Raw genomic sequence first — 43,939 nt, 5'->3', positions numbered from 1 at the left:
GTCAACCGACGCCGTTGGATCATCGAGCAGGGCATCGCCCACCTCCGATCCTGGAAGATCCTTACCACCGGCTACCGCCGACCGCTCCGCAAGGCCGACCGGACCCTGCAAACCGTGATCAAGCTCCAGCTGTACCGACATCACTCGAAGGAGGCTTTTGCATAGGGTTCCCGGTATGGAACGGTACCTAGCGTCGCGCCTCGGAACGCGAGGCGGAAACGCGGCGGGGCAGGCGCTTAATCTCAATGCCGGTCTGGCTCGGTTGACCGAGGCCGACGGGCCTCACGAAGCTCCGTCTCCCCGGCTGCGGTGGCTGCGCTGGAGACTTGGCCGGTCCGGACACTTCGCCGAGCTTGCGTAGGTCCATGACATAACCGGGCCAGCTCTGTGTCCGACTACCGGTTCTAAGAGCTGGTTTCAAGTTCCCCGGTCGACGCACTGGTTGTGCGGCACTGGGTCTTCGGTGCGCTCGTTGATCGGGCATGGCGAAGCCGTGGGAGGTCGATGACGAACTATGGAGCCGGATCGAGGCGCTGCTGCCGGTCCACCGGCCGGGTAAGCGGGTTCCGGTCCCGTTGGACGACCGAAAGTGCTTGCAGGGCATACTGTTCGTGCTCTATACCGGGATCAACTGGAAGCATCTGCCGCCCGAGCTCGGATTCGGGTCCGGCATTACCTGCTGGCGGCGGTTCCGCCGCTGGTGCGAGGCCGAAGTCTGGGAACGCCTCCACCAGCTCCTGCTCGCTGAGTTGCACTCGCTCGGCGAGATCGACTGGTCCACGGTCTGCCTCGACGGCTCGCATGTCAGGGCCAAAAAAGGGGCGAGGGAACTGGGCCCTCGCCGGTGGACCGCGGCCGCCCCGGCACGAAGCACCACATCACCTGCGACTCGACCGGCATCCCGCTTGCGGTCATGACCACCGCAGGGAACGTACCAGATATCAAGGTCGCCCAGGACCTGGTCGAAGCGATACCGCCCGTCGCGGGCCGGGTAGGTCGCCCGCGTCGTAGGCCCGAGGTGATTCTGGCCGATGGCGGCTATGACTCGGCTGCCTTCCGCGACTGGTTGCGCTCCAAGCGCATCGAGCCGATCATCCCGCAGCGCGGGCGGAAGAAGATCATCGGACTCGGCAGTATCCGCTGGGTGGTGGAACAGGCCATCGCCCATCTTCACCAGTTCAAACGCCTCGCCGTCCAGTGGGACCGGCACCTGTTCATGCACCAGGGATTCACTAAACTCGCTGCCGCCCTCGTCTGCTGGCGACGCTTGCCGCGGGCCCGATGACAAGCACCTCCAGCGATATCCTGAGCGCCTCCGCTGACCCCTGCTTCCAAGGACACTCATGCTCGACCCCAACACACTGACAGACCGCGAGTATCTGGCCCTCATCGCTCAACGGCCAGGCTTGTTCACGGGCAGAGCCACCTACGAGCGCATGGCCCAGTTCCTCAACGGTTATGACCTCGGATCGCAGCGCGCCGGCGGCCCTGGGCTCGATGGCATCCGGGACTGGCTGCTAGCCCGCCTCGGACATTCTTCACCGCTGGCATGGACCTCGATCGTGCTGCAACTGGCGTTCCCCGACAAGGACCATGTCTCCGACGCACTCACTGAGGAGGAGGACGAGCATGCGCTCAAGATCTTGTTCGGACTCATCGACGAATTTCTAGCCGAACGCGACCACTCAGTCGATTCTTGAAACCAGCTCTTATGACACCGTCGACGGCGGCAAGGGTCTGCTCGCCACCTCGACACGCCACGTTGACGGCGCCGAATACACCACCTCGATCTACTCCTATGACGACGCAGGCCGCGTCACCGCCACCGAGATTGCCATCCCGGACGTTGAAGGGGACCTCGCCGGCTACTACTACACCAGCCAGGCCTTCAACGAGAACGGCCAGGTCGCGGCCCGCGCCTATACACCGATGGGAACGGTTCCCCCCCCAAATCCCGCAGTACTCCTACGACGAGGTCGGGAATCAGAAACGAATCCTCTCCGACATCGAGGGCACTAACGTAGCCGTGGTCGACGACGCGACCTACACGCCATTCGGAGAGATCCAGACGAGGCGGCTGAACTCGAGTTACAACAACAAGTTCGCCTACCAGGGCTACCAGTACGAGGAAACCACGAGACGGCTCACACGATTCACCTTCGACCACGAGACATCTATGCCCACCGTAGCGGACGTCCGGTATTCCTACGATGACGCCGGGAACGTGCTAACGATCGCCGACCTGCCCGCCGACAACACCGCGCGGTGGGAGCGGCAGTGCGGCAACGGCACCGGGAACCAAAACGGACCAGGCTGCGGCGATTGCGAGCACGTGACCGGTGGAGGCCAGCCGGAATTTGATCCCGACGAACTCGTGTGCTATGCGAGCCGATGGGACTGCGACCAGGCTCATCCCGGCGGCGACTACCAATGGCACGGCGATTACGAAGAAGAGCTGCGAGAGGTGAAGATGTCACTGACGCAGGAGTACGATAAGTACGTTGGCCCGTATGTCGAATCATGCGTAGACAATATTGTCGCAAATGAGAACTACGGACACGTCCCGCAGTTGGTCAACGATGCGGGTGTCCTGATCGGCGCTGGTATAGGTGGATACATCGGGTTTGCGGCGACCGGCGGACTGGCCGCTGGTGCTGGAGCGATGGCTGGGGCGGCAGTCGGATTGTGGGGCCCGAGCTGCGCAGACGGCCTTATCGAGGACCACTGGTCGTGAGGGGCCTTGATGGAAGGGCTGAAGAACCGACCAGACTTTTCGATCCACCTTGTCATGGATTGGACGCTTCGTGGCTGACAGATTGAGGGGACGAGCGACACGGGCGCTCTCTGCATGGGTGTTCAATAGCATGCTCTTCACTATTGAAATTTCAATAGTGGCTGCATTGCAAGTGAGAGTGGTCGAGGCGGATGTTCATACCCGAATCGGATTTCTGTTGCTTGGCGCCGTTGTCGGGCTGGCCGTGGCGGCAGTGGTGAGTGATATCGTATATTCTCGCCTGTCGACGCAAGGAGGCTATTTGATCCCCCTTTCATGCGACGTTCCAGACGGTTCCAATTACATAGCCCGCCTCTATTGCAGATCCAAGGCGTTCAGCAAAAAGGATGGAGTCGGTGGTAGGACGGGCTATTATGCAAGTCTTATATCCGTGCTCTTGATGTCGATGTCGCTAGGCCTGATCATGATTGGTTCGATAGGGGTCGGGCTTGCCGTTCTCTATGTGGGCGCAGTCGGTGGATCCGTAATCTGTTGGAGTTTCTACCTCATTTCAGTCAAATATTGACCCGAAACCGTCCTGTTTCCGGCCAGGGAGCTGTCAAAGAATTAGTACTCCAGCCGTGAAGTGTGTTGGTCATGGTGTCGGGTGCTCTCGCCTGCGGTAATGGCTTATCCTGGCGCGTTTATTCCTTCGTCTGCGCCATGTGGACCAGGAGAGGATGAAGACCGTGGTGCGGCGGACGGTCAGCAGTAGCAGTGCGACCAGGTGCGCGGTCTCGGGCAGGCTCAAGGGTTCGAGGTCGTCGTCGTCAAGGTGTGGGCGGAGCCCGATCGTGGTGAGGGCGCCGATCAGGTAGGCCGTCATCGCGAGGGTGAGGTGGCGGTGGGGCGTCCTCGAAGGAGGGCGGGAGCCATTCAAACGCCGGCGAGACAAACTGGCGGTGTCGGTCGAGTAGATTCCTCCGGCGATCCGCCACCGCGGCCAGTTGCAGGGATATTTGCGAGGGGTTCCAAGCATCTTTAGAGGTATCCGCGCAGGAGCTGCGCGCCGCGAGTTTTCCACAGACTGGAAGGTCGCCTCTACGGCTCGATAGTGAGCAAACGCAGCCTTCATCGCATCCCCCTTGAGGACGGCTTGGCTCCAAGGGCGTTGGTTTCCAGGCCAATGGAGGAGTCGTGGGGTCGGGTCTGACGCGGCGTTGAACGGCTGGTTGTCGGGGCGGAGTTCCCTGTCTGTCCACATAGACACGGGTTCGGTTTCCACCTCGAACCAGCCTCGAAATCTTGCCACCGGTCGCCATCGGTGGCACATGGTCGCCGACTACCTGCGTGACTACCCTGACTACCCAAACGCTCCCGGTTCGACCATGCGATCGGAACCGGGGGCGTTTTCCCTGGTCAGGGGGCTGAGCGGGCGACGAGAATCGAACTCGCGTCATTGGTTTGGAAGACCAAGGCTTTACCATTAAGCTACGCCCGCGCGGGCCGCTCGTGGCGGACCGGGAACGATTTTAGCGTGCGGTGATTCGCCGCTGCAAGGAACCCGCGATGTGGTGGTGTCAGGTGTTCGCGATGACGCTGCGGAGGGCATCGGCGCTGGTGAAGGTGTGTACCTGCCAGCCTCGTTCGGCGGCGGCCGCCGTGTTCTCGCGGTTGTCGTCGATGAAGAGCAGTTGATGCGGGGCCGCGGAGAGCGCGGCCTCGAGGTGTTCTTCGACCAGTGCGAAGGCGCCCGGCTCGGGTTTGCGGGCCTTCAGGCGGCAGGCGAAGAAGCGGTGGCGGAACCATTTGGCGGCCTCGGGGAAGCGCGCGTCGAAGTAGTCGGCGAACAGCGGCCCGTTGTTGGAGAAGATCGCCAGCGTGTGGCCCGAAGCGGTCAGGGCTTCCAGGACCTTGTGGTCGAGTTCGAACGCGGAGGTCCAGACACGGCTGAGCTCGTCGGTGTCCCCGTCGAATCCGATGTCGTCTGCGATGCGGTCGCGGATCTGCTCGGAGGTGAACTCGCCGGCCTCGCAGCGTTCCTCGAAACCCGAGTCGAACAGCCGGTCCACCAGCTCGCCCCGGATGACGCCGGTTCGCTCGGTGAGGAGTTCGAAGCGGCGTTCGGGATCGAACTTGAACAGTACGGAACCGATGTCGGTCAGGATGACGCGGATGCCGTCGGCCAAGGAGACCACCTCGTCGGGGATCGGGTGCGGTTGGTCTCACAGCATAACGTGGTTCATCTCACTGCTTGGGAAGGACGCTCGCAAGCCCGCCCCGAATATGGCGCAGGAAGAGCGGGTGCTCATAGGCGGCGGCGTCGTGGCCCAGCGCGGTGTAGAAGCAGCGGCCCGATTCGAGTCGGCGGTGCCAGGCGAGGGGGTGCGGCTCCCCCATCGCCAGGTCGGCCGTGTCATAGCTGGATTCGTCGACTCGCAGGAGGACCTCGACGTCGGTGGGCCGCTCGTCGAAGCTGTACCACTCGTCGGTCCAGACCCATGCCTTCGGCAGATGCGCCGTGGCGGGGTGGGCGGCGTCTGCGACTTCGATGCGGCCCTCGGTGCAGCCGGGAGGGTGGCCGATGAAGCGCGCCCCCACGATCTGGCGGAAGTACGGCCATGAGCGCTCGGCCGTGGAGGCGGCGTGGATTCCGCACCAGCCCCCGCCCCCGGTGACGTAGTCGGCCAGCGCCGCCCTGCCCAGTTCGTCGAGGACGTCTCCTGAGGTGGAGAGCCAGACGATCGCGCTGAAGTCGGCGAGCGCGGCCGGGTCGTAGACGTCGGTGTCCTCGGTGTGCTCCGCGTGGTAGCCCATGTCGTGGGCGATGTCCTTGAGCGCCGCTATCCCGGCGGGGATGGAATCGTGCCGGAAGCCTGTGGTCTTGCTGAACAGCAAGATGGCGGGGGAAGCCATGAATCCTCCTGGATAGCGGTTGCACGGAAGAGTCTAAGTGATGACGATCCGCCTCGCGGCCCCCAGTCCGCACTGCCGCCTCCTGGTGACCTGTGGCGATATCGACCACACCCGGCGGGGTGGCCTGCCAGGGACGACCTAGACTCGGTCAGTGCGGGGGTGGATTCTGCATGTTCTATGAGCCTCCGCATTCACGCAAGAGCAATTAAGCGAACTTGATCTAGGAGTACGCCTGTGAAGAGCACTGTCGAGACCCTGAGCCCGACCAGGGTGCGGCTGTCGGTCGAGGTGCCGTTCGAGGAGCTGGCGCCGTACATCAATGAGGCGTACAAGTCGGTCGGGCAGCAGATCCGCGTCCCCGGTTTCCGCCCGGGCAAGGCCCCCCGCCCGGTCATCGACCAGCGCGTCGGCCGCGAGGCGGTCTACGCCCAGGCGATGGACCCGGCGGTGCAGGACAACCTCACCAAGGCCGTCACCGAGAACGATGTCAACGCCCTCGGCCGCCCCGAGCTCACCGATGTGAAGCCCATCGAGGAGGGTGAGCCGTTCGAGTTCGTCGTCGAAACCGATGTGACCCCGTCCTTCGATCTGCCCGACTTCGCGACCATCAAGGTCACCGTCGAAGCCGACGACGTCTCCGAGGAGGACATCGACGCCGACCTCGAGTCGCAGCGTCTGCGCTTCTCCTCGCTCAAGACCGTCGAGCGCCCCGCCGCCGAAGGCGACTTCGTCGTCGTGGACCTCAAGGCCACGCAGGACGGCGAAGAGGTCGAGGGCGGCTCGGTCACCGGCATGAGCCATGAGGTCGGCTCGGGCAATCTGCTCGACGGCCTGGACGAGGCGCTCATCGGCATGAAGGCCGGCGACGAGAAGACCATCCAGTCCCAGCTGGCCGGCGAGCAGGAGGGCCAGACCGCCGACGTGGAGATCCGCGTCGACCAGGTCAAGGAGCGCGAGCTGCCCGAGCTCGACGACGAGTTCGCCGAGATGTCGAGCCCGCACGACACCCTCGAGGAGCTGCGCGAGGCCACCCGCGAGCGCCTGGAGCAGCAGGCCGACTCCGGCAAGGCCTCCGAGGCCCGCGCCAAGACCCTCGAGGCCCTCCTCGACGCGGTCGAGCTGCCGCTGCCGGAGAAGACCGTCACCGACGAGATCGAGCACACCCGGAGCCACCTCCAAGAGCAGGTCACGCAGATGGCCGGCAGTTTCGAGGACTACCTCGCCGCGATCGAGAAGACCGCCGAGGAGTTCGAGGCCGACCTCCGCAAGGACGTCGAGTCGAACCTGCGCCAGTCCATCATCCTGGGCCGCATCGCCCAGGAGAAGCAGCTGGAGGTCTCCGGCGAGCTCATGACCTCCGAGGTGGTTCGCCAGGCGCAGCAGCGCGGCGTCCCGCAGGAGCAGTTCCAGCAGTTCGTCGACCAGCTGCGCGGCAACGGCGGTCTCCAGCAGATCGCCGCGAACCTGCGTCAGCAGCTGGCCCTCGAAGAGGTCGTCAAGGAAGCGACGATCGTCGACGCCAACGGCAAGGAGCTGACCGAGGACGAGCTGTTCCCGGGCCGCGCCCAGGCCGAGGCCGAGGCCGCCGGGGAGTCGACCGAGGAGCAGTAGTTTCCACCCGATTCGTCCGGGCCCACCGCCGATGCGGTGGGCCCTTTCGCGTCGCGTGTCGCCGTGTCGCACACCGAGTGCGGGCCGCCCCGGCGGGTACGCCGGGGGAGGGGGTCGGGCTGCGCGCCCCGGCTCCGCTCGGAGCGAACACGGAGCCCAGCCGCGTCCGATCGTCACCGCGACGGGCTAAGGTCTGGGAGGTAACCGCAAAGCTGAGTGCATATCGCCGAGACAGAATGAAGGTGCAAGACATGGAGCATTCGATTCCATTCTCCTCGCAGCCGGAGAGGAACGTCTTCCTTCCCTCCGCTCGCGGTAACGGAGCGAGCTCTCCGGGGCTGGACGACATGGTGTTCGACCGTCTCCTCAAAGAACGGGTGATCTTCCTCGGCTCCGAGGTGAACTCCGAGATCGCCAACCGGCTGTGCGCGCAGCTCATCCTGCTCGAAGCCGAGGACCCGGAGCGCGACATCAAGCTCTACATCAACTCGCCCGGCGGCTCGGTGTACGACGGCATGGCCATCTACGACACCATGCAGTACATCAAGAACGACGTCGCCACCGTCGCCATGGGCATGGCCGCGTCCATGGGCCAGCTGCTCCTGTGCGCCGGCACCGCCGGGAAGCGCTACGCCTTGCCCCACGCCCGCATCATGATGCACCAGCCCTCGGGCGGCATCGGCGGCACCGCATCGGACGTGGCGATCCTGGCCGAGCAGATGCTCTACACCAAGCAGATGTTCCAGGAGCGCGTCGCGCACCACACCGGGCGCAACGTCGAGGAGATCGAGATCGACTCCGACCGCGACCGCTGGTTCACCGCCTCCGAGGCGAAGGACTACGGCTTCATCGACCACGTGGTTCAGCGGGTGAGCGAACTCCCCGCCGACTCCCAGTAGGAACGAGGGGATCAACGACATGGAATTCAACGCCCACTCCGGCCCGGCCCACCAGCAGGCCCGCTACATCGTCCCGTCGTTCACGGAGAAGACGTCGTACGGGGTCAAGGAGATGAACCCGTACAACAAGATGTTCGAGGACCGGATCATCTTCCTCGGCTCACCGGTGGACGACACCTCCGCCAACGACATCATGAGCCAGCTGATCGTTCTCGAAGGCAACGACCCCGAGCGCGACATCATCATGTACATCAACTCGCCCGGCGGCTCGCTCACGGCGCTCATGGCCATCTACGACACGATGCAGTACGTGCGCCCGGACATTCAGACCGTGTGCATGGGCCAGGCCGCATCGGCCGCCGCCGTGCTGCTGGCCGCCGGCACGCCGGGCAAGCGCACCGCGCTGCCGAACTCCCGCGTGATCATCCACCAGCCGGCCACCGAGGGCACCTTCGGCCAGGCCTCTGACATGGAGATCCAGGCCCGCGAGATCATGCGCATGCGCGACCAGCTGGAGAAGGTGCTGGCCCGCCACACCGGACAGGACCTCGCCCGGGTCCGCAAGGACATCGAGCGCGACAAGATCTTCACCGCCGAGGAGGCCGTGGCCTACGGCCTGGTCGACAACGTCCTGAACTACCGCAAGAAGAACGCACTGCCCGCCGAGGCGGCCGCCTCTTAGGGCGATGCGGTATCGCCGGGGCGCGGCGGGCCGGGAGAGCCGCCGGTTCGCCGCGCCCCGCACCCGACGGATCCTCGCGTCTGGACGATCGTCTTCCCTTCGTCGCCCACTCGGGGTACCGTGGCGCTGGCGCCGAGTCGACCGCTTGCCACGGCCGCTCGCCCGCCGAACGCCTGTGCCAATGCGCGGACCGCAAACCTTGCAGTGGGTGGCGTTCCGACTGCAAATGCGAAATAATGAATCGAGACACCGGTTCGTCCAGAATCAACCGAGCATCTTAGGAGCAACTGCGATGGCGCCACGCCTGGGAGACAGTGAGATCTTGAAGTGCTCGTTCTGCTCGAAGTCCCAGCGGCAGGTCAGGAAGCTGATCGCGGGCCCGAACAACGTCTACATCTGCGATGAGTGCATCGATCTTTGCAATGAGATCATCGAGGAAGAGTTCGCCGAGGAAGCCGAAGTGGCCTGGGAGGACCTCCCCAAGCCCAAGGAGGTCGTCGAGTTCCTCGACCAGTGGGTCATCGGACAGGACTCCGCCAAACGCTCCCTCGCCGTCGCGGTCTACAACCACTACAAGCGCGTCCAGCTCGCCGAGCTCGGCTCCTCGAAGGCCGGCCCCGACCACGTCGAGCTCCAGAAGTCGAACATCCTCCTGGTCGGCCCCACCGGTTCGGGCAAGACCCACCTGGCCCAGACGCTCGCCAGAATGCTGGACGTCCCGTTCGCGATCGCCGACGCCACCGCCCTGACCGAGGCCGGCTACGTCGGCGAGGACGTCGAGAACATCCTCCTCAAGCTCATCCAGGCCGCCGACTTCGACGTCAAGCGCGCCGAGACCGGCATCATCTACATCGACGAGATCGACAAGGCCGGCCGCAAGGCCGACAACCCCTCGATCACCCGCGACGTCTCCGGTGAGGGCGTCCAGCAGGCCCTGCTCAAGATCCTGGAAGGCACGGTGGCGTCGGTGCCCCCGCAAGGCGGGCGCAAGCACCCCCACCAGGAGCACATCCAGATAGACACCACCAACATCCTGTTCATCTGCGGCGGCGCGTTCGCCGGGATCGAAGAGATCATCGAGAACCGCATCGGCAAGCGCACCGTCGGCTTCACCGCACCGCTGCGCTCGGTCGAGGACGACGCCGAGGACGCGATCGTCTCCCAGATCATGCCCGACGACCTGCTCAAGTACGGGCTCATCCCCGAGATGGTCGGGCGGCTGCCGGTGCTCACCACCGTGAACCACCTCGACAAGCCGGCGCTGCTGCGCATCCTGACCGAGCCGAAGAACGCGCTGGTCAAGCAGTACCAGCGCCTGCTCGAACTCGACGGCGTCGAACTCGAGTTCGCCGACGACGCCTTGGAGCCGATCGTCGAGTCGGCCCTGCTGCGCGGCACCGGCGCGCGGGGGCTGCGCGCGATACTCGAAGAGGTCCTTCAGCCGGTCATGTTCGAGATCCCTTCGCGCGCCGACGAGGTCGCGAAGGTTCGCATCACCGCCGACGTGGTGCGCCGCAACGTCAATCCCACGCTCGTCCCGCGCACCAAGGCCACGCCCCGCCGCACTTCCCGCCCGCGTCGAGAGAAGTCGGCCTGAACACGACGAGCGGGGCCGGGCGTCCGCCCGGCCCCGCTTCGCGTTCGCTCTCAGTCTTCCTTGCGCTCGTCGTCGCGCAGCTGCTTGTCGAGGTCCCGCAGGAAGTCCGGGTCGTCGTCGGGCGCGACCGGGCCGCGCGGACGCTTCGGTCCGCCGCCGGCGGCGCCGGGACGTCCCGGACCGCGCTGGCCGCCTTGGGGTTTGGCTCGCCCGAGCAGGAACCACATCACCGCCCCGGCGACCGGCAGCAGCACGATGATGAGCACCCACCAGCCGCGCGACAGCTTTCGGGGCGACTGCTCGCCGCCGAGGCAATCTGCCACCGCCGCGATCAGCAGCGCCAGGTGGACGAGGAAGAGGAAGATCAGCGCGCGGACCATATCCCCATCATGCCTTGTTCCGAGCAGAAGGGCCAACAGCGGCGCGGGGTGTTACTCGCTGGTAACTTCATAAGATATAGTTCAGCACGGACGCATCTACTCTGCGGAGGTTGTCGATGAACATCGTGGTTCTGGTCAAACAGGTCCCGGACTCGGGACTGGCAAGACAGTTGGACGCCGATCTGCGGGTCGACCGCAACGGCGCCAACAACGTCATGGGCGAACTCGACGAATACGCCGTCGAAGCCGCCCTCCAGCTCAAGGAGGCCCACGGCGGCGAGGTCACGGTCCTCACGCTCGGGCCCGACCAGGCGACCGAGACCGTCCGCAAGACGCTCGCGATGGGCGCCGACAAGGCGATCCACATCAGCGACGAGACCGTGGCCGGCTCCGACGCCCTGGCCACCTCCAAGATCCTGGCCGCCGCGCTCGGCCGCCTCGAATGGGATCTCGTCATCGCCGGCGCCGAGTCCACCGACTCCGGCATGGGCGTCATGCCGCACCTGATCGCCGCCCGCACCGGCGCCGCGGCCGCCACCGGCGCCCGCAAGATCGAACTCGACGGCGAAGGCGCGATCACAGTGGAGCACCAGCGCGAGAACGGCTACGACGTGCTCACCGCGTCCCTGCCCGCGGTCGTGTCGGTGTGGGACACCATCAACACGCCGCGCTACCCGTCGCTCAAGGGCATCATGGCCGCCAAACGCAAGAGCGTCGAGACGCTCACCGTCGCCGACCTCGGCATCGACCCGGGCGAGGTCGGAGCGGGAGCCGCCACCACCGAGGTGCTCAACGCCACCGACCGGCCCGAGCGCACCGCCGGCCAGATCGTCACCGATGAGGGCGAAGGCGGACGCCAGCTCGCCGCCTACCTCGCCGCCGAGAAGTTCATCTAGGAGATCGCCATGGCTGACATCCTCGTCTACGTACCCGAATCCGGCAAGCACGCCGCCGAGGTCCTGACTCTCGGACGCTCCCTGGGCGACGTCTCCGCGATCGTCTTCGACGACCGATCCGCCGCACTCGCCGGCGAATACGGCGCCGCCAAGGTCTACCGCGTCAGCGCCGAAGGCGTCGACGACTACTACGTCGACCCCAAGGCGACGGTCCTGACCGACCTCGCCCGCAAGGCCGCGCCGGCCGCGTTCCTGCTGCCGAGCACCGACGAGGGCAAGGCGCTGGCCGCCCGCGTCGCCGTCGCGCTCGACAACGGTCTGCTCACCGACATCACCGGCCTGGACGCCGAGGGCGTCGCCAAGCAGGACATCTTCGCCGGCGCGACCATCACGAGCTCGAAGATCACCAAGGGCTTCACGCTCGCGACGGTCAAGGCCGGCACCACCGACGCCGAGCCCGCCCCGGGCGAGCCGGCCGTGGAGGCCGTCGAGGCCGAGGTCGCGGAGTCCGACAAGCGCGTCCGCATCGCCGAGAGCATCGACGAGCCCGCCGGGGACCGTCCCGGCCTGGCCGATGCCGACGTGGTCGTCTCCGGCGGCCGCGGCGTGGGCTCGGCGGAGGACTTCGCGCTCATCGAGCGCGTCGCCGACGCCATGGGCGCCGCCGTCGGCGCCTCCCGCGCGGCCACCGACGCGGGGTACTACCCGCACAAGTTCCAGGTCGGGCAGACCGGCACGACGGTCAGCCCGCAGCTGTACTTCGCCGCCGGCGTCTCCGGCGCGATCCAGCACCGGGCCGGGATGCAGACCTCGAAGACCATCGTCGCGGTCAACAAGGACGCCGACGCCCCGATCTTCGGCATGGCCGATTTCGGTGTCGTGGGCGACCTGTTCGAGGTGCTGCCGCAGGTGCTCGAGGAGATCGAGAAGCGCAAGTAACCGGCTCGCTGGGGCGTCATCGGTCCGAAACGACTGTGGGTTAGGCTTCGACACAGCGTCTCGTTATGAGAAACCTACAGATGATGTTGGAGGAATCCGCAATGGCCGCCCCAGCAGCCGCGCTCCCCGCGCCCCGCGTACTCGCCGACGTGCTGCCCGGCACCTCGCGTGCCGCAGTGCTCGCCCGCGACGCCGTCCTCGTCCTCGGCGGCGCCGCCGCCGTCGGCGCCTCGGCCCAGGTCGCGATCACGATCCCGCAGATCAGTCCGGTCCCGTTCGTCCTGACGACGTTCACCGTGCTGCTCCTCGGCGCCGCCTACGGGCCGCTGCGCGCGGGTCTGACACTCGCGGTCTACCTCGCCGCCGGCGTGGCCGGCATGCCGTGGTTCACCGACGGCACCTCGGGCTGGGCCATGCCGAGCTTCGGGTACATCCCCGGCTTCCTCGTCGCCGCGGTCGTGGTCGGCTGGCTCGCCGGTCGCGGCGGCGACCGCACGGCGCCGCGCACCATCGGCCTGATGGTCCTCGGCAACGTCATCATGTACGCCTTCGGCGTCCCCTACCTCGCCGTGGCGGCGGACCTGAGCCCCCTCGCCGCGATCGAAGCCGGCATGGTCCCGTTCCTGGCCGGCGACTTCATCAAGCTCCTCGCCGCTACGGCACTCCTGCCCGGCGCCTGGTGGGCCGTCAACCGCTTCCGCAACGAGCGTTAGCGAGGCGCGGACTAAGCGGCACAGTCGCAACGAGCGTTAGCGAGGCTCGGAACAAGCGGCACTGTCGCAATGAGCGTTAGTGCGACGCGTCAGCGGGTGGCACCGCCCAACGCGGAAGGCCGAGCGACGCGATCCGGGGGCGCCTCCGAAGGTCCGGAGGCGCCCCCGGCGCGTGTCTAAGCGTCCCAGCCGATGCCGAGAGCTCCGGGCCTGGGCACCGGCTCGGCCAGCGCCACCGTCCGCCCCGGGCCGAGTTGGAGATCGCCGGTCTCGCGCTTCTCGCGCTGCAGCGACGACTGCGCGAAGCGGTAGACCCGCCTCGGGATCGCGTCGGGGGAGAAGCGGATCTGCAGTGAATAGTGGTCCACCGGGTAGCGGAACGCGTTGCCGTGCCCCGTCGATACTCCGCCGTTGCCCTGCACCACGATCTCGAACAGGTGCGTCGCGCCCTGCGGCAGCGGGTGATCGAACACGATCTCCGCCAGCGCCACCGGCGCTTCGTCGTGCCGGAGCACATTGGGCACCGTGCAGTCGCGCACCGGCTTGAACTCGATGTCGTCGATGTCGCAGCCCTTGTCGCCCCGGTACAGCAGGATGTAGCGGTCGACGTCGTCCCTTCTGGCCCGCACCAGCATCGACAGTTCGAACAGCGACTCCTCGAACTGCGAGTCGACGTGGACGATCACCTGCTGGCTGAGGATGTCGAGCGTGTGCTCCCGGGATGCCGGGACCTGGTCGCACAGCTCTCGCACCGCGTCACCGCCGAGCACCGCGTCCGGCCGCGGGAGCTGGCCTCGGATCGAACGAGGGCCCCGGGCGCGCTTCGGCCCCAGCAGGGCCCGCAGCGACCCGGCCGGCAGCTCCAGCAAATCCTCCAGGGCCGTGACCGCGGCGAGCGACTCGGCCCGCTCGGGGCGGCTTCGTCCCGACTGCCAGTACGAGAGGCTGGTGGTCGATACCGTGATGCCGCGCATGGCGAGACGGTGACGGATCCGGTCGAGGCCCAGACCGCTGGATTGGATGGCGACACGCAGGGCTGTGTGGAACGGCCCTGCGCGCAGTGCTTCGGCGAGTTCGGGCGACATCGGCACACTTCCTTTTGAAGACCCGGCCTTTGGAAGACCCAGCCTTGGTATGACCCAGCTTTCAGGGGGCGGTCAGCGCTCCGCGACCGCAAAAGGTTACGAAGATTCGTCAGATTCTATCGCGGGGCCGTGATGGCCCCTCCACCTGCGGTCTCGCCCCGGTCGGCAAATGCCGACCGCGCCGTAGACTGGAGAGGCCATGGCCTATCTCGATCACGCCGCAACCACGCCGATGCTCCCCGGGGCGCTCGACGCCTACGTGCGCACCGCCCGTGAACTCGGCAACGCCTCCTCCCTCCACGCCTCCGGACGCGCGGCCCGCCGCACCGTCGAAGAATCCCGAGAACGCATCGGCGAAGCCCTCGGCGCCAAACCCAGCGAGATCATCTTCACCGGCTCCGGCACCGAGGCCGACAATCTCGCCGTCAAGGGCCTGCACTGGGCACGCCGCACCGACGGACGCAACCGCGTCGTCACCACCGCGATCGAGCACCACGCCGTCGCCGACGCCGTCGCCTGGCTCGACGACCACGAAGGCGCCGACGTCACCGAGCTGCCCGTCGACAAGCTCGGCCGCGTCTCGGTCGACGCCCTCGCCGAACTCCTCGACGAACGCGCCGCCGAGATCACCGTCATCACCTGCATGTGGGCCAACAACGAGGTCGGCACCCTCGAGCCGATCGAGGAGATCGTCGCCCTCGCGGCCCCGCACGGCATCCCCGTCCACACCGACGCCGTCCAAGCCGTCGGCCACGCCCCCGTCGACTTCGCCGCCTCCGAAGCCGACGCCCTCGCCCTCTCCGGTCACAAGCTCGGCGGCCCGGCCGGCACCGGCGCGCTCCTGCTGCGCCGCGACACCAAATGCACGCCGCTGCTCCACGGCGGCGGCCAAGAACGCGAGATCCGCTCCGGCACCCTGGACGTGCCCGGCATCGCCGCGCTGGCCGAAGCCGTCACCCACGCCGTCCGCACCCGCGAGACCGAATCCCAACGCCTCGCCGAGCTGCGCGACGCGCTCGTCGTCGGCGTCCTCGCCGCCGTGCCCGACGCCATATACAACGGTGATCCCGAGCACCGCCTGCCCGGCAACGCCCACTTCTCGTTCCCCGGCTGCGAAGGCGACGCCCTCCTCATGCTCCTCGACGCCTCCGGTGTCGAATGCGCCACAGGCTCGGCCTGCTCGGCGGGCATCGCCCAGCCCTCCCACGTGCTCCTCGCCATGGGCGCCGGGGCGGACGACGCCCGCTCCTCCCTGCGGTTCACCCTCGGCTGGCCCACCAACAAGGACGACATCGACGCCCTGGTGACCGCCCTCCCCGAAGCCGTCGATCGCGCTCGCTCCGCCGGACTGACCTAGTTATGGTGGAGGGTGTGAAACTGCGAGTACTGGCCGCCATGAGCGGCGGAGTCGACTCGGCGGTCGCCGCCGCGCGAGCCGTCGAGGCCGGGCACGACGTCACCGGCGTCCACCTGGCGCTGTCCAAGAACCCACAGACCTACCGCACCGGCGCCCGCGGCTGCTGCACCATCGAGGACTCCCGCGACGCCCGCCGCGCCGCCGACGTCATCGGCATCCCCTTCTACGTGTGGGACATGGCCGAACGCTTCCACGACGACGTCGTCGAGGACTTCTACGCCGAATACGCCGCCGGTCGCACCCCCAACCCGTGCCTGCGCTGCAACGAGAAGATCAAGTTCGCCGCCGTCCTCGACCGCGCCATGGCCCTCGGCTTCGACGCCGTCGTCACCGGCCACTACGCCCGCAAGGGCGACGACGGCCTGCTGCGCCGCGCCGTCGACACCGGCAAGGACCAGTCCTACGTCCTCGCCGTCCTCACGCCCGAGCAGCTCGCCCACTCCATGTTCCCGCTCGGCGACACGCCCAAGGCCGAGGTCCGCATCGAGGCCGAAGAACGCGGCCTCGCCGTGGCCCGCAAGCCCGACAGCCACGACATCTGCTTCATCGCCGACGGCGACACCTCCGGGTTCCTCAAGAACCGGCTCGGCTCTGAGACGGGCGACATCGTCGACGCCGCCACCGGCGAGGTCCTCGGCAGCCACGACGGCGCCCACCAGTTCACCGTCGGCCAGCGCCACGGCCTCGGACTCAAGGTCCCGGCCGCCGACGGCAAGCCGCGCTACGTCCTGTCCATCACCCCGGTCGACAACCGCGTCGAGGTCGGCCCCCGTGAAGCACTGCGCATCGGCCGCATCCGCACCGCCGCGCCCGTATGGCTCGACGGCACCGAGCGCGCCGGCTCGTTCCCATGCGAAGTCCAGCTGCGCGCCCACGGCGAGGTCTACCCGGCCACCGTCACCGTCGAGGACGGCGGCCTGACCGCGAGCCTCGCCAAGCCCGCCTACGGCGTCGCCGCAGGCCAGGCCTTGGTCGTCTACGGCCCCGACGCCGAACTCGGTGACGCGGTGATCGCCTCCGGCACCATCGAGGCCACGCAGAGTGACGCTTCCGCGGGCGTCGGCGTGGGCGAGTCCGTCGAGGTCGCAGGTGTCTGACGCCGCACTGCCCTCCGGTGTCGCCACCGGCGTCGGCTCACTGCCCGGCACCGACATCCGTGAGGCCGTCCGCCTCGTCTTCGGCGAACTGCCCGACTGGCCCCACCTGCCCGAACTGCCCGCCCGAGGCCCCGGTGCCGACATGATCGGCCGCGGCGCCGCCCTCCTCGTGGGCATCCCCGTGCAATGGTGGGCCTCCGGCTGGCAGATCGCCGACCTGCCCGGCAGGGACGCCCGCCGTGCCGCCGATCTCCTCGAACGCGACCTCGACGCGCTCCACGACGTCGCCGACACCACCGACGGGCCGGTCCGCGTCACCGCCGTCGGCCCCTGGACCCTGGCCGCGAACCTGTGGCGGCGCGCAGGCGGCGCCATGATCGCCGACCACGGCGCCGCGGCCGACCTCACCGGCTCCCTCACCGAAGGACTGCGGAACTTCGCCGCGTCCGCGCGGGCCCGCCTGCCGAAGGCGCACCTGTCGATCCAGCTCGACGAGCCGTCGCTGCCCGCCGCGCTGGCCGGCCGCGTCCCCACCGAGTCGGGCCTCGACTGCTACCGCCACGTGCGGCCCGAGGTCGCCCGCGACCGGCTGCGCGAGGTCGTCGACGGCGTCGGCGTCCCGGTCGTCGTCCACTGCTGCGCCCCGGGCGTGCCGCTGAAGCTCCTGGCCGAGGCCGGCGTCGCGGCGGTCGCACTCGACTTGACCCTGCTCGACCTCGACGACGTGGCGGCGGTCGACGAGTTCGGTGAGTACCTCGACGCCGGCGGCCGTCTCATCGCCGGGGTCGTCCCCGCGACCGGCCCCGAGCGCCGCGACGCGGTCGAGCGGGCGGCAGAACGGATCACCGGCCTGTGGAACCGGCTCGGATTCGAGCCCGAGCGCCTCGCCGGGCAGATCAGCGTCTCCACGACCTGCGGGATGGCCTCGGCGGGCCCCGACTACGCCCGAGCGGCGATGGAGACGAGCCGCGAAGCCGCTAAGCGGCTCCGCGGCTGAGCGCCTCGGCTCACGCGAACTCGCTGTAGATCTCGACCATCTGGGACGTCAGGTCCTCGCATATCGCCGGGGCCGACGCGTCGACCGGCGCTCCGCCCAGCTTGGCCGCATACGTGACGTCGTCGACCGCGAACATGTACGTGTACCCGGACCGGCCGTCCTCGTCGAGCGCGGCGGTGAACCCCGCCATGGTCTCGCTGCCCAGAGCCGCGGTCGTGTAACCATCCCTTTCGGCCTCGGTCCGCTCGTGGACGAGCGCCTCCTCCGCCCGGCTCCAATCGGACCACTGCCTGACCTCCAGCATGAGATAGCCGGTGGCGGGCCCGAAATACCCGCAGTCGAGCGAGGCGTAGGGCGCCTCGCCCTCCGGATCGTCCGGACCGACGAACTCGCCGAACTGCGAGGCCGGGTCCGCCTCGATGCCCTCCTCGGCGGAGCCGAACAGCTCCCCGGCCCCGGACAGGTCGATCCATTCGCACGAGTCGGCGCTGAAGAACTCGGCGCCGGACCCGGAAGCGCCTCCCGGCTCCAGGAGCGAGGAGTCGAACTCGTCGCCGAGGCCCGCATACCCTTCGCATTCGCCCGGTTCGCCGAAATCGACCTGCCCGGCCCGCGCGCTGCCGAGGTTCCAGGCCAACCCCGGGCGATCGCCTCCGCCCGTCCAGCCGGAGAGCGCCAGGACGCAGTCGCGCTGCTCCCCTTCGAGTCCGCTCAGCGCCTCGGCGGCGTCGGCGGACAGCCCCGACGCGTAGGGGAGGTCGAACTGCTCGGTGCCACCGAACTGCTCCACGTTGTACCGGGCGATGAGTCCGTCGGGATTGACCGCCGCCAGACCCAGCAGCACCGCCGCGCCCGATCCGAGGATCGCCCGTGGAAGCCATGTGGCTCGCAGTTTCCAGCAGCACAACAGCACCAGCACGAACAGGACCGCCAGCCAGATCTCGACGGTGAACACCCACACGCGCATCCTGGTGAGCCCGAACGCCTCGAAGTACCGGCTCATGCGGAACATCGCCGAGGCCACCACCGCCAGCGACATGACGCCCAGCCCGCCCAGCAGGATGCGCACCGCCCATCGGTCCCCGCGCCGCCGCCGCGGCGCCTTCCACGCCGCCACCGCGATGACCGCCAAGGCCAGCACCGCGACCACGCTCAACTGCCAGAACCCGCTGCGCGCGTACTCGGCCATCGTCAGTCCCGCCGTCGCCATGACGTAGTCGTCGCCGCCGTACAGCACCCGCGCCTGCAACGCGATGAACGCGATGAACAGCAGATTCAACGCACCCAGCGGCACCGCGATCTCGAATCGCGAGGCCGCCTTCGGCTCGGGCGGGGCCTCCGGATCGAACCGCGGCTTGGCCACGGCGACGTAGACCCACAAGAGCACCGTCGGGAAGACGAACAGCGCCAGCATCGACCGCAGGACCAGCGACACCGCGTCGATCTCCGGCACCAGGCCCGTCAGGAGCGCCGCGAAACTCGAGTCGGCGGCGGCGAAGAGCCCGCCGAAGACGGCCAGCAGGCCCGCGGTGATCCCCGCGACGCGCAGGTTCCGCATCGTATTGGCGCCCTTGCTCGGCCGCCGGATACCGCCGTTCGCCCACCGGAACGCGTCCGCCAGCCCCTCCAGGTAGCCCAGGAACGCCCACATCGCGCCGGTGAACCGGCTCGGCGGCGACAGCACCAGCGGCGTGAGCAGCACGGCGGCGAGCGAGCACAGCGCCACGATCCATCCGGCGTCGCGGATCGCGGCCACCGACCACAGGCATGCGACCAGTGCCGCACCTGGCAGCCGCACCCCCAGCCACTCGCGACCGCCGGCCAGCATCGGCACGACGATCGTGCCGATGCCCGTGAGCGCCAAGCCGATCCCGACGCCCTCGGTGTGGAACGCCGCCCAGCCCGCGAACACCGCCACGGCCGCCGTCAGCAGCAGAATGAGCTGCGGCGCACCGGACTCGGGCCGGTTCCAGGCGGTGTTGGGAATGCCCGGCTCGAGTGGGGGAGGAGGGCCCACGTACACCGGCCCGCTGTACGGGTGGTGCGCGACGCGTGTCGCGACGGGACGCTGGTCGGCGTCCTCCGGCCGCGAAGCCTCGGGGGATACTTCGGGACTGCTCATGTGAAGCTTTCTCGTCGGAGGACCCAGAGGATAGCGCACAGGCGTGAATGCCGAGGTCGCCCGCATTGCGAGCGGCCACTTCAACGCCGGGTATACCGCCCACAGTGGCGCAATTCAGTCCCTCTCGACGAACCCCGTCAGTCGATGCGAACCTGTGGTTCACTGGACCGGTGGTGGCGGAAGGCGACACGGGATGGGGAGCGCTCGGCAGCCGGCTCAACTGGCTGCGCGCCGGCGTGCTCGGCGCCAACGACGGCATCGTCTCGACCGCCGGGATCGTCATCGGCGTCGCCGGCGCGACGACCGACCGCACCACGATCATGATCTCCGGCCTCGCCGGCCTGGTGGCCGGGGCGCTGTCCATGGCCGGCGGCGAGTACGCCTCGGTCTCGACCCAGCGCGACTCGGAGTCCACGCTTGTCGACGCCGAACGCAGAGTCCTGGCCGAGGATCCCGGCGCGGCGGAGACCGACCTGGCCGAGAGCCTCGAATCGCGCGGCCTGTCGGCGGCGACCGCCCGCCAGGTCGCCCGCGAGCTGTCCGAGTTCGACCCGCTGCGGGCCCACTCGCAGATCGAACTCGGTCTCGACCCCGAAGCCCTCACCAGCCCTTGGCAGGCGGCGCTGTCGTCGTTCGTCAGCTTCACCCTCGGCGCGCTGCTGCCGCTGCTGACGATCGGGCTGCTGCCGGCGGGCGTGCGCGTGTGGGGCTGCGCGTTGGCCGTGGTCGCCGCGCTGGCGCTGACCGGCTTCACCTCCGCGAGGCTCGGGCGCGCGCCCACGGCCCGGGCGACGCTGCGCGTCATGGCGGTCGGTGCCGCCACCATGGGCGTCACCTACGGCGTCGGCACCCTTTTCGGCGTCGCCACTGCCTAGGGTTTGTCGGCGAGGTGCTCGACGGGCATCGTCAGGTAGCGGTCGATGGTGGGCCCGAGGGCGTCGGCGAGCTCTTGGACCCCCAGTGAGGCGATCGGTTCGAGCTTGAGGATGTAGCGGGCGACGACGAGCCCGAAGATCTGCGAGGCGATGAAGTTCGCGCGGATGTGGACGTGGTCGACCTCGTCGCCGAGCACCTCCTCGACGGTCTTGACGATCCGGTGCTCGAACAGCTGCTTGAGGATGAACGACATCGCCGGCTTCGACAGGCTCGTGCGCACGACCGCGAGGAGCTTGTCGGAGTGCGGCCCGTCCCAGATCGTGACGAAGGCCCGCATGAGTCGCCCTCCCGCGCCCTCCACGCCGCCCGCCTTGAGGGCGGCGGCGATCTCGGGGGCCGGATCGAGCGGCAGCTCGATCGCGGCGAGGAACAGCTCGTTCTTCGATCCGAAGTAGTGGTGGATGAGCGAGGGGTCGACCCGGGCCTCGGAGGCGATGCGGCGCATGCTGACCGATTCGAAGCCCTCGGCGGCGAACAGGGCGCGGGCGGCGCTCAGGATCTCCGCCCTGGTGTCGGGCTTGCCTGACCGCCGTCCGCTTCGCTTGGCTCTGACCACGAATGGAGCCTAACCGGTCCGCCGCCGCAGGGTGGCGGCCCCGAGCACGGTTGCGACGACGACCGCACCGGCCACCACCGCGAGGTCGCCCCACATCTGGCCCGTGACGTCGGGCGAGACCTGCACTTCCCGGAGCGCCTTGACGGCGTAGGTGAGCGGCAAAGCGTCGGAGACGCCCTGCAGCCATCCGGCCATCTGCTCGCGCGGCCAGATCAGTCCGCACAGGAACAGCTGGGGCACCACGAGCAGCGGGATGAACTGGACCGCCTGGAACTCGTTGGCGGCGAAGGCGGAGACGAACAGTCCCAGCGCCATGCCGAACAGCGAGGTGACGACCGCGATGAACAGGACCGTCCACCCCGAGCCGGCGGTCTCCAGTCCGAGGAACCAGTAGGCCACGGCCGCGGCGACCGACGCTTGAGCGGTGGCGGCGACGCCGAAGGCGATGGCGTAGCCGACGACCAGGTCCATCTTGGCCGTCGGCGTGGTCATGAGCCGTTCCAAGGTGCCGCCGGTGCGCTCGCGCAGCAGGGTGATGCAGGTGACCAGGAACATCATGAAGAACGGGAACGCCGCCAGCAGAATGAGCCCGACCGTGTTGAACACCTGGGGAGCCTCGTCCATGATGGCGCTGATGAGCGCGATGATCAGCGTCGGTCCCGCGAGGATGAGCACGATCGTGCGGCGGTCGTTGAGCAGCTGCCGGAGGATGCGTCCGGCGGTGATGAAGGTGATGCGCAGCGACATGTCAGCCGGCCCTCTCCATGTCGTGGATGAGCTGTAGGAACGCAGATTCGAGATTCGCGGTGCCGGTCGCCGCGCGCAGGGCGGCGGGCGTGTCGTCGGCGATGAAGCGGCCCTCGCGCAGCAGCAGGAGCCGGTCGCAGCGGTCGGCCTCGTCCATGACGTGGCTGGAGACCAGGAGGGTCTTTCCGGCGGCGGCCAGGGCGCCGAAGCGGCTCCAGAGCTCTTCGCGGATGACGGGGTCGAGCCCGACGGTGGGCTCGTCGAGGACCAGCACGTCGGGTTCGCACACCAGCGCGCAGGCCAGTGAGGTGCGGGTCTTCTGGCCGCCGGAGAGATCGGCGGCCAGCTGACTCGCGTAGTCGTACATGCCGACGGCGTCGACGGCGTCCATGGCCTGCCTCTTGGAGCGCCCGTAGAGGGCCGCGAAGTACGCCACGTTGGACTTGACGCTGAGGTCGGGGTAGATCGAGGCGTCCTGAGTGACGTAGGCGACTCGCCTGCGCAGACGCGTCGAGCCGGCGGGTTCACCGAGGACGGTGACTTCGCCGGACTTGACCTTCTGGGTGCCCACGACGGCGCGGATGAAGGTGGTCTTGCCCGAGCCCGAGGGGCCGAGCAGTCCGGTGACCGAGCCGGCCGGGATGGAGGTGGAGACGTCGAGCAGCACGGTGCGGTGACCGCGCTCGACGACCAGGTTGTCGACGGTGATGGCGGGGTTGTCGGGTGGCATCGGAGCCTCCAATAATTCAATGATCGATGAATTCACCGTAGCACGCTAATTCAACGACCTTTGAATTATTCTAGGCCCGCAAAGCCGCGTCCCCGTTCCGACGCACGAACAAGATCCGACCGCGCGAAGTGCGAATCTGCGACTCGCAAGCCCGCCGTGGGGGACGGTACGTCGCGCGGCCGGATCTCGGTGGTGCCGGCCTGAGCCGGCGATCGGGAGGTGTCCGGCTTGCGTTGGTCGGGGACTAGAGCACGCCCTGCTCCCACGGGCCCCAGATGGCGATCGTGCGGCCCGGCTCGATATCCGGGTCGGTCGGCTCGCCGCGGGTCGCGCCCTGGATGTTCACGAACAGGACCTTCCCGTCGGGGGAGAACGTCGCGCCGCACCACTCGCGGCTGCCCTCGTGGTAGACGAACGGGAAGATCTCGCCCTCGCGGGTCAGCCCGCGCACGGCCGGGAGGTCACGGCTGGTGTCTTCGCACAGCAGCAGGTTGCCGTTGGGGGAGACGGTGATGTTGTCGGGGTAGGACAGCAGCTCCGCGTTGGGGGACTCGAACACCAGGCGCAGGCGCCCGCCGCTGCGCCCGTTGGGGAGGTACTCCCAGATCTGGCCCTCGCCCTCGTCGCCGCCGGAGGTCGAGGCGATGTAGACCGCGCCGTTGCCCCACCAGGCGCCCTCAAGCCGCCCGAAGACCGCCCCGCCCTTCGCCCAGCCCTGGTTGAACACCGCGAGGGCGTTCTCCTCGGCGTCGGTCGGGTCGGGGTCGTCGATGTCGACCCACTCGACCGGGATCGACCGCTTCGTCTTCTGGCCGGTGCGCGTGTCGAAGTTCCACTCGTCCTTGACCTTGAGCATCTGCAGCCGGCCGCCGTCGGCGAGCTTGCCGGGCGTGTTCGGCAAGAACCGGTAGAACCCGGCGGTGCCCTGGTCCTCGGTCTCGTACACGATCCCGGTGTTCGGGTCGACCGCGACCGCCTCGTGCACGAACCGGCCCATCTCCTTCAGCGGCACCGGGTCCACCTCCTGGGGCGCGTCCGGAGGCACCTCGAAGACGTACCCGTGCTCGGCGCCCCAGCCCGCGGCGGTCCCGGCCGTGGTCTCCTCGCACGACAGCCATGTGCCCCACGGGGTCGGGCCGCCCGCGCAGTTCACGATCGTGCCCGACAGCGACTGCCAGGCCTTCTCGAACACCGGTGCGTCCTGCTCCCAGCGGACCCACATCGTCGTCGTGCCCCCGCCGCCGAGCGGGTCGTAGCGGTGCTCCCGGCGCCCCGCGGGCACCACCGCGTCGGGCTCGGTGCGCTCCTCGTGGTTGCGGACGATGCGCCACACGTTCGGGTCGCCGGTGGCGAAGCACGCCATCGCGTCGTGGCCCAGCGGCACCACGTTCCCGTCGGGCATGAGGCTGCCGGCCGTCGAGAACACCTTGAAGTCGAAGCCCTCCGGCAGCCAAAGGGCCTGCTCGAAGCCCGAATCGGGGTCGGTGCGGGTCAGCTCGCGCAGCTCGCCGTAGCCGCCGTTGTTCGCCGCGGTCTTGTCCTTGCGGCCGTCCTTGGCGGAGGCGGCCCGGATGGTCATGCCCTCCATCGCCGCGACGGCGAAGAGCCCGCCGCCGGCCGCGGTCGCACCCCGGCGCAGGAACGCGCGGCGATTGGAACCCTCGTTCTGCGTGGCGTCGGAAGTCTGAGTAACCAAAGCGTGCTCCTTCTTCGAGGCCTGGGCGTCACTGTCAGCACAGATGTTTCCGACCGCAGAAGAGAACGAGGAAAGCAGAATGTGAACAGCAGTTGACCAACCGCATAAGCCTTCATCACTCCCGAAACGTCGGACCGAGCTGCCACAATAGGTCCCGTGAGCACCGAAGACATCGATTTCGACACAGCCCGCGAGCGCCACGAGCAACTGGCGGCCGAGATCACCGAGCACCGACGCCGCTACTACGTGGACAACGAGCCGACGGTCTCCGACGCCCAGTTCGACGAGCTCATGCACGAGCTGGTCGACATCGAGACCAGGTACCCGGAGCTGAAGAGCGCCGACTCGCCCACCGAGCAGGTCGGCACCTTCTCCGAGGCGTTCACTCCGGTGACACACCTGGAGAAGATGCTCAGCCTCCAGGACGTCTTCAGTGAGGACGAGGTCCGCCTCTGGGCCGAACGCGTCTCCGAGGAGGCGGCCGACGCCCAGTACCTGTGCGAACTCAAGATCGACGGCCTCGCCGTCGACCTCGTCTACGAGCACGGGCGCCTCGCCCGCGCCGCCACCCGCGGCGACGGCGTCACCGGCGAGGACGTCTCCGCGAACGTGGCCACCATCGCCGCCATCCCGCAGCGCCTCAAGGCCGCCGAAGGCTTCGACGTGCCCGAGCTGCTGGAGGTCCGCGGCGAGGTCTACTTCCCCACGGCCGACTTCGACCGCCTCAACGAGACCCAGGTCGAGGCCGGCAAGGCGCCCTTCGCCAACCCGCGCAACGCCGCCGCCGGCTCACTGCGGCAGAAGGACCCGGCCAAGACAGCCGAGCGGCCCCTCAGCTTCATCTCCCACGGCCTCGGCGCCCTGCGAGGCTTCGAACCGCGGTCCCAATCCCACTCCTACGCCGCCCTCGACGCCTGGGGTCTGCCCACGAGCCCCTACTGGCGCGTCGTGGACACCATGGAGGGGGTCTTCGACTACATCCACGAGTTCGGCGGCCGGCGCCACGAACTGGTCCACGAGATCGACGGCATCGTCGTCAAGCTCGACGACATCGACTCCCAGCACCGACTCGGCGCCACCTCCCGCACGCCCCGCTGGGCCGTCGCCTTCAAGTTCCCGCCCGAGGAGGTCAACACCAGGCTCCTCGACATCAAGGTCTCCATCGGACGCACCGGACGCGCCACCCCCTACGCGGTCCTCGATCCGGTCCGCGTGGCCGGCTCCGAGGTCGAGTTCGCCACCCTCCACAACGCCGACCAGATCAAGGCCAAGGGCGTCAAGATCGGCGACACCGTCGTCGTCCGCAAGGCCGGCGACGTCATCCCCGAGGTCGTCGCCCCGGTGGAGGCCGCCCGCGACGGTTCCGAGACCGACTTCGTCATGCCCGAGGTCTGCCCCGAATGCGGCTCGACGCTCGCGCCGGCCGCCGAAGGCGACATCGACCTGCGCTGCCCCAACGCCCGCTCCTGCCCCGGGCAGCTGCGCGAACGCCTCGCCTACCTGTCGGGGCGCTCCTGCTTCGACATCGACCGCATGGGATACATCGCGTGCGCCGCGCTCGTCCAGCCCCTCGAACCGGCCGAGCCGGTCCTGACCGACGAGAGCGGCGTCTTCGACCTCACCATGGACCGGCTCCTGCCGATCAAGGTGGTCGTCCGCGACCCCGACTCCGGGCTCCCCAAACCCGACCCGAAGACCGGCGAGGACAAGGTCGTCACCTACTTCGCCACCAAGGACGGCGAACCGAAGAAGACCGCCGTGCAGATGCTCGAGAACCTCGAGAAGGCCAAGGCCCAGCCGCTGTGGCGCGTCGTCAACGCCTTGTCGATCCGCCATGTCGGTCCCGTCGCCGCCCAGGCGCTCGCCGAGCACTTCGGCGATCTCGACCGCGTCATCGAGGCCGACGAGGCCGAACTGGCCGACATCGACGGCGTCGGCCCCACCATCGCCAAGGCCGTCAAGGACTGGTTCGCCGTCGATTGGCACCGCGGGATCGTCGAGCGCTGGCGGGCCGCGGGGGTGCGGATGCGCGACGAGCAGCCGGACCCGTCCGAGCGGCCCGCCCCGACGCTGGAGGGCGCCTCGGTGGTCATCACCGGTTCGATCGCCGGCTACACCCGCGAGGGCGCGGCGGCGGCCGTCAAGGCCCGCGGCGGGAAGGTCACTTCGTCGGTCTCCAAGAAGACCAGCGCGGTCGTCGCCGGCGACAAGCCCGGCTCGAAGTACGACAAGGCCGTCTCGCTCGGCGTGCGGATCGTCCCGGGCGAGCGGTTCGAAGGATTCCTCGCCGAAGGACTCGGCGAAGGTGTCGAGTCCGAAGCCGAATGATCACAAATCGATAACGATCCGTATTCGGATGCGGGGGTCGGTTCGTTAGAACAGGGCAGAGTCATTGCGTGGAACCGCCTCATGCCGCTACAACGGGTCATTTCGACTCGCCCGAGGCGGCCGGCAGGCGTGTGCCCGCGCCCGGCGACACGAGCGGTAAAGAGGGGATAACGGTTTCTGTAATGGGCATGTCGCACCTGGTCACAACTGTGCCGGATGCTTCGCCAGCATTGTCTGGAAGCGAAATTCGCGATATGACAGATGAGTCGGTCACGACTGATCAGCGGTGATTCTGGCGCGTCACCCTGACGGCCGTGGCAGTGGGAGGAGCGATATGGCCACGACGCTCATGCGCAACACTGCGCCTCGAGAGCATCCGGGCCGGTTTTACGGCTTCATGGCCGCGGTCGCGGCGTGCACTGTCGTCGGTGCCGCCGCCGTGACCGCCTTCGGGGGCATGCCCGAGGGCGGCTGGCTCAATGTGCCCTTCGCCTTCTGGCTGACCGCGGGCCTGGCGTTCATCGCCGAGTTCCGCCCCAATCGCTGGGGCGGCATCTGGATGTCGCCGATCGCCTCCATCTATCTCGTCTACGTCCTGGCGACCATGGTCACATGGGGTTTCCTGCCGGCGCTGATCGTCCAATCGGGCTCGATCGCGCTGCTGTCCGCGCAGATCAAGTCCTCGGCCTGGCGCATGATCTTCAACGTCTCGCAGCAGGGCGCTGCGCTGTGCGTCGCCTGGCTGGTGTGGAACACGCTCTCCGGCGGGGCCGTCTGGAGCGGCACCGGGACGCAGCTGCTCGCCATCTTCGCGGCCGGGACCTTCTGGACGGTGACCAGCATCAGCCTGGTGGCGCTGCGAACGCAGCTGCGCATGGGCGGCACCTGGCGCGAGTACGCCGGGCAGTGGTTCAAGAGCGAGTGGGCGCTGCGCGCCACGCAGGTCGCGATCGCCCCGATCCTGGCCACCGCCGCCATGTCCTCCTGGTGGCTCGTGGCCGCCTCGGCCATCCCGATCTTCAGCGTCTACCGCATCCTCCAGACGGCCGCGGCGCGCGAGAAGGAGGCCGAGCGCGACCCTCTGACGGGCCTGCTCAACCGCAAGGGCTTCGAACAGGCCGTCGAGGCCAAGGTCGTCGACGCGAGAGAGACGGACACCGCCGTGACCGTCATGATCCTCGACCTCGACCGCTTCGCCGACATCAACTCGGCGCTCGGACACGACGTCGGTGACCAGGTCCTGCTCGAGCTCGCCGAACGCTTCCTGGCGGATAAGCCTCCCGGCAAGCGGATCGCGCGGCTCGGCGGCGACGAGTTCGGCTTCGTGTGGAGCGAGCTCGACGGCATGAGCGACCCGCTCGAATGCGCCCGCGAGATCCGCGCCAGGCTCGACCGGGCGATCGTCATCAACGACGTCTCCATCGAGATCGACGGCTCGGTCGGCATCGCCGTCTTCCCCGACGACGGCGCCGACTTCCAGACCCTGTTCCGCCACGCCGACATCGCCATGTCCGAGTCAAAGCACCGGGCCGCGAGCTTCACGCGCTATGCCCCCGAATTCGACCACCACTCGCCCGAGCGGCTCAAGCTCCTCGGCGATCTGCGCCGAGCGCTCGACCACCCCGACGCGCCGGGTGTCAACCTCTACTACCAGCCGCAGGTGGCCCTGTCGACCGGCGAGGTGATCGGCGCGGAGGCGCTGCTGCGCTACCACCACCCCGAACGGGGCATGGTCAACCCCGCCGAGATCATCGCGACCGCCGAGCACTCCTCGGTGATGCGGATGCTCACCGAACGGGTCGTCGACATCGCGTTGCACCAGCTGCGGTGCTGGAACGACGCCGGCTACCGGCTGCGGATGGCCGTGAACGTGAGCGTTCGCGACCTCCAGTCCCCGGAGTTCACCGACTACGTGACCGAGCGGATGGGCGCCTACGGCGTCGATCCGTCCCGTCTCCAGCTCGAGATCACCGAAAGCGCCCTCATGGCCGACCCCAGACGCGTGGTCGACAACGTCCAGCGGCTCTCCGACCTGGGTCTGGGCATCAGCCTCGACGACTTCGGGACCGGTTTCTCGTCCATGCAGCACCTGCGGCGCCTGCCAGTCACGGAGATCAAGATCGACAAGATGTTCGTCACCAGCCTGGTCGATGACTGCGACAACGCCGCGATCGTCTCCTCCACGATCGACCTGGGCCGCGCGCTCGACGTCGCCGTCGTCGCCGAAGGCGTCGAGGACGAGAAGGTCCGCGAACAACTCGAAGACTGGGGCTGCCACGCCGCCCAGGGCTGGCACTTCGCCAAGCCGATGAGCGCCGACGACTTCGACCGCTGGCTCGTCCAGCACCGGCCCGGGCGCTGAGGCATGCCCTGGGCCGCCGAGGAATCGGAATTCCGCCTGTTCGAAGCCCCGACAACAACGCGGAGAGCGCTCGGATCGTCGTACCCGTGTGGAATCGTAGTGCCATGAACGACGTGCTCAATGCCTTCGAGCCGCACCGCCGCGAGCTGTGCGCCTACGCCTACAGGATGCTCGGCTCCTCGTTCGAGGCCGAGGACGCCGTCCAGGAGACGTTCACGCGAGCCTGGAACTCCTACGACAAGTTCGAGGGCCGCTCCAGCCTGCGCTCGTGGCTGTACAAGATCGCCACCAACGTGTGCCTGGACATGCTCAAGGGCCCGCAGCGGCGCGCCCGCCCCATGGAGCTCGCACCCGCCTCCGATGCCGGCACGCCCCTGCCCGCACCGGAACCGGACTACGTGTGGATCGAGCCGATCCCCGACTCCATGGCCTTCGGCGCCGACCCCGCCGAGTACGCCGCCGCGAAGGACTCCCTGCGCCTGGCGTTCGTCGCCGCCGTCCAGCACCTGCCCGCGAAGCAGCGCGCCGTGATGCTCATGCGCGAGGTCCTGCGGTTCTCCGCGGCCGAGACCGCCGATGCCCTCCAGCTCAGCCCCGCCTCGGTCAACAGCGCCCTCCAACGTGCCCGCGCCACCATGGAGCAGCTCCAGCCCTCGCCGACCGACGACTACGCGATCGACGACGCCGAGGTCAAACGCCTCGTCGACGACTACGTGAGGGCGTTCGAGGCCTACGACATGCAGGCCCTCACCTCGCTGCTCCACCAGGACGTGGCCCTGTCCATGCCGCCGTTCCCGCTGTGGGTCCAAGGCCCCGACTCGGTCGCCGAGTTCATGCTCGGCACCGGCAGCGCCTGCCGCGATTCCCGGCTCGTCCCGCTCGCCGCCAACGGCCTGCCCGCGTTCGGGCACTACAAGCCCTCCGGCGAGCCGGGCGTATGGGACCCGTGGTCGATCACCGTCCTGGAGATCGAGGGCGACCGCATCACCGGCCTGAACTACTTCCTCGACACCACCCGCCTGTTCCCGCTGTTCGGCCTGCCCGCCGAACTGCGTGAAGGCGAGCTGCTGTAACACGCAGCGGCCGCCCCGAGCGAGGCGGCCGTCCGTCCTGGGGTTCGTGCGCGTGTCCTACGCGGCGCCGGGGTAGTCCATCCAGAACGGCTCCCACTGGTGGCCGTCCGGGTCCAAGAACGTGCGCCCGTGCATGCCCACCTCCGCCTCCTGCGCCCGCTTCTCCTCGTTGACCTCCTCGGTCCCGCCGGCCTTGACGGCGGCCTCGGTCAGATCGTCCACCGCCGCGGCGCTGTCCAGCGACAGCGCGTACGCGGCCCCCGTCGCCCCGGTCGTCTCGGCGATCGGCCGCTTCGTGAACGTCTTGAAGAACTCCCTGGTGAGCAGCATCAGACAGATGTTGTCGTCGATGACGACGCAGGCGGCATTCGCGTCGGTGAAGTCCTGATTGATCGACCATCCCAACGACTCGTAGAACTCCATGGAACGGTCCAGGTCCGAGACGGGGACGTTCACGAAGATCATCTTGCTGCCCATGGCCGGGCTCCTTTCGGCATGCGGTCGCTTCACCAGTACCGACGAGACCCGTTCCGCGGATTCATCGTTCGCGCGGCGACGTTCGCCACCCGACCGCCCGTCGACCGCTCACCGACCGCTCATCGCAGGCCCATCGCAAGAACCGCACGTCCAGCGACGCGCGTCACACCACTACTTCTCAACGCGCCGACGCGGTCCTAAGTTCCTTGGTATTGCACGTCACCGTGTCGTCATGCCCCAGTCATGAGCACGACACGGCAACCCCTTCAAGGAGGAAGGCCCGATGGCCACCACCCCGATGCGCGACGGCCCCCCGCCCGCCGTCACCGATGAAGCACTCGCCGCCATGCACGACGACCCCCGCTTCGTCGACCTCAAACGACGCCTGTTCAGGTTCATCGTGCCCGCCACCATCGCGTTCCTCGCCTGGTACCTGCTCTACGTGATCCTCTCCGGATACGCCCGCGACTTCATGGGCACCGTCCTGTTCGGCAACATCAACATCGCGCTGGTGTTCGGCCTCCTCCAGTTCGCGTCCACCTTCGGCATCGCCTGGGCCTATTCCCGCTACACCGCACGCGAATACGACCCCAAGGCCGCAGCACTCCACGACGAACTCCACTACGGGGAGGAAGACGAATGAACCTCCTCGCACAGCAGACCGAAACCGGCCGCACCCTGACCTTCGTGCTCTTCCTCGTGATGGTCGCGGCCACCATCGCCATCACCATCTGGGCCAGGAACCACACCCGCGACGCCACCGACTTCCACTCCGGCGGACGCGGCTTCAAACCGTGGCAGAACGGCTTCGCGATCGCCTCCGACTACATGTCGGCCGCCTCCTTCCTCGGCATCGCCGGCATCATCGCGCTGTCCGGCTACGACGGCTTCCTCTACTCCATCGGATTCCTCGTCGCCTGGCTCGTCGCCCTCATGCTCGTCGCCGAACTCCTGCGCAACTCCGGCCGGTTCACCATGGCCGACGTCCTCTCCTTCCGGATGCGCCAACGCCCGGTCCGCACCGCCGCCGCCGTCTCCACCATGACGGTCTCGATCTTCTACCTGCTCGCCCAGATGGTCGGGGCCGGCGCGCTCATCGCACTCCTCCTCGGCATCAGGGAAGGCGAGACCTTCCTCGGCATGAGCGCCGAAGTCGCCTCCAATATGGGCATCGTCCTGGTCGGCCTGCTCATGATCGTCTACGTCGCACTCGGCGGCATGAAGGGCACCACCTGGGTCCAGATCGTCCAGGCCTGCGTCCTCCTCGGCGGCGCCGCGCTCCTCGCGCTCCTCGTCCTCACCGAATACGGCTTCAACGTCTCCAACCTCCTCGGCGACGCCGCCGAAGCCTCCGGGATCGGAGTCGGATTCCTCGAACCGGGACAGCGCTACGGCGTTGAAGTCCCGGGCGACGCGACACAGACGATGTGGAACAAGCTCGACCTCATCAGCCTCGGACTCGCGCTCGTCCTCGGCACCGCTGGCCTGCCCCACATCCTCATCCGCTTCTACACCGTCCCCGACGCCAAATCCGCCCGCAGGTCGGTCAACTGGGGCATCGGCCTCATCGGCTCGTTCTACCTGCTCACCCTGGTGCTCGGCTTCGGCGCCGCCGCCATGGTCGGCGCCCAGGCGATCACGGCCCAGAACCCGGCGGGGAACACGGCCGCGCCGCAGCTGGCCCAAGCGGTCGGCGACAGCGTCGGCGGCTCCACCATCGGCGCCGTCATGCTCGCGATCATCGCCTCCGCGGCGTTCGCGGCGATCCTCTCGACCGTCGCCGGCCTGGTGATCGCGTCCTCCTCCTCGCTCGCCCACGACCTGTACAACAGCGTCATCAGGCGCGGCACCGCCACCGACCGCGAGGAAGTCGTCGTCGCCAAGATCGCCGCGATCGGCGTCGGCATCGTCGCCATCGTCCTGGCCATCTACGCGCAAAGCCTCAACGTGGCCTTCCTGGTCGCGCTGGCCTTCGCCATCGCCGCCTCGGCGAACCTGCCCACGCTGCTGCTGAGCCTGTTCTGGAAGCGGTTCAACACCGCCGGAGCGGTAGCGGGCATCTACGGCGGCCTCATCGCCGCCGTGGGACTGGTGATCTTCTCGCCGGTCTTCTCCAGCACTCCCAATTCGCTGCTCGGCGAAGGGGTCGACATCGCCTGGTTCCCGATGTCGAACCCCGGCTTGGTGTCCATTCCGCTGGGGCTCATCTGCGCCGTGGTCGGCACGTGGATGTCCTCCGAATCGAGGCCGGACCGGTTCGCGACCCTCCAGGTGAGGGCCCTGACCGGCGCAGGCTCGGAGCGGTTTGTCAAACACTGAGCCCATCCAGGCGGGGAGGGCCAACCCTCGGCCCTCCCCGCACTTGTGTGTGCCCCAAGTTACAGTTGGCGAGTGATCGCCCGATCCCCTCACCAGCAGCTGCGCCGCCGCGGCTCCAACGCGGCGACACTCGCCGCGCTGCGACTCTCGCGGCAGGTCGGTGAGGCCCTCGCCGACGGGCTCGCCGGCAAACGCGCCGGCGAGGCCACCCGCCGCCTCGCCCGACTCCTCGGCGCCGACGCCGTCGCCCTCGCCGACTGCGACCGCGTCCTCACCGCGTGGGGCCGCCTCGACCCCGCCGCCACCTCCCAGATCCTCGCCGAGACGCTCGACGAACTCGAGACCGTCACCGATCCGCCCCTGCGAGCCGCGCCCCTCATCGTCTCCGGCGACCTCGCCGGGGCCCTCATCGTCGTCGGCGACGTCACCGACGCCGAACTTGCCGAGGCCGCCCACCTCGTCGCCACGGCCCTCGACCACGCCGACCTCGACCGCGCGCGCGAACGCATCGCCGCCGCCGACCTGCGCACGCTCCGCGCCCAGATCTCGCCCCATTTCATGCACAACGCCCTCGCCGCCATCTCCGCTCACACCCGCACCGACCCCGAACGCGCGCGCGAACTGCTCACGGACTTCTCCGACTACCTGCGCTACTCCTTCGCCGCCACCGGCGACTACGCCACCGTCGCCGACGAACTCCAAGCGGTCCAGACCTACCTCGAACTCCAGCGCGCCCGCTTCGACGACCGACTCGACATCACCGTCCAAATAGCGCCAGAAGTGCTCCCGGTCGCCATCCCCTTCCTCGTCGTGCAACCCATCGTCGAGAACGCCTTCCGCCACGGCTTCGAATCCAAGCCCGGCGTCGGGCACATCGCCGTCCGCGGCTTCTCCGAAGGTCCCCTGTGCGTCATCGAAGTCGAAGACGACGGCGCCGGCATGGACCCCGACCACGCCAAAGCCGTCCTCACCGGCAGCGAACAAGGCACCGGCGGCATCGGTCTGGCCAACGTCGACCGGCGCCTCAGGGCCGTCTACGGCCCCGAATACGGCCTCCTGCTCGACACCGCCCCCGGAGCCGGCACCAAGGCCACCGTCCGCATACCCCGCTACGCCCGAGGAGTCCTCGCCCAATGAAGCGCCTCCGCGTCCTCGTCGTCGAAGACGAGCCCTCCACCCGCACCGAACTCGCCGGCCGGCTCGCCGAGCACCCCAGCGTCGGCGACGTCGTCTGCGCTGACGGCGGCGACGAAGCGGTCCGCCTCCTCGGCTCGGGCACCTTCGACGCGGCCTTCCTCGACATCGCCATGCCCGGCATCAACGGCATGGACGTCGCCCGCATCCTCACCCGACTCTCCGAACCGCCCGCCATCGTCTTCGTCACCGCCTACGACAACCACGCCGTAGAGGCCTTCGGACTCGGCGCCGTCGACTACCTCCTCAAGCCCTTCCGCTCCGAACGCCTCGCCGAGGCCGTCGCCCGCATCGACCACCACCGCAGCGGACCCAACGCAGCGGGAGAGAAGGCCGACGACCTCGCCGTCGTCCAAGTCGAACTCGCCGGACGCACCGTCTTCATCCGCCGCGACGACATCGCCTACGCCGAAGCCCACGGCGACTACGTCCGGCTCCGCTCGGGGCGCGACTCGCACCTCCTGCGCCAGTCCCTCACCTACCTCGAACAGGTCTGGGACGCGGCCGGATTCGTCCGCGCCCACCGCTCCTACCTCGTCAACCTCGCCGCCGTCACCGAACTGCGCGTCACCTCCACCGCCGGGCTCGTCGCCGTGACCGACTCCGGCGAAGTGCCCGTCAGCCGCCGCCACTCCCGCCTCCTGCGTGAACGACTCCTCGAAGCCGCCCGCAGCAAGGACAGGAGCCGCCCATGACGCGCACGCCCGTCGCCGCTCCGCGCCGCCTCGCCCCCGCCCGGAGTCAACTCCGATGAATCAGCGGATCCGAGTCACCAGCCCCCAGACCCGCCTCGCCCTGCGACGACGGACCGACGCGATGCGGCGCGGCAGCCACCTGTCCGGCCGCCCGCCCCTCGCCTCCACCGCGATCGACATGGAGGCCGCCGAACGCGCCCTGCGCCGCCAGCGCCGCCTCGCCGCGCGCACCGCCGCCTCCCTGGGCCTCGCGCTCGCGGCCCTCCTCATCGCCGCCGCCCTCATCACCGGATCCGTCGGCTGGCTCGTCCTGTTCTTCGCGCCCTACCCGCTCCTGCTGGCCCTCGCGGCGATCCACGTGCGCCGCGCCGAACGCATCGAGGCGGACTCCTGATGCTCGGCCTGGCCTCCATCAGCCTGGTCCTCGTCGCGAGCGTCATCATCGGCGTCTGGGGCGTCAAGGCGGCACGGTCCACACCTGACTTCCTCGTCGCCTCCCGGCGCATCGTGCCCGGCTGGAACGCCATGGCCATCGCCGGCGAATACGTCTCCGCCGCCTCCGTCCTCGGTCTCGCGGGGCTCCTGGTCAAGAACGGCGTCGGCGCCATGTGGTACGCCGTCGGATTCACCGCCGGGTACGTCCTCGTCGCCGCTCTCGTCGCCGGCCCCATGCGCCGCAGCGGCGCCTACACCGTCCCCGACTTCGCCGAATACCGCCTCGGGTCGCCGCGCATCAGGCGCATGTGCGGCCTCGTCGTCCTGGTCATCATGCTGCTGTACCTCATCCCGCAGTTCAAGGCCGCCGGCGTCGTCCTCGAACTGGTCAGCGGCATCCCCTACTGGGTCGGCGTCGTCGGCTCCGGCCTCGTGGTCGCCTCGACCATCGCCGTCGGCGGCATGCGATCGGCCACCTACGTCCAGGCCTTCCACTACATGCTCAAACTCGTCTTCATCGCCGTGCCCGCGCTCTTCCTGATCTTCCTGGCCGGGCCCGAGCGGCGCGAGGCCGCGATCAACCCCGTAGACGTCGACGCCGAATGGATGCGCCCCCTGCTCGACCTCGACGGCTCCGGCCATCCCGTCCTCGCCACCGTCTCCGTCCTCGTCGCCACCACACTGGGCGCCATGGGGCTCCCGCACGTCGTCATGCGCTTCCACACCGTCGCCGGCGCGCGCGCCGCCCGCCGCGTCGCGGTCAGCGTCATCGTCCTCCTCGGGGTCTTCTACCTCTTCCCGGTCGTCTACGGACTCCTCGGCCGCGTCGTCGCCTCCGACCACGAAGAGACCGACGTGATCACCGTCCTGGTGCCCAGCCTGATCGCTCCCGGCACCGTCGGCGCCGTCCTCACGGCCCTGGTCGCGGCCGGCGCCTTCGCGGCGTTCCTGTCCACCTCCTCCGGTCTCCTGCTCGCCCTCGCCGGCGGGCTCTCACACGACCTGTTCGGCGGCTCCCTGCCCCGGTTGCGGCTGGGCGTCGCCGTGGGCACCGGCCTGGCCGTCACGCTCGCGCTGCCGGCCGCCGGCGTCGACATCAACGTCCTCGTCGGCTGGGCCTTCGCCGTCGCGGCCTCCACGTTCTGCCCGCTGCTGACCCTCGGCATCTGGTGGCGCGGCCTCACCGCGACCGGCGCGACCGTGGGCCTCCTCATCGGCGCCGGCTCCTCCACCGGCGCCGCCCTGACGTCGGTCTTCCTCGACGTGGAGCCGGGGGTCGCCTCGATCCTGCTCTCCCAGCCGGCGCTGTGGACGGTCCCGCTGGCGTTCGCCGCGATGATCCTCGCCTCCCGGCCCGCCGCGATCCCCGAATGGGCCGAGGAGTCCGTCCTGCGCCTGCACCTGCCCGGCCGCTACAGCGGCGCATCCCAGCCGTCGGCCCGGCCCGGCGCGCGCGCCGCGCAAAAAACGATCGACGCCCACGGCAAGGCCGACTAGCCTGACCGCCATGTACGGAAGTCCAGGCGGGTGCGCGTTCTGCGCGTCCGCCGTATGCATCGTTCGGCTGCGCGCAGAGGCCTAGGCCCTGCGAGCGCACTGACTCCGATCCCCGGCGCATCCGACCGGGGGCTTCTCCGACGGCCGACGGCCGTCCCTCCGCTGCGTCCTCGGCATGGGCCTAGGCGAATCACGCGTTCCCGATTCGTCTACTCCACTCGGAGGACACCCATGTCCCGCAACCGCTCCATGCCGCATGCCCACTCCAATCGGAAGCGGCTCTCACAGAACTTCCTCGCCGACGCCGCCACGGCCCGTATGATCGTGCGCGCCTCCGGGATCACCCGAGACGACCTCGTCGTCGAAGTCGGGCCCGGCGACGGCATGCTCACCCGCGCGCTCGTGGACTCGGCACGGCTCGTCCTCGCCTACGAAAAGGACCGCCGCTACGCCGAACGCCTGCGCAGGCGCTACGCCGACGACCCCAGGATCCGGTGCGCACACGCCGACTTCCGCGATCTCCGCGCACCACGCGAGCCCTTCGCGCTGGTCGCCAACGTCCCCTACAGCATCACGACCGACATCCTGCGCTGGTGCCTGGCGGCACGCTCCCTGCACTCGGCCACTCTCGTCACGCAACGCGAGTTCGCCCGCAAGCACACCGGCGACTTCGGCCGCTGGAGCAGGCTCGCGATACTCAACTGGCCCCAGGCGGCCCTCGAACTGGGGCCGCGCATCGGGCGCGGCGAGTTCACTCCGGTGCCGCGCGTGGACTCGGCGGTGCTGCACGTCAGGAGGCGGGTGGAGCCGCTGCTGTCCAGGGACGCGATGGGGGAGTACCGGCGCCTGGTGGAGCTGGGGTTCTCGGGCGTGGGAGGCTCGCTCGCGGCTTCACTGAAGCGCGCCCGGCCGGCGCGAGCCGTGGCGCGGGCGTGCGCGCAGGCGGGCATTGGGCGAGACGAGCCGGTCGGGTTCGTGTCGCCGGAGCGCTGGATCGAGCTGTTCCGGGCCTTGGATTGAAGGCGGGGCGGTGCGACCGGACTCCGGGAGCCGGCCCCTCGAGCGCAGGAGCGGACCGGGTGGGGACCGGTCGCTGTTCCGGGTCGACGGTCGGCGACCCCGACGGGACGGTCGCGCACCCGGCCCGTGGACGGCTGTCGTCTCAGATGGGGGTCCTCGGCGTTGCGGGCACGCGATACGGTGAGGACGCCGTATCGACACCCCTTTGGGAGCAGCGATGACCGAGTCCATGTGGGTCGAGCTGATCCGCGTCCTGCCCACCTTCCTCTGGCTGGGCTTCGCCGTCGCCGCACTCGTGATCGCCCAACGGGTCCTCACTCGCGAGTCCCACAGGATGACGAGGGTGGAGACGCCCTTCGTCTCGGTCTCGCTCGCCCAGGAAGCCATGGAGCAGGCCCAGATCCGCGGCGCCGAGCACCCCGACGCCGCCCCGCAGCCCTCGCGCGAGTACCCCTCCGACCGACACCTCGCCCCCTCGGTGCCTCGCCCCCAGGCCCCGGTCTCCTGGGACGCCGAAGAGCGCACGGGAGGATGGGATTACGAACCGGCCCTGCCGCAGGGCAAGCCGACCGCACCCGTTCCCGCCCTCCACGGGACGCAGACGAGCACCGAGACCGCCGATCCCGAAACCGAAGTCGAAGAGTCCGACCAGGACACCGAGCCATCGGTCCCTTACGAGCCGCGCCCTCCGGAGACACCGCAGATCCCCTCCCAGCACGGCGGGCCGGGCAGCGCCCCCTATGGCCCGCACTCGGCCCCGCAGCCCGACTCGAAACCGAGCCTCCCCTCCAACGCGAGCTACTGGCCGCCCGCCTCGCCGCCCATCCGCACCGCTACGCCCGACGCTCAGCGCGAGCGCGGCCTCCGGGCCGCGACACGGCTCGCGCTCTCGACCGACCTGCTCCGGGGCGGCGCGATCATGTGGGTCGACGACCACCACGAGTGGAACGAGTCGCTGGTGCGCCTCTTCCGCACCGCGGGCATCAGGGTCGACACCGTGGCCACCACCGACGAGGCCATGCGCGCCATGTCCGTCGCGCCCTACGACCTCGTCGTCACCGACATGCGCCGCGACAACGAGTCCGCGGGGGACTCGGCGGGCATGGACCTGCTCGACCGGATGGTCCGCGACGGCATCCCCACGCCCGCGATCTTCTTCAGCAGCCATCCCAATGCGAGCGCGGCGATCCATCCCCGCGCCGTCACTGCCACCAACAGTCCCGAGGACCTCGTCAACTACGTCATCGACATCGTCGGGCACCGCCGCAACAAGGCCGGCGAGGGCAAACTCGTGCAGCTGCCCTGGACCCGCCGCTGACGACGCCGCCGCGAGCCGCTCGGGCACCGGGGCGGCCACGCGCTGCTCCCGCCAGTGCCGACCGCCCAGCAGGTGCGCACGGCCGCCGACGCCCTGCGCGTGCCGTCCGATCCCACGCGCCTCAAGCTCATGTGGGCGCTGCTCCAGGGCGAGGAGGGGCGAACAGGCGCTCTCGCACGCCGTCCACGCCACCGGACGGCCGAGAGCGAGGATCAGCCCCCGGAAACGTCCTGGAGTTAATCGCTTGCCAAGCGAGTGGGGGCTCGGCCGGGGGCACGTCACCCTGGTCACCCAGGAACACCACGTCTTCACCGCCACGCTGCGCGAGAACCTCGCCCTGGCCAAACGCGACAGCACCGACGAGGAACTGCGCGACGCGCTGGCGACCGTCGGCGCCGCCTGGGCCGACGACCTCGACGCCGGGCTCGGCGGCACCGCTCGCGAGCTCGACGCCGCCTCCGCCCAGCAGATCGCCTTGGCGCGCATCGTCCTCGCCGACCCGGACGTGGTCATCCTCGACGAGGCCACCGCCATGCTCGACCCGAGCGCCGCCCGCGACACCGAACGCGCGCTTGCCGCCGTCCTCGAAGGGCGCACTGTGATAGGGATCGCGCACCGGCTCCACACCGCCCACGACGCCGACCGCATCGCCGTCATCGAGGACGGCCGCGTCGCCGAGCCGGGCGGCCACGATGAGCTGCTCGCGCGCGACGGCTCCTACGCGCGACTGTGGCGCAGCTGGCACGGAACGGCGACCGGGAAGGAGACTTAATCGATTGCCCTATGTCGGAGGCTTACTTTACGGTCGACCAGTGAGGTTCCTCCGTGCTCCCGAACTCCCGCTCGAAGACCCCCAGTCGCCAGACGGCTCGCGGGGCGCCTCAGCGAACCCGGCTCCGACCACGCCGTGGAAGTACTTCGTCTGGCTCGCCACGCGCCGTAAAGGACTGGCGATCTCGGCGCTGTTCGCCTCCGCGATCGCCCTCGGCTCGCTGCCGGTCCTGCCGTACTTCCTGACCGGCGCCGTCGACTACGGCCTCGCCCAGCGCGACTGGGGCAGCCTCGCCGCCTGGTGCGCCGCACTGGTCCTCGCCGGCTTCGCCACCGCGGCCGCCATCGTCTGGTCGCACCGCCTCACCGTCTACTGGCGCATGGACGCCGCCTACCGCACCCTCCAGCTCGCCACCGTCAAGGTCAACCGGCTCGGCGACGACCTGCGCCGCAAGGTCACCACCGGCGAGGTCGTCTCGGTCGGCGCCACCGACATCCGCCGCATCGCCGAAGGCGTCGACTCGCTGTCCCCGCTCGTGGGCTGCCTCGTCGGCCTCGTGGCCGTCGGCATCCTGCTGTTCAACACCTCGGTCTCCTTGGGCCTGACGATCTTCGCCGGAGTCTTCGCCGTCGGCATCATCACCGGGCCCGTCCTCACCCGCCTCCAGGCGCGCCAAGAGACCTACCGCGACCGCATCGGCGACATCACCGACCGCGCCTCCGACATCGTCTCCGGGCTCCGCGTCCTGCGCGGCATCGGCGGCGAGCACCGCTTCAGCGCGTCCTACCGGCGCGACTCCGAACAACTGCGCAAGGCCGGCTACAAGGTCGCCGGGCCCATCGCCTGGCTCAACGCCCTCGGCGAGGGCACCCCGGCGATCCTCCTCGGCGTCGTCGTCTGGATCTCCGGACGCCTCGTCGCCTCCGGCGACATCAGCCCCGGCCAAATGGTCTCCGCCTTCGGCTACACCGGGGCGCTCCTGCTGCCCGTCCACTGGCTCATCGGCGTCTCATACCGCATCATCGAGGCCCGCGTCGCGTCCGGCAAGGTCTGCAAGCTCCTCAACGTCCCGCTCCCCGCCCAGCCCGAGACGGCGCTCGCCGGCCCGGAGACCGGCGCCGACCTCCATGACCCCGAGTCCGGGCTCACCGTCGAAGGCGGTGAACTGCTCGCCGTCGCCTCGGCCGACGCCGACCGCATCGCCGACGTCTTCGACCGCCTCGGCGGCTACACCGACACCGAGGCCCGCTACGGCGACGTGCCCGTCGCCGGCATGGACCGCGACGAGCTGCGCCGGCGCGTCCTCGTCGCCGAACACGACGCCTACCTGTTCGCCGGCACCCTCGCCGAGGTCATCGCCGCCCGCGACGGCGCCGACCGGATCGAGAAGGCCATCGACGCCGCCTCGGCGGCCGACATCGTCGAGGCCCTGCCCGACGGCCTCGACACCGAGGTGGACAACCAGATCCGCACCCTCTCCGGCGGCCAGCGCCAACGCCTGCGCCTCGCCCGCGCCATCGCCGCCGACCCCGAGACGCTGCTGCTCCACGAGCCGACCTCCGCGGTCGACTCCCACACCGAGGCCCGCATCGTCGAACGCCTCGCCGCCGCCCGCTCCGGCAAGGCCACCGCCGTCGCCACCACCTCGCCGCTGTGGCTCGGCCGCGCCGACCGGGTCGCGTTCCTGCGCGACGGGAAAGTCGTCGCCGTCGGGACCCACCACGAGCTGAGCGATCAGCGCCCCGACTACCGCGCCCTCGTCTCCCGGGAGAACTCATGAGCACCCCGACCCCGGCCCGCACCGCACCCGCCCCGACCGACGGACAACTGCCCGTCGCCGGGCCGAAGGACGTCCGCCGCGCCTTCTTCCGGCTGCTGCTCTCCGAGAAGCGCCGCGTCGCCGTCGCCATCTCCCTCCACGTCGCCGGCGCCGGCGCCGAGGTGGCGGCGCCCCTGCTGCTCGGCGAGATCATCGACGACCTCGGCGCCGGCGGCTCCGCCGCGGGCGTCGACCGGCTCGCGCTCGGCATCGGCGCCGCCGTGATCGCCCTCGTCGTCTTCACCTGGGCGGGCACCTACGTCTCCCACCGCCTGGGGGAGCGACTCTCGGCGCGCATGCGCGAGCAGTTCGTCGACCGGTGCCTGCGCCTGCCCATGCCCGTGGTCGAACAGGCCGGCTCCGGCGACCTCATGACCCGCTCCTCGGCCGACGTGCCCGAGGTCGGCGGTCTGTTCCGCGACGGCGTCCCGCAGATCACCGTCTCCCTGCTCAAAGTCCTCGTCTACTTCGGCGCGATGATGTGGGTCCACCCGCTGCTCGGCCTGTGCATGCTCGTGGTCGTCCCGCCGATCACCATCGGCACCCGCTGGTACCTCAGGCGCGCCCGCCGCGGCTATCTGTGGGAGCGCGAGGCCGAGTCGAAGATCGGCGACACCATCGGCGCCTCCGCCGACGGCGCCCGCACCACCGAGGCCTATCGGCTCGCCGGCCAGCGCCGCCGCGCCGGAGACGAGACCGTCGCCGGACACTGGCAGGCCAGCCGGTACACCCTGTTCCTGCGCAGCGTCTTCTTCCCGTTCCTCGACGGCTCGTACGCGCTGCCCACCGCCGCGGTCCTGCTCGTCGGCGGCGCCTTCTACTTCGAAGGCTCGGTCACCATCGGCATGGTCGCCAGTTGCGCCGTGCTCACCCGCCAGATCATGTTCCCCATCGACAACCTCCTGATGTGGGTCGAGCGCATCCAGCGCGGCTTCGCGGCGCTGGCCCGCGTCGAAGGCGTCGCCGAGGCCGAGGACGCCGGCTCTGGCGCCACCGACCGGCGGCCCGTCGACGGCACGGTCACGCTGCACGACGTCCGCTACGCCTACCCGACCGGCAGCGACGTCCTCCACGGCGTGAGCCTCACCGTCCCGGCCGGTCAGCGCCTCGCCGTCGTCGGGCCCTCCGGGGCCGGCAAGTCGACGCTGGCACGCCTGATCTCCGGGGCGGACGTCCCGCGCGAAGGCGAGGTCGCCATCGGCGGCGTCAATGTCGCGGCGCTCCCGCTCGACGAGCGGCGCAAGCGCGTCACCCTGGTCACCCAGGAGCACCACGTGTTCACCGCGACCTTGCGCGACAACCTGATCCTCGCCAAGGCCGACGCGGCCGACGCCGAACTGGAGTCGGCGCTGGCGTCGGTCGGGGCGGACTGGGCGTTCGACCTGCCCGATGGGCTCGACACGCAACTGGGCGGCACCGCACGGGAGCTCGACGCGGCCTCGGCGCAGCAGATCGCGTTGGCCCGCATCATCTTGGCCAACCCGGACGTGGTCATCCTCGATGAGGCCACGGCGATGCTCGACCCGCGCGCCGCGCGCGACACCGAGCGCGCGCTCGGCGCGGTCCTGGAGGACCGCACCGTCATCGCGATCGCGCACCGGCTCCAGACCGCCCACGACGCCGACCGGATCGCCGTCATCGAGCGGGGCGTGGTCGCCGAGCTGGGCAGCCACGACGAGCTCATCGCCCGTGACGGGCACTACGCCGATCTTTGGAGGGCCTGGCATGGCGAGCGTGCGAGCCATAAATCGGCTCGGCATGGCGAGCGTGCGAGCCATACATTGGCGCGGGATGGCGAGATTGCGAGCCATGAGTCGGCTCGGGACGGTGAGCGAGTCGCTCCTGGGCTCGCTCCGGATGCCGGCGTCGCGTCTTCTGGCTGACACGAAATCGGGCCCCAG

The 43,939-nt window shown here is 69.1% G+C and carries 40 protein-coding genes, 1 tRNA gene and 1 pseudogene; 30 read left to right on the top strand and 12 right to left on the bottom strand.

The window, feature by feature from the left end; all coding sequences use genetic code 11:
* Positions 1-482: 482 nt before the first annotated feature.
* From ACYVK3_RS13600 to ACYVK3_RS13585, 4 genes are all read left to right on the top strand, one after another.
* Positions 483-1,285, top strand: a protein-coding gene (locus ACYVK3_RS13600; protein WP_460497864.1) for an IS5 family transposase whose coding sequence is annotated in 2 segments (ribosomal slippage) — positions 483-812 and positions 815-1,285 — 801 coding nt in all. Because the reading frame shifts where the segments join, the coding sequence is not laid out codon by codon here.
* Positions 1,286-1,343: 58 nt separating this feature from the next.
* Positions 1,344-1,700 carry a hypothetical protein gene (locus ACYVK3_RS13595; RefSeq protein WP_460497863.1) on the top strand — a complete coding sequence of 119 codons (357 nt, stop codon included), beginning with the start codon at positions 1,344-1,346 and terminating at the stop codon, positions 1,698-1,700.
* A 326-nt stretch (positions 1,701-2,026) separates the two neighbouring features.
* Positions 2,027-2,734, top strand: coding sequence for a hypothetical protein (locus ACYVK3_RS13590; protein WP_460497862.1), 708 nt, complete (start codon positions 2,027-2,029; stop codon positions 2,732-2,734).
* Between the two features lie 70 nt (positions 2,735-2,804).
* Positions 2,805-3,299 (top strand): hypothetical protein, encoded by a 495-nt coding sequence (locus ACYVK3_RS13585; protein ID WP_460497861.1) that lies wholly within the window; start codon positions 2,805-2,807, stop codon positions 3,297-3,299.
* Positions 3,300-3,368: 69 nt separating this feature from the next.
* Here ACYVK3_RS13585 and ACYVK3_RS13580 read toward each other — a convergent pair whose 3' ends face one another.
* The 4 genes from ACYVK3_RS13580 to ACYVK3_RS13565 all read right to left on the bottom strand — a co-directional run bounded on the left by ACYVK3_RS13580 (position 3,369) and on the right by ACYVK3_RS13565 (position 5,629).
* Entirely contained in the window at positions 3,369-3,599 is a 231-nt protein-coding gene (locus ACYVK3_RS13580) for a hypothetical protein (RefSeq protein WP_460497860.1), read from the bottom strand.
* 544 nt (positions 3,600-4,143) lie between these two features.
* Positions 4,144-4,214, bottom strand: a tRNA-Gly gene (locus ACYVK3_RS13575).
* Positions 4,215-4,293: 79 nt separating this feature from the next.
* The gene (locus ACYVK3_RS13570; RefSeq protein ID WP_460497859.1) at positions 4,294-4,902 is read right to left on the bottom strand and encodes an HAD family hydrolase; all 609 of its coding nucleotides are present in this window, start codon (positions 4,900-4,902) and stop codon (positions 4,294-4,296) included.
* A gap of 58 nt (positions 4,903-4,960) precedes the next feature.
* Positions 4,961-5,629, bottom strand: a complete 669-nt coding sequence (locus ACYVK3_RS13565) for a ThuA domain-containing protein (protein WP_460497858.1) — start codon at positions 5,627-5,629, stop codon at positions 4,961-4,963.
* Between the two features lie 234 nt (positions 5,630-5,863).
* Here ACYVK3_RS13565 and tig point away from each other — a divergent pair, with 234 nt between their 5' ends.
* The 4 genes from tig to clpX all read left to right on the top strand — a co-directional run bounded on the left by tig (position 5,864) and on the right by clpX (position 10,418).
* A complete protein-coding gene (gene tig, locus ACYVK3_RS13560; RefSeq protein WP_460497857.1) occupies positions 5,864-7,240 on the top strand; it encodes a trigger factor in 1,377 nt (458 codons plus the stop codon).
* A gap of 251 nt (positions 7,241-7,491) precedes the next feature.
* The gene (locus ACYVK3_RS13555) at positions 7,492-8,139 is read left to right on the top strand and encodes a ClpP family protease (RefSeq protein ID WP_460497856.1); all 648 of its coding nucleotides are present in this window, start codon (positions 7,492-7,494) and stop codon (positions 8,137-8,139) included.
* Between the two features lie 19 nt (positions 8,140-8,158).
* Positions 8,159-8,821 (top strand): ATP-dependent Clp protease proteolytic subunit, encoded by a 663-nt coding sequence (locus ACYVK3_RS13550; protein WP_460497855.1) that lies wholly within the window; start codon positions 8,159-8,161, stop codon positions 8,819-8,821.
* A gap of 292 nt (positions 8,822-9,113) precedes the next feature.
* Complete coding sequence (gene clpX / locus ACYVK3_RS13545; RefSeq protein WP_460497854.1) at positions 9,114-10,418, top strand: ATP-dependent Clp protease ATP-binding subunit ClpX; 1,305 nt, start codon at positions 9,114-9,116, stop codon at positions 10,416-10,418.
* A 50-nt stretch (positions 10,419-10,468) separates the two neighbouring features.
* Here the strand turns inward: clpX and ACYVK3_RS13540 are convergent, their stop codons facing one another.
* Positions 10,469-10,798 (bottom strand): PLD nuclease N-terminal domain-containing protein, encoded by a 330-nt coding sequence (locus tag ACYVK3_RS13540; RefSeq protein WP_460497853.1) that lies wholly within the window; start codon positions 10,796-10,798, stop codon positions 10,469-10,471.
* Between the two features lie 116 nt (positions 10,799-10,914).
* Between ACYVK3_RS13540 and ACYVK3_RS13535 the strand changes: the two genes are divergently transcribed.
* From ACYVK3_RS13535 to ACYVK3_RS13525, 3 genes are all read left to right on the top strand, one after another.
* Positions 10,915-11,694, top strand: coding sequence for an electron transfer flavoprotein subunit beta/FixA family protein (locus tag ACYVK3_RS13535; protein ID WP_460497852.1), 780 nt, complete (start codon positions 10,915-10,917; stop codon positions 11,692-11,694).
* Between the two features lie 9 nt (positions 11,695-11,703).
* Entirely contained in the window at positions 11,704-12,633 is a 930-nt protein-coding gene (locus ACYVK3_RS13530) for an electron transfer flavoprotein subunit alpha/FixB family protein (RefSeq protein ID WP_460497851.1), read from the top strand.
* Positions 12,634-12,734: 101 nt separating this feature from the next.
* Positions 12,735-13,346: a biotin transporter BioY gene (locus ACYVK3_RS13525; RefSeq protein ID WP_460497850.1), complete on the top strand. Its 612-nt coding sequence runs from the start codon at positions 12,735-12,737 to the stop codon at positions 13,344-13,346.
* A 176-nt stretch (positions 13,347-13,522) separates the two neighbouring features.
* Here the strand turns inward: ACYVK3_RS13525 and ACYVK3_RS13520 are convergent, their stop codons facing one another.
* A complete protein-coding gene (locus ACYVK3_RS13520) occupies positions 13,523-14,431 on the bottom strand; it encodes a hypothetical protein (protein ID WP_460497849.1) in 909 nt (302 codons plus the stop codon).
* A 199-nt stretch (positions 14,432-14,630) separates the two neighbouring features.
* Between ACYVK3_RS13520 and ACYVK3_RS13515 the strand changes: the two genes are divergently transcribed.
* From ACYVK3_RS13515 to ACYVK3_RS13505, 3 genes are read left to right on the top strand one after another with little or no spacing between them, the layout of a single operon-like run.
* Positions 14,631-15,788, top strand: a complete 1,158-nt coding sequence (locus tag ACYVK3_RS13515; RefSeq protein ID WP_460497848.1) for a cysteine desulfurase family protein — start codon at positions 14,631-14,633, stop codon at positions 15,786-15,788.
* A gap of 20 nt (positions 15,789-15,808) precedes the next feature.
* A complete protein-coding gene (gene mnmA, locus ACYVK3_RS13510; RefSeq protein WP_460497869.1) occupies positions 15,809-16,945 on the top strand; it encodes a tRNA 2-thiouridine(34) synthase MnmA in 1,137 nt (378 codons plus the stop codon).
* Positions 16,938-17,942, top strand: coding sequence for a uroporphyrinogen decarboxylase/cobalamine-independent methonine synthase family protein (locus ACYVK3_RS13505; RefSeq protein ID WP_460497847.1), 1,005 nt, complete (start codon positions 16,938-16,940; stop codon positions 17,940-17,942). The genes mnmA and ACYVK3_RS13505 overlap by 8 nt, the downstream gene beginning before the upstream one ends.
* Before the next feature lie 10 nt (positions 17,943-17,952).
* On the opposite strand, the gene ACYVK3_RS13500 is transcribed toward ACYVK3_RS13505, so the two are convergent.
* On the bottom strand, positions 17,953-20,064 hold the full coding sequence (locus ACYVK3_RS13500) for a DUF4153 domain-containing protein (protein ID WP_460497846.1): 2,112 nt from the start codon (positions 20,062-20,064) through the stop codon (positions 17,953-17,955).
* A 170-nt stretch (positions 20,065-20,234) separates the two neighbouring features.
* Here ACYVK3_RS13500 and ACYVK3_RS13495 point away from each other — a divergent pair, with 170 nt between their 5' ends.
* Positions 20,235-20,939 carry a VIT1/CCC1 transporter family protein gene (locus tag ACYVK3_RS13495; RefSeq protein WP_460497845.1) on the top strand — a complete coding sequence of 235 codons (705 nt, stop codon included), beginning with the start codon at positions 20,235-20,237 and terminating at the stop codon, positions 20,937-20,939.
* Here ACYVK3_RS13495 and ACYVK3_RS13490 read toward each other — a convergent pair.
* From ACYVK3_RS13490 to ACYVK3_RS13475, 4 genes are all read right to left on the bottom strand, one after another.
* Positions 20,936-21,556, bottom strand: coding sequence for a TetR/AcrR family transcriptional regulator (locus tag ACYVK3_RS13490; protein WP_460497844.1), 621 nt, complete (start codon positions 21,554-21,556; stop codon positions 20,936-20,938). The two genes, ACYVK3_RS13495 and ACYVK3_RS13490, sit on opposite strands and share 4 nt — an antisense overlap.
* A gap of 9 nt (positions 21,557-21,565) precedes the next feature.
* The gene (locus ACYVK3_RS13485; RefSeq protein ID WP_460497843.1) at positions 21,566-22,303 is read right to left on the bottom strand and encodes an ABC transporter permease; all 738 of its coding nucleotides are present in this window, start codon (positions 22,301-22,303) and stop codon (positions 21,566-21,568) included.
* 1 nt (position 22,304) lies between these two features.
* Positions 22,305-23,033, bottom strand: a complete 729-nt coding sequence (locus ACYVK3_RS13480; protein WP_460497842.1) for an ABC transporter ATP-binding protein — start codon at positions 23,031-23,033, stop codon at positions 22,305-22,307.
* 244 nt (positions 23,034-23,277) lie between these two features.
* Positions 23,278-24,729, bottom strand: a complete 1,452-nt coding sequence (locus ACYVK3_RS13475; protein ID WP_460497841.1) for a PhoX family protein — start codon at positions 24,727-24,729, stop codon at positions 23,278-23,280.
* A 156-nt stretch (positions 24,730-24,885) separates the two neighbouring features.
* On the opposite strand from ACYVK3_RS13475, the gene ligA reads away from it, so the two are divergent.
* The 3 genes from ligA (at position 24,886) to ACYVK3_RS13460 (ending at position 30,492) form a co-directional block, all read left to right on the top strand.
* Positions 24,886-27,057 (top strand): NAD-dependent DNA ligase LigA, encoded by a 2,172-nt coding sequence (gene ligA / locus ACYVK3_RS13470; RefSeq protein WP_460497840.1) that lies wholly within the window; start codon positions 24,886-24,888, stop codon positions 27,055-27,057.
* A 334-nt stretch (positions 27,058-27,391) separates the two neighbouring features.
* Complete coding sequence (locus tag ACYVK3_RS13465) at positions 27,392-29,419, top strand: putative bifunctional diguanylate cyclase/phosphodiesterase (RefSeq protein ID WP_460497839.1); 2,028 nt, start codon at positions 27,392-27,394, stop codon at positions 29,417-29,419.
* Positions 29,420-29,523: 104 nt separating this feature from the next.
* Positions 29,524-30,492, top strand: a complete 969-nt coding sequence (locus ACYVK3_RS13460; RefSeq protein WP_460497838.1) for a sigma-70 family RNA polymerase sigma factor — start codon at positions 29,524-29,526, stop codon at positions 30,490-30,492.
* Between the two features lie 57 nt (positions 30,493-30,549).
* Here the strand turns inward: ACYVK3_RS13460 and ACYVK3_RS13455 are convergent, their stop codons facing one another.
* Complete coding sequence (locus tag ACYVK3_RS13455; RefSeq protein ID WP_460497837.1) at positions 30,550-30,969, bottom strand: VOC family protein; 420 nt, start codon at positions 30,967-30,969, stop codon at positions 30,550-30,552.
* A 283-nt stretch (positions 30,970-31,252) separates the two neighbouring features.
* Between ACYVK3_RS13455 and ACYVK3_RS13450 the strand changes: the two genes are divergently transcribed.
* From ACYVK3_RS13450 to ACYVK3_RS13395, 12 genes and pseudogenes are all read left to right on the top strand, one after another.
* Entirely contained in the window at positions 31,253-31,612 is a 360-nt protein-coding gene (locus ACYVK3_RS13450) for a DUF485 domain-containing protein (RefSeq protein WP_460497836.1), read from the top strand.
* Complete coding sequence (locus ACYVK3_RS13445) at positions 31,609-33,288, top strand: solute symporter family protein (RefSeq protein WP_460497835.1); 1,680 nt, start codon at positions 31,609-31,611, stop codon at positions 33,286-33,288. Before ACYVK3_RS13450 ends, ACYVK3_RS13445 begins: the two co-directional genes overlap by 4 nt.
* 138 nt (positions 33,289-33,426) lie before the next feature.
* Complete coding sequence (locus tag ACYVK3_RS13440) at positions 33,427-34,425, top strand: sensor histidine kinase (RefSeq protein WP_460497868.1); 999 nt, start codon at positions 33,427-33,429, stop codon at positions 34,423-34,425.
* Positions 34,422-35,177, top strand: coding sequence for a LytR/AlgR family response regulator transcription factor (locus tag ACYVK3_RS13435; protein ID WP_460497834.1), 756 nt, complete (start codon positions 34,422-34,424; stop codon positions 35,175-35,177). The genes ACYVK3_RS13440 and ACYVK3_RS13435 overlap by 4 nt, the downstream gene beginning before the upstream one ends.
* Before the next feature lie 55 nt (positions 35,178-35,232).
* Positions 35,233-35,571, top strand: coding sequence for a hypothetical protein (locus ACYVK3_RS13430; protein ID WP_460497833.1), 339 nt, complete (start codon positions 35,233-35,235; stop codon positions 35,569-35,571).
* Positions 35,571-37,109, top strand: a complete 1,539-nt coding sequence (locus ACYVK3_RS13425) for a sodium/solute symporter (protein ID WP_460497832.1) — start codon at positions 35,571-35,573, stop codon at positions 37,107-37,109. The genes ACYVK3_RS13430 and ACYVK3_RS13425 overlap by 1 nt, the downstream gene beginning before the upstream one ends.
* Positions 37,110-37,340: 231 nt before the next feature.
* Positions 37,341-38,129, top strand: a complete 789-nt coding sequence (gene erm, locus ACYVK3_RS13420) for a ribosomal RNA small subunit methyltransferase A (protein WP_460497831.1) — start codon at positions 37,341-37,343, stop codon at positions 38,127-38,129.
* 217 nt (positions 38,130-38,346) lie between these two features.
* Positions 38,347-39,447: a DNA-binding transcriptional response regulator gene (locus ACYVK3_RS13415; RefSeq protein WP_460497830.1), complete on the top strand. Its 1,101-nt coding sequence runs from the start codon at positions 38,347-38,349 to the stop codon at positions 39,445-39,447.
* A gap of 54 nt (positions 39,448-39,501) precedes the next feature.
* On the top strand, positions 39,502-39,687 hold the full coding sequence (locus ACYVK3_RS13410; protein ID WP_460497829.1) for a hypothetical protein: 186 nt from the start codon (positions 39,502-39,504) through the stop codon (positions 39,685-39,687).
* 28 nt (positions 39,688-39,715) lie between these two features.
* A pseudogene (locus ACYVK3_RS13405) lies at positions 39,716-40,219 on the top strand (ATP-binding cassette domain-containing protein); the annotation flags it as partial.
* Positions 40,220-40,259: 40 nt separating this feature from the next.
* Positions 40,260-41,999: an ABC transporter ATP-binding protein gene (locus ACYVK3_RS13400; protein WP_460497828.1), complete on the top strand. Its 1,740-nt coding sequence runs from the start codon at positions 40,260-40,262 to the stop codon at positions 41,997-41,999.
* Positions 41,996-43,921, top strand: a complete 1,926-nt coding sequence (locus tag ACYVK3_RS13395) for an ABC transporter ATP-binding protein (RefSeq protein ID WP_460497827.1) — start codon at positions 41,996-41,998, stop codon at positions 43,919-43,921. Before ACYVK3_RS13400 ends, ACYVK3_RS13395 begins: the two co-directional genes overlap by 4 nt.
* The last annotated feature ends 18 nt before the right edge of the window (positions 43,922-43,939 follow it).

The organism is Glycomyces tarimensis (assembly GCF_054776215.1).
Note: the sequence above shows the minus strand (reverse complement) of the source record. Positions and strands in the feature narration are given on the sequence as shown.

Coding starts and splice junctions, on each gene's coding strand:
- ACYVK3_RS13595 (WP_460497863.1), top strand. CDS start 1,344: ATGCTCGACCCCAACACACTGACAGACCGCGAGTATCTGGCCCTCATC.
- ACYVK3_RS13580 (WP_460497860.1), bottom strand. CDS start 3,599: ATGACGGCCTACCTGATCGGCGCCCTCACCACGATCGGGCTCCGCCCA.
- ACYVK3_RS13565 (WP_460497858.1), bottom strand. CDS start 5,629: ATGGCTTCCCCCGCCATCTTGCTGTTCAGCAAGACCACAGGCTTCCGG.
- ACYVK3_RS13555 (WP_460497856.1), top strand. CDS start 7,492: ATGGAGCATTCGATTCCATTCTCCTCGCAGCCGGAGAGGAACGTCTTC.
- ACYVK3_RS13550 (WP_460497855.1), top strand. CDS start 8,159: ATGGAATTCAACGCCCACTCCGGCCCGGCCCACCAGCAGGCCCGCTAC.
- clpX (WP_460497854.1), top strand. CDS start 9,114: ATGGCGCCACGCCTGGGAGACAGTGAGATCTTGAAGTGCTCGTTCTGC.
- ACYVK3_RS13540 (WP_460497853.1), bottom strand. CDS start 10,798: ATGGTCCGCGCGCTGATCTTCCTCTTCCTCGTCCACCTGGCGCTGCTG.
- ACYVK3_RS13535 (WP_460497852.1), top strand. CDS start 10,915: ATGAACATCGTGGTTCTGGTCAAACAGGTCCCGGACTCGGGACTGGCA.
- ACYVK3_RS13530 (WP_460497851.1), top strand. CDS start 11,704: ATGGCTGACATCCTCGTCTACGTACCCGAATCCGGCAAGCACGCCGCC.
- ACYVK3_RS13525 (WP_460497850.1), top strand. CDS start 12,735: ATGGCCGCCCCAGCAGCCGCGCTCCCCGCGCCCCGCGTACTCGCCGAC.
- ACYVK3_RS13520 (WP_460497849.1), bottom strand. CDS start 14,431: ATGTCGCCCGAACTCGCCGAAGCACTGCGCGCAGGGCCGTTCCACACA.
- ACYVK3_RS13515 (WP_460497848.1), top strand. CDS start 14,631: ATGGCCTATCTCGATCACGCCGCAACCACGCCGATGCTCCCCGGGGCG.
- ACYVK3_RS13500 (WP_460497846.1), bottom strand. CDS start 20,064: ATGAGCAGTCCCGAAGTATCCCCCGAGGCTTCGCGGCCGGAGGACGCC.
- ACYVK3_RS13485 (WP_460497843.1), bottom strand. CDS start 22,303: ATGTCGCTGCGCATCACCTTCATCACCGCCGGACGCATCCTCCGGCAG.
- ACYVK3_RS13480 (WP_460497842.1), bottom strand. CDS start 23,033: ATGCCACCCGACAACCCCGCCATCACCGTCGACAACCTGGTCGTCGAG.
- ACYVK3_RS13465 (WP_460497839.1), top strand. CDS start 27,392: ATGGCCACGACGCTCATGCGCAACACTGCGCCTCGAGAGCATCCGGGC.
- ACYVK3_RS13460 (WP_460497838.1), top strand. CDS start 29,524: ATGAACGACGTGCTCAATGCCTTCGAGCCGCACCGCCGCGAGCTGTGC.
- ACYVK3_RS13455 (WP_460497837.1), bottom strand. CDS start 30,969: ATGGGCAGCAAGATGATCTTCGTGAACGTCCCCGTCTCGGACCTGGAC.
- ACYVK3_RS13450 (WP_460497836.1), top strand. CDS start 31,253: ATGGCCACCACCCCGATGCGCGACGGCCCCCCGCCCGCCGTCACCGAT.
- ACYVK3_RS13445 (WP_460497835.1), top strand. CDS start 31,609: ATGAACCTCCTCGCACAGCAGACCGAAACCGGCCGCACCCTGACCTTC.
- ACYVK3_RS13435 (WP_460497834.1), top strand. CDS start 34,422: ATGAAGCGCCTCCGCGTCCTCGTCGTCGAAGACGAGCCCTCCACCCGC.
- ACYVK3_RS13430 (WP_460497833.1), top strand. CDS start 35,233: ATGAATCAGCGGATCCGAGTCACCAGCCCCCAGACCCGCCTCGCCCTG.
- ACYVK3_RS13425 (WP_460497832.1), top strand. CDS start 35,571: ATGCTCGGCCTGGCCTCCATCAGCCTGGTCCTCGTCGCGAGCGTCATC.
- erm (WP_460497831.1), top strand. CDS start 37,341: ATGTCCCGCAACCGCTCCATGCCGCATGCCCACTCCAATCGGAAGCGG.
- ACYVK3_RS13415 (WP_460497830.1), top strand. CDS start 38,347: ATGACCGAGTCCATGTGGGTCGAGCTGATCCGCGTCCTGCCCACCTTC.
- ACYVK3_RS13395 (WP_460497827.1), top strand. CDS start 41,996: ATGAGCACCCCGACCCCGGCCCGCACCGCACCCGCCCCGACCGACGGA.